This window comes from Peribacillus deserti (assembly GCF_016909175.1).
Taxonomy (GTDB): Bacteria; Bacillota; Bacilli; order Bacillales; family DSM-1321; genus Paraperibacillus; species Paraperibacillus deserti.
In genome coordinates, this window is sequence record NZ_JAFBFI010000015.1 from 57,672 (window position 1) to 115,342 (window position 57,671).

A 57,671-nucleotide genomic window follows, 5' to 3' on the forward strand; every position below is an offset into this window, starting at 1 on the left:
GCCAACGGCTGTCGGTCCGATAATGACCAATAATTTTTCCTTCGCCAACTTCTTCACTGCCTTACTTTCTTTTTTCCTATCTTACCATAATATAACAAAGCAGCAGAACATTTATCCATTATAGTAAAAAAGGGATGTTTTTATACTGAAAGTGTAAGAATTTATCTTTCTTTCACTTTCTACCCATAATATTTTTAGAAGAAACTTCCTAGATCAGAAAAAAAGACGAAGCTGCATTCGTCCTTTCATAGACTTCATTACCGAGATATTCTGCAGCGTCACTTCAGTTTGTCATTCAGCACACTTTCCTCCAGCATCGAAAATTTATCTCCATACACCTTTGTAATGTGTTTTTCTCCCCATGCGCATAAAGAATCTAATATCCCTTGAAGACTCCATCCATATTCGCTCAGCTCATACTCTACCTTTGGAGGAATTTGGTTGTAAACGATTCGGTTAATCACTCCGTCTTCCTCTAATTCACGCAGCTGCTGAGTCAGCATTTTTTGTGTAATGCCAGGCATGAGCCGCTTCAATTCGCTAGTACGTTTTTTTCCGTGAGTAAGATGGCACAGTATGACACATTTCCACTTTCCGCCGATAACCTCAAGAGTTGCTTCAACCGATATATTGTATTTCTTTTTCTCCATATTGAACCTCCAGCTCTTGCAAATAATGTCTTAAAGCAACATATAAAAAATAATTGCGCCGTTACTTAAATTAATTGCATCACATAAAAAATAAATTGCGCCGTTTCTTAAAATAATTACATCATATAAAAAATAAATAGCTCCGAACTTAGAAATGAGTCCTCCAAAACGAAATAACCTCAATTTAATTGCGTTTTCCTTCGTTTTATTGCGCGGAAACTATTTAAATTGCTACTGTATGCCGGCATTTGCGCCGCATATTGGAATTACCGCTTAAACACAGATATGTAGGCACTAAAAAGTTCCTATGGTACTTAAAGGGGTCTATATCACTTAAAAGTGCGTACTTTTCTTTATATCTCATATATCTCATAATAACATTTGCCGGCTGAAATTGACCATTCTTTTATTATGTTTTTCTTAATGATGCGGCACCATACAAAAGAAGAAATGAGGAGGAGAGAAAATGGAATTAGATAAACGAAGAAGTACGCTGGCGCTGCTCGCATTAGCAGTCAGTGCCTTTGCAATAGGTACAACAGAATTTATCAGTGTGGGACTTTTGCCGCTTATCGCTGAAGATCTTCACATTCCGGTAACAGCAGCAGGATTGACTGTTTCCTTATATGCCCTCGGAGTCACATTTGGAGCTCCTGTATTAACATCTATGACTGCAAGGGTGTCACGAAAAACATTATTGCTTGCAGTTATGATTGTATTTATTGCCGGCAATAGTATAGCGGCCTTTGCAGATACGATCGGAATTTTACTTTTAGGGCGGGTTATTGCTGCCTTATCACACGGAATTTTTATGTCAATCGGCTCAACAATTGCAGCTAATTTAGTAAAAGAAGACCGAAGAGCCAGCGCGATTTCCTTCATGTTTACAGGACTTACGGTCGCAACGGTAACTGGTGTCCCGTTTGGTACATTTATCGGACAGCAATTTGGCTGGAGAATGGCCTTTATCGCTATAATTATTGTCGGCGCTATTGCTTTGATTGCAAATAGCCTGCTGATCCCATCTACCCTTCCAAAAGGCGTTCGAACAACTTTCAGTGATCAAATCAAACTAATAACGAATGGCCGAATTTTGCTGGTTCTAATAATTACGGCACTTGGCTATGGAGGTACGTTTGTAGTATTCACCTACCTTTCTCCCCTGCTGGAAGAAATAACAGGTTTCAGAAAAGAGAGTGTCGCTGCCATTTTGCTTGTCTACGGAGTTGCTATAGCTATTGGAAATGTAATTGGTGGAAAGGCAGCAAACCGCAATCCAATCAACGCTCTTTTCTATATGTTTGTTGTACAAGCTATTGTACTGCTGATTTTATCGTTTACCGCACCATTTAAAACAGCTGGACTTATTACTATTATTTTGATGGGACTGTTCGCTTTCATGAATGTACCCGGCTTGCAGGTATATGTAGTGATGCTGGCAGAGCGTTTTGTTCCAAGTGCTGTCGATGTCGCTTCAGCCCTTAATATTGCTGCATTCAATGCAGGAATCGCTATTGGTTCTTATATTGGCGGTGTTGTTACCGATTCGATTGGGCTCATTCACACAGCCTGGATTGGAGCCGTAATGGTTGCAGGAGCCGTAGTGCTTACAGGCTGGAGCCGGTTCTTGGAACGAAAAGATCGGAATGGTGCTGAGGTATAAGTCCTCAGGACAACTTGATAAAAATATCCCTCTTATTAAGGGAGGTGATGCGTACTATTGATTCAGCAACCAACAATTAGGAGGAAAAAATAATGACAGCAAAAAACTTACAAGATACAACTACACTAAATAATGGAGTAAAAATGCCATGGTTCGGTTTAGGCGTGTTTAAAGTCGAAGAAGGTCCCGAACTAGTGAATGCCGTCAAAACAGCGATTCAGCATGGATATCGCAGTATTGATACGGCGGCTATTTACGGAAACGAAGAAGGAGTCGGCCAGGGGATCCGTGAAGGCATTCAAGCAGCCGGCATATCAAGAGAAGCTCTGTTTGTGACCTCAAAGGTTTGGAATGCTGACTTAGGGTACGAATCTACACTAAAAGCCTATGAAACAAGCTTAGAAAAACTCGGCCTCGAATATCTTGATTTATACCTGATTCACTGGCCTGTAGAGGGAAAATATAAAGATGCTTGGAAAGCTTTAGAAACTCTTTATAAAGATGGACGTGTCAAAGCCATCGGCGTCAGCAATTTTCAAATTCATCATTTAGAAGACCTAATGAAGGACGCAGAAATCAAACCAATGATCAACCAAGTTGAATACCATCCCCGTCTGACTCAAAAGGAACTTCAAGCTTTCTGCCGTGAGCAGGGCATTCAAATGGAAGCCTGGTCTCCTTTAATGCAAGGGCAGTTACTGGACAACGAAGTTCTGGCTGAAATTGCACAAAAACATAACAAATCAACGGCACAAGTTATTTTACGCTGGGACTTACAAAACGGAGTCGTCACCATTCCAAAATCAACAAAAGAGCATCGGATTGCTGAGAACGCAGCGGTATTCGATTTTGAATTAACAAAAGAGGAGATGGAACAGATCGACCGCCTGAACCAGAACCTGCGGGTGGGTCCAGATCCAGATAACTTTGATTTTTAATGAAATAACAACAAGAGACCCCTATTTGGAGGTCCCTTGTTGTTTACTTAATATCTTCATCTTTTGAATCCTCTGCTAAACGAATATAAGAACTTTCAAACATATTCTTATAGGAGGTCAAATGTGTCTATCATGATCAACATAATTAAAATGACTTAGTCTAATCAGCCAAAGCGAAATGCGGCTGATCTTTTTTTTGTATTAAAAGTAATTTCCAGAGAATAGGTACCTGCACTTCTCTTAGGCTTCTACATAGATTAGTTGGTGTACTCATATTTATATAAAGGAAGGAAAATACATGGTTTCCTATATAGATTACACATCACCTAATGCTCAGTTCACCGCTGATATGAATCGAAGTAATTTGTTCACAAAAGACCGCCGGAATTATATCAATATTCTAGGGATCAATCAATTAAACACCTTAGAAAATGTGTCCTTGCTCGATATTTACTTAAGTATGAATAATGTTGTCGAACCGCACTACCACCAGAATGCAGCTGAGCTTGTATATTGCATTACAGGATCTGCAGTTGTTTCTTTGTTCAACCCTTTCACAAAACAGATTCAAAACTATCCTATCAAGCCTGGACAGGTAGCAAATGTACCCCAGGGCTGGTGGCACTATGAAGTGGCCACTGAAGATAACACACATCTTTTAGCTATATTCAATGCACCGGTTCCGGAAGTCATTCTAGGTTCCGACCTTTTAAAATTCACTCCCTCGAATATTATGGCTCATACTTACTGCCTTGATGAAAATCAGTGGAAAAAGGCAATTGCCCCTGTTCAGCAGACCACTTTTATAGGACCGACTGTGAACTGTCAACGCGGTTCTCATCAAAATGATGGAGCCAGATATGGAAATCAAGGCAGAAGTGAACAACATAACCGCTATATTAGCCAGTATCCATAAAATGCATGTGGCGAAAAGACGCAATATCAAATTGCGTCTTTTTATGATGTTGCCCATTTAAAGTGAGAACAGCTATATCAGCCTCCCAGCCCGCTGTGCTGCCAGATATATGAGCGGTTATTAAAGATATATGAGCGGTTATCAAAAATATTTGCGCTATTATTGGAAAAATTGAGTTGAAATCGAAAATATATGAGCTTTCGCTGTAGTGAAGCAAAATATATGCTTTCAGCCATGAATATTTGCTTCACTAATTATTTTATTGCGGCGTTATCTATTCATATTGAACAAAAACCACTGTTCCTTTTATAACCTCTCTGTCGTCCTGATTAACGGCGGCGACTTTGAAATGCAGTTTGTTACCCTCTTTTTCATGAAGCACTGCTTTTAGAGTAATAGAATCGTTTAAAAATACCATACCTTTAAACCTTATTAAATAATCCTCCATGTACCCTTCCTCATAAAATGATGTGAACAGCTTTGATAGATTGCCCATTGTCCACATTCCGTGTGCAATGATTCCTGGTAATCCGGCTTTCTTCGCTTCTTCATCGATGGTATGAATCGGGTTATAGTCGCCTGAGGCCCCTGCATATTTAATCAAGTCAAGTCTAGTGACAGGGTCTAACTGAGTGCTTTCAAGAGATTCTCCAGCCTGTAATTCTGCCAGTTTCATTGGCTGATCAGCTCCCTTCTGACAGCTTCTGAAATAATGACTGTCGATTTCGATGTAAAGATAATTTGGCCTGAAGGATCTTCCCCAAAGCTTTGCAGCAGCAGGAAACCCATTTTACCCTGAGTTCCCGATTTTTCGGAATAGCCTGTAACTTCTGAGTAACAGAAGATATCTTCTCCCACCAAGAGCGGCCTTTTATAATGAAAGCTTTGTTCTCCGTGAATAAGCCCTTTATTAGGCAGGTGCAGACCTTCTATGACTCCGTAATCAAAGACTCTTGGAAAAGTAGGAGGAGCAATATTCGTACCGAACCGGGAGTTCTTCCCCGTTTCTTCATCAACATATATCGGATGAAGATCTCCAATAGCTTCCGCAAATTTCTTTACGGCTCCTCTTTCCACATTATTCTTTATTTTTTTTGATTGTTTTCCTATCGATTGGCTGAACAAAGAATCATCACCCCGCTTAGTTTTTTGGACCGCCGGCTACATATAAAACCTGACCATTCACAAATGAGGATCTTTCATCTGCAAAAAATGCGACCGCATTGGCAATATCCTCAGGTTTTCCGCTTCTGTTAACAGGTATTTGGCTTACGCTTGCACGAATCAAATCCTCAAACGAAATTCCGATTCTTGCTGCCGTTTCCATCGTCATTTCTGTTTCAATGAATCCCGGAGCAACGGAGTTGGCAGTAATCCCAAATTTGCCGAGCTCAATGGCAAGAGTCTTTGTGAATCCCTGAAGACCTGCTTTGGCAGCTGCATAATTTGCCTGTCCTCTGTTTCCAAGTGCAGATGTTGAAGAAATATTGATGATGCGGCCATATTTATTTTCTACCATATATTTTTGAACAGCACGGGCAGCATTAAATGAACCTTTCAAGTGCACATCCATGACAGTCTGCCAATCGGAATCAGTCATTTTAAAGAAAAGATTATCGCGGATCACTCCCGCGTTATTGACTAAAATATCTACAGATCCAAAAGTCTCGTAAACTTCCTTCACGGCATTTTCAACCTGCTCTGAATCTGTAACATCCGCTACCTTTGAATAGATGTTATAGCCCTTTTCAGTTAATTCACTTGTTGCTTTACTTAATGCTTCTTCATTAAGATCAATAAAAGCAGTATTTGCCCCTTCTTCTGCTAAAAGCTGCACAATTGCCTTGCCTATTCCCCTGCTCCCGCCTGTAACAAATGCTGTTCTGCCTTGAAATCTTCCTCCCATATCTTCCATTCCTCCTAAGATGTCTTTATATAAACTGACCGACCTTAACATGTCCTTTTAACAAGTCCCTTGCAATTATCATTCGTTGAATTTCGTCAGTGCCGTCATAAATTCTCCAAAGCCTTGCTTCACGGTACCAGCGTTCGATTGGCAATTCGCGGGTATAACCCATTCCCCCATGAATTTGCAGTACGCGGTCCACTACGCGGTTGCCCATATTAGATCCATATAATTTCGCAATAGAAGCTAAATGCCTGTTGTCTTCTCCCTGATCTAACGTAAAGGCAGCATTCAACGTAAGCCACCTTGCCGCTTCAATCTCCACAGCAGAATCCGCGATCTGCCATTGAATCGCCTGCCTTTCTGCGATCGGTTTGCCGAATGTAACCCGCTCTCTTGAATAATCAATTGCCATCTGGAGAAGTCTTTCCGCCGCGCCTACTGCCCTTGCGCCCACAATCCATCTCGCAAAACCAATCCATTCAAGTCCCAGCTTATAGCCTCCATTTACTTCTCCCAGGATATTTTCTTCAGGCACACGGACATTCTCAAACACAAGTCCAGCTGGACCCCATTCGCCCATTGTATGAATATACTCAGATTTCCAGCCCATATCTCGGTCGGCGATAAAACAGGTAACGCCTTCCCTGCCTCCTGTTTCCCGGTGCAGTTCTTTATCCGTAATGGCAATTACCATAACAAAATCGGCCTCATTACCACCCGTAATAAACGTCTTTTCGCCATTCAGCACCCAGTCACTGCCGTCTTTTACGGCAGTCATCTGAATATTTCTAGTGTCCGAGCCTGCACCTGGTTCCGTCATGGCGAAGCAGGATTTTTTCTCACCGTTAATGGTCGGAATCAAATACTTCTGTTTCTGCTCCTCGTTCGCATAGTAGAGAATATTATCAGCCGATCCTCCAAACGCAAAAGGAACAAAAGTCTTTGAAATCTCCATCCAGACAATGGCCATCATCATCTGACCCAGATCAGCGCCGCCATATTCCTCAGGTGTATTGATGCCCCAGAAACCAGCTTCTTTAGCTCTTAATTGCAGTTCTTTCAGCTTGCCAGGAGGAAGACTCGGCCGTCCTTCCATCTCATTTCTAAGCACTTCATTCTCAAGAGGCATTAATTCTTTCTCAACAAATCTTCTGATTGTTTTCTGAACCATTTTTTGCTCTTCTGACAGACGTAAATGCATTACTTCAACTCCAATCAACATTTAATATTAAATTAGTAAGCTGGCTACCTTTTATTATACCAACCGGTTAGTATGTTAAGTATACTAAATTTTCAAATAAAAGGGATTCTTAGTAGCGAACCCCTTTTGAGTTACGTGTGAAAAACTAGATTGCGAGCGCAGGACTCAATGTGACAGTTCTATTGTGTGGTGAGCAGAAAATTGAGTTTGCGAGCAAGTTCTATAATGTTGAGAGCAATAATTTCAGTTTGCGAGCAAGTTTAACAAAATGCGAGCAAGTTCCATTGAGTTGAGAGCAATAATTTGAGTTTGCGAGCAAATTTCATTAAATACGAGCAACAATCCAGATTTGCGAGCAACGGGATCCCTTGAGAGCAAGTTCTGTAAAGATGAGCAATAATTTGAGTTTGCTAGTAAGCTTTAACAAAAACGAGCAAAATTCTTGATTTGCGAGCATCAAAACCCCATGCGAGCGAGTTTAAGAGAATACTCACAGATCCTTATTTAACTCCCACCGGGACAACCCTCTCCCCAACGGCCGCTATTAGTTCAATTGGCATTGGAAAAGAAAGAGCGGCAGGATCTTTGGCAACGGCCACAGTGGCTCGCTGTATATCTTCACCTGAAAGGTTGTAGTCTGCAAAATCAGCTGGCAGCCCGATTTTATGCTGCAGAAGACGAATCTTTTCGACCACTCGGGTTGTTATTCCCTGAGGGTCTCCGTCTCTAGTATCTACGCGCAAGGCTTCGGCCAGTTCCTTGATTTTCGGAAGATACAATTGTGGGACTGATTCCATGACGATTGGCAGGAACACGGCGTTTGCCAGGCCATGCGGTATTCTGAACAGGGCGCCGTAGGCATGTGCAAAGTTGTGTACTGGAACGGCGTTCAGTGCAAAGCTGAATGCCGTAATTCCCATCAAACTTGCCTGCAGCATTTCCATTCTTGCATGAATATTTGTTCCTTCGGATACCGCAGCTGGGAGATTGGCTTCTATGATCCGAATTGCATGAAGGGCATATGCGTCTGTCAAAGCCGTTGCATTTGGTGAAGCGAGAGCCTCAATTGCATGTGTTAATGCATCAAACCCGGTAAAGGCTGTGATCAACGGCGGCAGCCCTGTGGTCAAATCAGGATCCAGAACGGCAATATCAGCACTTATGAAAGGATTGATGATGTTTCCTTTCATTTGAAGATCTTCATTATAAATGACCGCTATCGGTGAAACCTCTGATCCTGTCCCTGCAGTGGTCGGAATCGCAATGTGCGGGATCCCCATAAAGTTCGCCTGTGGGAATTGTTCAAACAAAAAGCCCCCGGGAATGGCATCCTTAATGTCAGTGAGTCCTTTATGCAATGCATATTTAACGCCTTTGACCGAATCGAGGACACTTCCGCCTCCCACAGCAAGAAGCGCATCGGCTCCTACTTCTCTTGCAAAGCGGGCCGCGTCATTCACACAGCGGCTTTCGGCGTCCTGTGAAATATCCAGATAAATTCCGGCAAGCTCCGGACCTGTTCCATGAGAAGTTAATTCAAAGATTTGTGCGACCTTATCGACTATTCCTGCTTTTTCTAATCCTCGGTCACTAAAAAGAACCACTCTTTTTGCTCCAAGTCCTTTGAATAAATCTGGTACTAATGCCCGTGAATTGGATCCGCTGTATATTCCGGTACGAAGCATAAATTGAGACAGGGTTGTTGTTTGCATTTTTTCCACCTCTATTTCTTTTTTTATTCGTTTGTATCTGAGAAAAGGAGACCATACCAGCTGCGTTTCTGAATTTCTGAAACCATCGAAGTATGAACATGCTTCACTTGTGTGTAGGCATCTAATGAATGCATTCCCATTTCACGGCCGATTCCGCTTTGTTTATATCCGCCAAATGGTGCGTCATTGCGAAGCATATGCCAGTCATTAATCCAGACGACCCCGGCCTGCAGCTTTCTTGCGACCTCATATGCTTTATTCACATCGCGGGTCCATACGCCAGCCGCTAGGCCGTAAATGGAATCGTTAGCCATTTGGACTGCCTCTTCCACAGTTTTATATCGGATGACTGATAAAACAGGACCAAATATTTCTTCTTTGGCAATTTTCATGTCGTTCGTGACATTTGTAAAAATAGTAGGCTCGATGAAATGACCTTCTTCACAGCCTGGAACCTTTAATTCTTTTCCTCCGCATACAAGTGTGGCGCCTTCTTGTTTTCCTGCTTCAATGTAGGAAAGAATGGTTTCTTTTTGTCGTTTAGAGATCACTGGTCCCACATCGGTTGCTGGATCAAGCGGGTTGCCTGGCTTTATTTTGGCCGCTAGCTTTACAAGTCCGTCAACGATCACATCATGCAGATAATCTGGAACGAAAAGCCGTGTACCAGATTCACAAAGCTGGCCCGAGTGCAGAAATACGCCGAATAAACTGCCTGGAAGAGCTAGACTGAGGTCTGCGTCTTCAAGGATAATGTTTGGAGATTTTCCACCGAGCTCCAACGTGACATTTTTTATGGTTCCGGCAGCAAGCTGCATGACATTCCGGCCAACCTCAGTAGATCCCGTAAAGGCGACTTTGTCCACTTTTGGATGGCTGACTAAAGCTTCACCAACCTCTGCACCCGGACCTGTCACCACATTAATAACTCCAGGAGGTACAACCTTAGAAATAATTTCAGCCAGTTTTAATGTGGACAGCGGCGTGTAGCTTGCCGGTTTTATGACAATTGTATTTCCCATTGCAAGGGCAGGGGCAATTTTCCACACCGCAATCAACATTGGCATATTCCATGGAGTGATGGCAGCGCAGACTCCGATAGGTTCTCTCCAAATAAAGTTGTGGGCAGGTCCTGGAAATGGCGGTGATGGAAGCGTTTCTGAAAACGGATATTCCAGGGTAAATTTAGCTAGTGTTTGAAAAAGGTCTACCATTTGCAAAATGTCATTTGAACTGATTCTCCTGACCGTGCCGCCTGAACTGATCGACTCCAAATACACCAGCTCCTGAGCATGTTCTGCAATGGCATAGGAAATGGCATATAACACTTTTGATCTTTCCTTTGGCTTCATATGCTTCCATTCTGTGTTATCAAATGCGTTTCTTGCCGCCTCAACTGCCCGGTCTACATCGGCAGCATTCCCCTTTGTGACCCTTGCTGCTAATTCGCCTGTTGCTGGGTTAAAAACATCAAAGGTTTCCTGGCTGGCTCCTTGTTCCCACTGTCCATTTATAAATAAGGGAAAAGTCTGAACATCAACGTTTACAGTCATAAATTGATCCTCCTTAATAGCTTCACATTACAAAAATAAGATTGAACAACGAGTTATTTTGAAGAAGGTGCTTAGTGCTCTTCGATGTATGCCATTATGCCAGCCGTAAACTGCCGGCTTCATTTATAAAACGCCTAACTCTGTATCCTGCATTTTATAGATTTCCTCGATTCTCTTGCCTTTTGCTCTTGCAAGGATTTCCATTCTTATGGATAGCTGCTTCATGGTAAAGTTCATGGTGTCCTCCAGCGAATTTCCAAATGAACTGATATGACGTCCTTCGATTCCTTCCTGGTTGAGTTTGACAGCAAGAGGTGCCAGTTCTTCCATCCTCTGTGAAACATAATCAAATAGGTGAGGGTCTTCGCAAATCAAACGCTGAAGTAAAAAGGTGCCATACCCTATATGTCTTGACTCGTCCTTTTTCAAGTGGCCGATCCCTGTTAAGAGGCCAGGCATGATTCCGGCTGATTCTAATGATTGATAAAAAGAGAAATAACCTGTTTCAGCTAGTACGCCTTCAACGAACATGTTATATACAGTAGATGCCTCTGCGATTGCTACAGGAGATTGATCTGTTAGCAGCCGTTCCATGGCAGCAGGCAGGATTTCATAGAAAATAGTTTTATACGTTTCTGTATGATAGACGGAAAGATCGCCACGCTCGCCGATCGCGTTCAAAACCAGCCTGAAAAACTCTGTGTGCTTGGCTTCTTCAAACAGGAAGGTTGTTAAAAACATCTCTTCCTCCAGGCGGCCTTCTCTCGCAATGGCCATCATTAATGGCAGTAAATCCAGGGTCACCGCTTCCTCACCGGCTTGAAATTGAGAAATGAGCTTAAGGATATCCTGACGCTGTTCAGCGTTAAGGCTCTCCCAATCTCTTGCATCCTGCGAAAAGTCGATATCCGCTGGATTCCAGATCCCGAATTTTTTGGCTTTCTGGTAAAGCCTGAATGGAAAAAAATCTTCAAGAAGACCTCTTTGGCTTGTAGTTAAAATGGTACGTCTCTCCATATCTGTTCCTCCTTATTCAAAGTAAAGTTTTTACTCTATCAGGAAAGGGTGATCGTCTCAGCTGCCTGGCTCCGAAGGCGGGTTTTTAAAACTTTTCCGACCCCATTACGAGGCAGTGCATCCAGAAAAAGAATTCTCCGGGGTGTTTTATTTTTGGCGAGAAATTCCCCGCAATATTGAATAAGCTCCTCTTCACTTACATCTGTTTCCTCTTTTGCTACTACACAGGCGACCATTTCCTCCCCCATCCGCTCATCCGGAATACCAATAACAGCTGCTTCAAGAACTTTGTTATGGCCATTAAGGATTTCTTCTACATCCCGTGGATATACGTTAAACCCGCCGCGGATAATCAAGTCTTTTTTCCGGTCCACAATATATAGATAACCGTCATCATCCAGTCTTGCTAAATCTCCTGTGAACAGCCAGCCGTCCTTGAGTACACGCCATGTTTCTTCCTCATTTTGAAAATATCCCGGAGTAACGTTCTCGCCTGAAACCATTAATTCCCCAACATCGCCTGCTGGGACTTCGACACCTGAATCGTCCACAATCTTTATTTGTACACCCGGAATAGGAATACCTACAGATCCTGGTTTAACAGGAAGTCTTCTAGCATGGGATGTTACGACAGGAGCTGCTTCAGACAAACCATAGCCTTCAAGGATCTCTACGCCGAATTTCTGCTGGAAAGCATGCAATAAAGCAAGCGGCAACGGTGCTGACCCTGAACTGATCCATTCAAGGCTGGACGTATCATATTGATCAGAGGCTGGATAGGAAAATAAAGCGTGAATCATAGCAGGGACTGCTGAGAAGTTTTTAACCTTGTACTTCTCGATCGCTTTGAATACTTCAGCTAGGTCAAACTTAGAAAAGACAACAATAGAGCTCCCTGTAAGGAAACAAATATTAGATACAGTTAAACCGAATACATGGGCAAGCGGCAGAATGCCAAGGGTGGTGCCTCTTTCAGTTTCATGATGCAGAGCTGAATTGCAGGCATTGGAGTATAAATTCTTGTGGGTTAATAGAACTCCCTTTGGATTTCCAGTTGTTCCAGAGGTGTAGAGTATAACAGCGGTATCCTCAGGCCTAATATCAGCATCCAATGGATTATCCTGAACAGGACTTTGAATCACATCGTAAAAATTGTAAGCCCTTTCATTTGTGGGCTGATCGACTACAATCAGCAAAGGTTTCACTTCTAGATTTTCTATCGCTTTTTCAACGGAGGCAGCTACTATGGATGAAGTGATAACTGCTTTGGCACCGGAATTCAATATAATATACTGAATCTCTTTGGTATGAAGCGTGAACATCACAGGAACAATGATTGCCCCTGCACGAGTAATTCCCTGGTAACTGAAGATCACCTCAGCACAGTTGGGCATACATACGATGACTCTGTCTCCCTTTTGAATTCCCTTCCTGTGCAGCCCGCAGGCAAGTGCCTCGGCATAACGCTTTGTTTCTACATTCGTAAACTCTCTGTCTTGTTGAAACAAAAAGGGGTATTCGTTAAAATTTTCGATATTTGTTTCCAAAAGATCCTTCAGCTTCAAGTTAATCTCCTCCCTATCTTTTAAAGGTAAAAGAACAAATACTGACAGCAGCATACATGAAACTCAGCCAGTTATAAGGAGCTCTTTGCGAAAATCCCAACTGAATGCATATTCATTCATTTTAATTAGTATATACTTACCGCCCCCTTTCACAGAATATAACTTATCTATAAAACTAGTTTGTAATAACGGACAGGTCCCTTATTATATCCTTCTACCATGTTCCTTGTTTCCATTAAATCCAGATGGCCCTGTATTTGAGACAAGCCGAGAAAAATCATCCTGCCATGCAGGCGAGGGTAAACCATGCCGCATAATTCATACACATTTTTTTCCCCGGATAATAGACATTCTTGAATATTGAAGCAGCGATTTTCCTGTTCTGCAAGCCTTCTTTCTATCAATTCAATATGGTTCATAAATGGTTCCCCATGCCCCGGGTATATCGTCCCCAAAGGCAGATTTTTGACTCTTTCCAGCGAATGCCGGTATTGCAAAAGAGATTTAGGGCGATTTTCCATCCCAGGAGGCGGCGGCTCAACAAACGGATTAACCGAGAAATCGGCAATGAGGAGGTCTCCCCCAAAAGTGATTCCTGTTTTAGGATCCCACAATACTATATCTGTCTGGCTATGCCCGGGAACATACAAAACCTCGAAACTTATTCCCGCCATAGGAAGAGTGTCCTTATCTCTGATATAAGAGACATTTCCCCAGTTCTCCTCTCTATATGTTCTTATCGCCATATGCTCTCTCGGGTCTGCACCGCATTCTTCCATAAAGGAATAAAAGAACTCATTCGTCCGCTTGAATTCATTGATTCCGCCAGTGATCGTCCATTCTGCGTTTTCATGAACATACACAGGAAGGTCCACTTCTTTTAGTATCTCACTCACACCTCCTGAATGGTCAGTATGCAAATGAGTCAGAACAATAGAGTCAAAGTCTTTAAAGCTAAGTTTATGTAAATCCAGCTGTGATTTCAGTTCATTAATAGATGAGGGACCAGGATTGCCTGTATCCACTAAAACCGCTCCATCACCAATCACTGCATAGGCAAAAACAGAGCCCTCAGCAAATGGCGTTTGAAGCTTAAGAGGTATTATCTTTTTAATGAGGCTTCACCCCTCGCTTAACCGGAATGCACGTCTAAAAATCTCCCATAAATGTATGGCAGAAATGATATAAATATGTATAAATTCTCCTAATTAATAGAAAACCCTTCAAGAAAAATAAAAAATTTGTAAAATTTAGAAATTAATCGCGAGGATTGAGGCAGATCCAGTCCAGAGCGGCCGACAACGGAAGCTGTTTTGAATATAAATAAGGACCAGCATGTCGCTGGTCCTATTCTCAAGCAGGTATGAATCAAAACTTTATTCTTTCGTGAATTCTTTTGTGCTTCTCACTGTGTCGATCGGGCGGACTAATTTTTCAATCTGCTCACGTTTTGGCTCTAAGAATGGAGGCAGAGATAATTTTTCTCCAAGCGTTTCATAAGGCTCATCACCCATGAATCCTGGTCCATCTGTTGCAAATTCAAATAAAATCTGTGGTGCCACTCTTGAATATAGAGACTGGAAGAAAAACCGATCTACAAAGCCGGATGTTTGGAAGCCGAATCCTTCCATACGGCCAATCCATTCCTCTAGCACCGAGCGGTCTTCCACACGGAATGCTGCATGGTGGACGGTACCATAGCCTTGGCGTGCCTGTGGCAGAATCGCATTATGCTCTGCAATGACCGAAGCGCCATTTCCGCCCTCCCCGACTTCAAATAAGTGGAATGACCCTTCCTGAACTGTTTCTTTGAACAGAAGAACCTTTTCCAGCACTTCCTTGAAGAAGTCAAAATTCGCAACACGAACAAAGATCGGTCCGAGGCCCGTAATCGCATAGTCCAGAGGAATCGGACCCTTCTGCCATGGAGTCCCAGAAGCAATTCCTTTATTCAATTCATCAGAAATCAATTGATATTGCTGATCATCGAAATCAACAAAAGAAAGAGTCTTTTTGCCAAACTGCTCCTTAATTCCAGTATGTTTCACTTCCATACGGTCAAACCGCATTACCCAATAATCCAGGGCTGCATCACTTGGTACACGGAATGAAGTTTTAGAAATTTCATCTGTACCATGCACTCCTTTCGGGATGCCAGGGAAATCGAAGAACGTCATGTCTGTCCCAGCGCTCCCGGTGTCATCCGCAAAGAATAAATGATATGTCTGAATATCATCCTGATTGACCGTTTTCTTAACTAAACGCATACCCAGCACATATGTGAAAAATTCATAGTTCTTTTCTGCGCTGCTGGTAATAGCTGTAACGTGATGTATTCCTTTTAGGTGGTTCATCTTTTCATTCCTCCAAATAAGCCTCAGTATCTGCTCTAATTTAAGTTTTTCCCTTTATGTTGAATAGGTACTCGCATTTTATGTTTATTTGATTTTATCTTTAATTAAATAATCTTTAATTAAAGATAATTTATCATAGTTCATATTCCTCGTCAATCATATAATCAACAGTCCGCGCGGCAAGCTGAAAGCCCACTCATTGTAAATAAGCACAAAACAGGAGACCCCTGTTTATCATAATGCCACTCGGCATTATTAAACGAAACAGAAGGTCTCACTTGTTCCATACAGTATTTGAATGAAGAAAATATTATTTAGATAGATCTATGGAGCATTTTAAAGCTGCCTATTTTGGATACAACATAAACAATCGAACATATCCAGAGAATAGCTATTACTGCATAAATATAGGGGTAAATAGCCGTATTTTCAATCCATGTAGATACTAATGTTCTCGCATTGACTAAAATAATGAACCCGCCTACAAGTACCCCCATCAATTGTGCATGAAACTTTTGAACCAGCCAGGCGGCAATTGGAGCAGCAATAATTCCTCCTATCATTAGCGCGCCGACCCATAACCAATTCACTTCTGCCCATCCAAGTGAAATAAGGAAACCAAAAGTAGCTGAAACAGCAATTGCAAATTCACTTGTATCAACAGTACCGACCACTTTTCGAGGACTCATTCCTTTTCTTGATAACAAAATGGGTGTAGCAATGGGACCCCAGCCTCCGCCTCCAGTAGCATCTGCAAAGCCAGCAATCAATCCTAAAGGTATAGATTGTTTTCTACTAAGCGGCACTGCTTTTTTTTCCAAGCTGACTTGAAATTTAAATAAAAATCTTATAAGGACATAAATTCCTAAAATTAAAAGGAATAAGGAAATATATGGTTTAGCCAAATCTCCTGGCAGATGACTTAGAAATGTTGCTCCTAAAAAAGCTCCGATTGATCCAGGAATAATTAGACGAAGTACCGTTTGTTTGTCTACATTTCCAAACTTTATATGCGACGCCCCTGATGCAGCCGTAGTTACAACTTCAGAAATATGAACAGAAGCAGAGGCTACAGCCGGCGCTATGCTAAAACTCAATAAAAGGGAGGATGAGGTTACACCATAAGCCATTCCAAGTGCGCCATCTATTAACTGTGCAAGTAAGCCGATAAAAGCAAAAATCATTAATTTTTTCATGAAGCACCTCATTCACTAGATATGTATAAATAAGCAGTCCGTCTTATAGGATTGTCAGAAACAGAATTGAAGAACGAATATTCAATTAATTTATTAGTCTGATTATATATCATTAATCTTATCTGTCAACTAGGAATTAAAATTAATCTTACCCACACAGTACAATCATTTTTATTAAGGTCATTCCTCTCTTGATATGAAAGTTCCTAGCATATTATCCGATTTAACTTGAATGTAAAATCTCTCCCGGAACGAGAGTTCGATAACGAATTACTTAAACAAAATATAGAATGTCTGCAGGATTGGGAACACCCTTCATGTACAGCATTAATGACACATACCTGGCCTTTTTTTAAAAAATGATCTTATGGGGAGAATGAACATTACGTATTGAAATGAACCCAGCCCCTGGCCGCCTATTGGGATTTGGGGTTTCATCTTGTTTGAGGGAATTTCCTACCTGAAGGTTGAAGGAGAAGTGCGATGACATACATATACAACAAAGTTCAAGCAAAAGAGCATAGTCATACGCATTACAGCCTGAACGGAATCAATCATAAGCATAGAACATTGCTTTATAAGCATAAAACCTCAAAACACAAGCGTAAAATCCTGAAACATAAGCATTAACTTCTCAAACTAAAGCATAAACCCTTTGAACACATGGACCGTTATTCAGAAACTGCCCCATCGTTACCATTTTTCAACCGAAATCATCACTTTTCCTGGATCATTTATTCCAAATCCCTAAAAAACACTCTTCAGATACCGGAAAATGATGGTTTGGGTATATCTTGCTGGTGTATAAAAAAATAACTTGCTGCCAATACACTCTATTGATGAAACAAAAATTCATGTACAGGTTTGTTACCATATGAAATTGCTGCATTAAATTCGAAAAAAGAAGGTTAGAGTGGTTCGTTTAATCCCGCTCCTTAAATGTGAGAACAGCAAATTTGTGATTATTCCATTTTCACTAAAAAACCTCCCTTTAGCATGAAAGGGAGGATACATCTATTTATATTATTTTTTCTTTGTTAATCTTCCTAATAGATAAGCACCAGCTGCTACACCCAGCATTGTATTCGTTTTCTTATTGAACACCTGTTTGGCAACAAGATTCAGGTTTTGCGGTCTTTCGGCAAGGCGGCGCATAAAGTAACCGTACCAGTCCTGGCCAAAAGGCACATACGTACAGAAATTGTAGCCTTCGCTCGCAAGCTTTAACTGAAGATCCTTTCGGAATCCGTAAAGCATTTGGAATTCGAATTTCTCTTTTGGAATATTGTTAGCCCTTACAAATTCTTTCACATGATTGATTACTTTATGGTCATGTGTGGCAATGGATGTGAATTTTCCATTTAATAAATGCCATTCTATTAGGTTAATATAGTTTGAGTCAATTTCGCTTTTTTCTTGATAAGCAAGCTCTGCAGGCTCTTTATAAGCGCCTTTTACGATACGCAGCCGGTAGTTTTTATATTTCTTGATATCTTCTTCAGCTCTAAAGAAATAAGCTTGAATAACGGTTCCAACGTTATCATATTCCTTAGAAAGCTCTTCCAATATGTCAAAGGAAGGCTGCAAACGCTTCGTATCTTCCATATCCATATTCACAAAAAAATCATAACGGCTCGCTCTATCTACGATTTCTCTTACATTTTCCAGACAGAAAGCGTATTCAATATCAAGCCCTAATTGGGATGGCTTTAAAGATATATGTGCATCCACCTGGTTTTGATGAATCGCTTCAATTACTTCGAGGATTTGTTCTTTTGCTTCTGTGGCCTCTTCTTTTTTAAAGACAAATTCGCCGAGGTTATCTACAGTACAAGCGATCCCATGCGCATTAAGCTCTTTAATGCTTTGAATAGCCTGTTCTAAATTTGTTCCCGCAACCACACTTTGCGCCCCTAATTTAAGTCCATATTTTTTAGCGGCAGTATTTAGAAGTTCATTCTGAGATAGTCCAATAAACAAATCTTTTAACATAACAAATTACCCCTAATTCATGTATTATTTTTCACTATGATTATAGCATACTTTTTTAATATAATATGTTTTCAAATATTTCTATTTAAGGCTTGCCGTGTTGCCTTCTGTACGGGTTCAAAAGCGCTTACACTTAACGGCGGAAAACCCTGTGTTTGAGAATCATTAGCGCAGCATTTGACGATAAAATTAATTTATAGTATTATATAACTACAGTTGATAGATTTTCAGCTGTAATGTTATTAACTTAATAATACTCCAAAGGGGAGTAGCTCACAGTTATGTCGTCAATACGTGATGGAAACATCACCGGCCTGACTGGCAACTTTTAAGTTGTTTGCGAGACCTTTGCCAATTACGGTAAAGGGATAAAAATGATTATTTCAAGACCTTTACCAGCATTTTGGTAAAGGTCTTTTTGTTTTTCTATAAAGGAGGAGAAAAGCAGATCTAAACGTAACAATCATCTCACCTGCAGCAAATTCACACTCAAAACTAATTAATATGGAGGAATTATCATTATGAAAAAAATTATAGCAGCCGTCCTTTCAGCAGCGCTTATGTTTTCACCTGCTGCAAACGTAGTATTCCAGGATCATCAAACCGTAGAGGCAAAAGGCTACAAATCAGGTAAGAGAAGCTTTAATAGTAACCAAAATACTCAGACAAACAATAATTCGTTTTTCCAAAATAAAAAACAAAACTCTGTCTCCAACTCTACTAAAGCTGCAGCCACTCAGAAAAAAGGTGGATTTGCTAAGAGCGGCCTGATGAAAGGCCTAATGGTCGGCGGACTTGCAGGATTACTCTTTGGCAGTATGTTCGCGAACATGGGAATCCTGGGCTCACTTCTAGGCTTAATGATTAATGTATTAGCCATTTACTTTGCCATTTCTCTTATTAGAACCCTCATCGTTAACTATAGAAATAAAAAGCGTAGAGAGGAACAAACTCAATGGAGAAACTAATCATTTCCGAGCAAGACATCATTAATGCCGTCTGTGTTTATATCTCACGTAAAAAACAAATACGCCCTGAAGAAGTTGAAGTTGAACTGATGTACGACGACTACGGCTTCTCTGCAGAAGTTTATACGGATGGACGAAAACAGGTCTTAATCACAGCAAACCTTATTGAAGCATTAAGATTGTGGCTAGAGGAATATATGCATAGAGATCCTTATGCCGGGATTACGCTGGTGCTTGATGATGAAGATGGGATAATTGCGCAGGTTAATCAGTAGTGGCTGCAGCGCCCTTCTTCTATTAAAATAAAAAAAGCATGAACCCCTTGTAATGATAAGGATTCATGCTTTTTTTTTTGACTATTTATTTGCTTGAGAAACAGAATGGATAACGACACTTGCGGTTCAGAAAATCTGTAAGCACTCTTCAAGAAGAAGCTTCATTGTCTGCACCTTTGGATTTGGTTATTTCTATATTCTATAGTCCCAATTAATTGCCTCGTAGTTGTATTCATATTCATAAAAGGATAAATATCTTCTTACACACAAGTAAAGGATTCTATCTGCCTCAGACTCACTCCAAAGAAGACCCACCTGTAACCAGTCCAGCGGTATCCTGAAATAGAGGTTCTGCCTAAAAAGACGGGAAAGAACCAAAATTGCTGGCGGTTTCTCAGCCAGACATACGTATATCTGTATAAACACCTTCGAATACTGCCAGGGTCAACTGCAAATGCTTGGGCTTGCTGTGTTTGAGCTGGAATATAAGAAGGAGGCGGTGCGGATGGCGGTCCAGCCTGTTGTCCCTGGCCTGGAGAGCCGTATGGAGGCTGGTTGAAAGGCGGTCCCTGCGGTGGTCCCATCATTCCTCCTGATCCAGGAAACCCCGGCATAAATTGCCTTACGTCAAATTCGTCCTCATAATAATCTTCCGCCAGAATTGGCATTGAGTAATAATCTTCCTGCCCATACGGGTAGTTATAGTTTACATAGTCATGATTAAAATACATTTGATGTACTCCTTTACTTTAGGCATACATCATCTTATTCATTAGTAAATGGATATCAACTTGTACGTTGAAAAGTGGGTATTTACCTATAAACGGTTTTTGCTGTTTTTGCTGGATTCACATACTGATGAGTTTTATATAAGTTACCCTAAGAATCTAGGAAATACTTCAATTAATTACTCAACCACAAAGTCATAACAGAATCCAGTTCTTTACTTAACTCTACTTTCCTGCAATACACCTTATTAAGTTCCTCATAATCTAAAAGGTCTGCAGCCATGGCTTTATCTATCTCTCTTATTTCATTTTCCAGACTTTCAATCTTTGTGAGAGCATTAGCCTCTTCTGCCTCCTTCTTTAAATCTTCAGGATTGTTTTTTTGTTTCTTATCTTTTTTAACATTCACAACAGGCTTTTTCATGTTCTGTAGGCTTTTTTCTACTTTTACACTTCTATAATAATCGTAATTTCCAGGATAGCTTTTAAAGGCATAGTCCTCGACAGCAATGACTCTCTCACCGATTTTATTGATAAGATATCGGTCGTGCGAGATAAAGAAAATCGTTCCTTTAAAGTCTTCCAGTGCTTCCTCAAGGGTTTCTATTGAATCAATATCCAGATGGTTTGTCGGCTCATCAAGGATTAATAAACTTATATCTTGATATAACTGCATGCCAAATGCTTTACTTTTTTGAAGACGCTCTTTTTATAAAACATGAATTTTGAGAGATATTCCCGTGCTTTCCCCTCTAGAATAGAAATTTCTTCCCTGAAAGCTTCCAGCACGGTCAGCTCTTCATTTTTAAAGGTGATTTTCTGTGGTAAATAGGCGCCATCACATTGGCACCTAATTCGACCACTCCCCTATCCGGCTGTTCTTCACCTAAGAGCATTTTTAAGAAGGTGGTTTTGCCGCTGCCATTAGGACCGATCAGCCCCACTCTTTCCCCATAATGAACCATCAAATTTGTGTCTTTAAAAATAAATTTATCTGCATAGCTTTTAACAAGCCCGGTCGCCTTAATGGTTTCTTTTCCAGACCGCTCGGCGGCTTTTAAATCTAGTTTCATATTCCGTTTTTCAAAAACTGGTTTGTCTATTCGATCCAGTTTATCGAGCTTTTTCTGTATGCTGGCAGCTCTCTTGAAGAACTTGTTATTATCAGCCCTCATCGCCCAGTCTCGCAAATTTGTTACGCTCTTTTCCATGACATTGATCTTCTTTTGCTGCTCTCTTAAATGCTCATATTGAATCCGCAGATTTTCTTCCTTTTGACTAACATAAGCTGAATAGTTGCCCTTATAGGTTGTGGACTCCATTTCCTCTACTTCTACAATTTTGGTTACTGTTTTATCCAGAAAATATCGGTCATGGGAAACAATGATGACAATTCCCTTATATCCCTTAAGATAGCCTTCGAGCCAATCACTTCAATCATATCCAGATGATTGGTAGGCTCATCAAGCAACAATATATCTGGATTGTGTATCAAGAGCTTCCCAAGCATCACTCTCGTTTTTTCACCGCCGCTTAACAAATCAAAATCCTTATTTAAAAAACTTTCATTAAATTTCAGCCCTGTACAGACCTTTCCTAATTTCTCTTCTCGGTCATATCCGCCTTTTACTTCGAATAACTGAAGAAGATCGCTGTACTTTTTTAAGGCTTTTTCGAGAGCTGTATCTGCTAACGTCCTCATCTGCTCTTCTAATTCACGCATTTGAGCCTCAATGCAGTCTATTTCTTCGAACGCTAAGTTGAGTACATCGGTTCCTTTTAGGCCTTCTGGAAAGGATGGCACTTGTTCAAGATAAGCACATGTCGCTGCCCGCGGCATGTGGATGAGGCCTTCATCATATCCTGGGCTTGAGGTTTGCGGGTAGCCTGGGTAGTAATTCATGAGTTCTTTCCCTGCGATTAATTTTAGAATGGTGCTTTTCCCGCTCCCGTTTGCGCCCACAATTCCGATCTTTTCTCCTTCATAAGCTTCTAAGGAAATGCTTTTTAGGACCAGCGTGGCCTTTTAACTTTAACTCAAACATACACTTTCAATCTTTCATCCATAATTTCCGCCACGCATTTTATGGACACAACAAAGAAGAACTTCATTACTGCTGCTCTATTAACTTTTCAAGATAAGCTCTTTTAAACTTGTCTGTAGATTTCGCTCCAGGCACTCGCTTTCCGCGGGCGGTCCGGGAGCCTCCTCGGCGATAAACGCCTGTGGGGTCTCCCTTTACCCGCTTTTCCCGCAGGAGTCTCGCGCCTGCAGCGAAGATCAACATAGTGCCAAAATCAACAATGAACTTTAACATAGCCAAAAATAAAAAAGACCATAAGAAGATGGTCTCTTCTTACAGTCTTGGATAGGTGTGAATATAATTGATTCAAGCATATGCAAATAAATGATGTGCACTTCAAAAAAGCACAACATGATGCTTATATGCATTTACCAGCAGGATCCAGCTCCCTGGTGAAACAAATTATAATCTCGGATATCACTACAGTAAGTTATCTTCTAATTGCCGTAATTCCATAAAGAGCATAGCAAATAAACCTACATTGAATAGGTACTTTCACACTCATTACAAAATTTGTATTAATTTTGATGAAATTAATATCAGCAATTTGTTGGTTCCATAAACTTACTTTCCCCCTCCAGAGATTTGCTTTATTATCTAACTTTTTGATTTTTCTGTAAATAATAATTTATATTCTCAATAACTGTAATCGTGGGGCTAAAAATTTGGGCATATTAAGAAATAATTAAGTGATGAGGGGGAGCAAGCCTTGTCTGAATTTTGCGCTTCATTATGGCCAGAAGAACCGACACCGAAAAATCTAATGGATTGCAAAGAATGCGGTCTTTATCAGCATGGATCACGGATGGTCTGGGGTGAAGGAACTCCAGAAGCACCCATCATGGTTATATTAGATAATCCCGGCGCTCGTGAGGATCGGGATAATAAACCCTTTGTCTGCGGCACTAGACAGACCTTACAACAGGCTGCCTATCAGGCTGGGTTAAAAGCCGTTGATTTGTATGTAACCTATATTTTAAAAAGAAAACCTGTCCGTGCATATAATAAAGAACAAGCCAGGCTGATCTGCATGAATCATCTTGAGCAGCAGCTGCAGTCCAAACAGCCAAAATTGATTGTCTGCCTTGGCAATATTGCCGTTCAATCCTTCTTTCAAAACCCAGAAGTTGAGGTAAAATCATTACGCGGTAAAATCCACAGCGTCCACGGATACCGAACAATCGCAGCCTACCATCCATTAGCAGTAAGACGGCGCCCTAATCTGTGGCCAATGTTTTTAGAGGACTGGAATTTAGCGGCCGAACATTTTAAAACAATCCCATTTAGTTAGCACGCAGGCTGTTTTTAACGGATCTTGGCCTTTCAAAGAATGTTTGGTTAATAGTACAGTTTCCCATAAAAAAACTACACCTCTAATTGTTGGTAAAACCTAACAAGCAGGGTGCAGTTCAATCGCAGATAAAAGTATTTCTTCTTTATGCTGCTTTATGGATATCTATTTTTTTACCTTCTTTACGCCATTCCTTATATTCAGCGGCTGCTGTGAACAGTACATCTGTCGATGAGTTAAGGGCCGTTTCAAAAGAGTCTTGTAAAACGCCAATGATAAAGCCTACACCAACTACCTGCATCGCAACATCAGCGGGGATTCCGAATAAGCTGCATGCCAACGGGATCAATAGTAGGGAGCCGCCGGCAACCCCTGAAGCACCGCAGGCACATATGGCTGACACTACGCTGAGGATGATTGCAGTAGGGAGGTCCACTTGAATGTCTAGTGTATGAACCGCAGCAAGAGTCAAAACAGAAATAGTAACAGCGGCACCAGCCATATTGATGGTTGCACCTAATGGAATCGACACTGAATAACTATCCTTATTCAAGCCTAGATTTTCACATAATTTCATATTTACAGGAATATTGGAAGCTGAGCTGCGTGTAAAGAATGCTGTAATACTGCTTTCCTTTAAGCACTTAAACACAAGCGGGTAAGGGTTCTGCCTTATTGCTGCAAACACGATGATCGGATTGACAACCAGTGCTACAAAAACCATACAGCCAATTAAAACGGCTAGTAATTTCCCATAGTTTAATAACGCCTCAATTCCATTTGCAGTAATAGACTCAAATACCAGTCCCATGATTCCGAGCGGCGCAAACTTAATCACCCATGTAACTATCTTGGAAACAGCATCTGAAAAATTAGCAATCATCGTTTTTGTCGTATCAGCGGCATTTCGTAAAGCCAGACCAAGAAGTACCGCCCAAGCTAAAATACCAATATAGTTCGAATTATAAATAGCTTTAACCGGGTTATCAACAACGTTCAGCAGTAGTGATTTGAGAACCTCTACAACACCGCCGGGAGGTGTCACACCCTCAGCGCCCTTCGCAAGTGTTAAGCCAACCGGAAAAATAAAACTTACAATAACGGCGATTAATCCAGCTAAAAAGGTTCCTAAAAGGTAAAGAAAGATAATCGATTTCATATTCGTTTTGTGCCCGCTCTTGTGCTGCGCGATGGCCGACATAACCAGGAACAATACCAATACAGGTGCAATAGCTTTTAGCGCACCTACAAATAAAGAGCCTAAGATGACAACTGGTTTTGCAATCTCTGGGATCGCTACAGCCAGGATAATACCAATAATCAAACCTACTATTATTTGCTTTACCAGACTCACTTGACTCCACTTTTTCAGAAGACTTTTCATCGATTTTTCCTCCTAGATGTCTTTCATTCTACTCATGATAATATCAAATTACATAAGTATCTGGACTTTGATGGATGATCACTTTCAATAGATTCCACTTTACACATACAACTGTTTTTCTAATGAATACAATTATAATCATTTTTTTGATATTTTACAATATTATTATTTCACTACAAAAAGTTGGTAGCATATTAGAAAAACCTCATAAATCATAAGTCCAATCAATACATATCCATTATCACTTTGAGAGCGATTACTATTTTAGATGAATTTATGACACCCACGGTTTAGGAGTTTTTCATATTTATTTGATTATGCAAAAACCCGTAGCGAGCAAACGTCCATCTCTGCCTCCAACAATTGAAGCGCTAACTCTTCGCTAATGAAAAAAGGCAGCTCCCCCTAGGGACAGCTGCTATGTCAGTACTTGTAATAGTACAGATATTTATTTTAAAGGCTCATATAAAAGCAATTGAATATTGATTTATAAATATCCCCTTCAATATCTGCGTCGATTTGTTGATCATACCTTCCTTTCGGATCAGGTATGTCATGAATTATTTTTGTCTCACTTTGATTCTGGTTATCTCGATCCGCTTCTTTGGTCTGGTTCTTCATATCCTTATCCACCAGAAAACACCTCCATTTATAATGTGGAATAAATTTAATGAATTTATTCTGTCTTATAAGTTAATAAATTCTATGATTAACTGGATTAATTTAAAAAGGAAGCACCTTTTTTCAGTGCTCCCTACGATTTAAAAACACCCAATGACAATAGGAACTCTCTTGTTATAAAAGAAGTCTATTGTAATGTTTATTTATTTCCATTAAGGTTCGGCTGCTCACGATCCAGCACTACTTCGGCAATGATTGGGAGGTGATCAGAAGCTAAACTATTTATGACTTTGGAGTTTACTGTTTGGATGTCATTTGATGTAAAAATATAATCAATCCGTTTTGCAGGATTATCAGCAGGGTACGTATATGCTTGCGGATTATGTGCAAAAACATCAAGATAATTAGCATATAAAGGTTTCATTTCATTGCTTTTCGGCGTTGCATTTAAATCTCCCATGATTACTTTAGGCCCATTTGACTTCCCTGCAATTTCTACCATTTCTTTGATTTGAATTTCACGTTCAGCAGAGGTAAGCGCCAGATGAGTATTATACAGATGCAGATGATTTCCTTTTACGTTTATTGTAGTTTCTAGAAGACCACGCTGCTCAGTGTTCCCGACTTTTGTTAAAGAGTGATTTTCGGTATGTATAATAGGATATTTACTTAAAATTGCCGTTCCATACTGACGGCGCTGATTTCCAACATCTAAAGGTTCAAGATCAAGGTTGGCTGCATATGTATAAAACATTCCGAGACGTTCTGCCAATAACTTGGCTTGATCTTGAAAATCACTGCGATCGGACCAATGATTGTCCACTTCCTGCAGCCCAACAATATCAATATTTGATCCTTCAACTATTTTGGCAATTCGTTCTAAGTCTAATACGCCGTCTTCCCCTTCAGCGTGATGAATATTATAGGACATCATCTTTAGATTCACCGGTTGACCGCGTTCAAATAGGGGTTGTTGGGCAAATGTATTAAATCCTACTCCTAAAAACATTACAGCCATCATCGTGATTATACTTAATACCTTGCAGATTCCGCCTTTTTCGCTTTTTACTTTTTCCATCATTCTTACCTCCTCTAGAAATTTTGATTTCTATTAAAGGATAACAACTGTAAGAAAAATCTCAATTATGTTTATGTAAAAAAAGAGTTTAGGTTTTGTTACGCTAATATTAATGCAAGGCTTTATGTGAGATAAACTCTGAATAGAGGTATGGGCTGCAGGAAAACTCTGAGTGAGGAGAAATAGAATGGAGCCTGAACCCAGTACATAAAATGCCGGGGGCAGGCTCCTTAAAGAAATATTTATTGAAAATGGCCATTATTATTATTCACAATAGCTTTCGCTTATTCAAAGTCTGCTTCTGATACCAGGAATTCAACAATATACGGACTATGTTCATGGCCTTTATTGTCCACATCTCTGAAAACATCTCTTATAATATCTAGAATCCGGTTGTTGTCTTCTGGAACTTTATCCACTAGCACATCTGATACCGCCAGAGCCTGCAGCTTGGCCCTGACATCCTCGGCATCGTTTTCATTTCTAAAATAAGCCGCAACTCTTTCCATACCGCTTCACTCCTCTCTTATATTTTTTATCCGTTACACATACATAACCTTTTTTTACAATTCTTGAAACCGCTTCTACTTTTACTCCCCAGTACAAACTAACCTGTTTTTTACATAGAAAAAAGACCTACCTTATGATATTATCCCCTTTAAGTTGACACTATAAAAAGCCCACGTAATTATGCTGGGTGAGTGTTTATATTTTTTACAATTTTTATGTTGAGCATTAAAGTGGAAGAGGAGTACTTTGTAAGATTGTCCACATCATGTAAAACATCATAATTAGAGTTAAACTGATTAATTTTTCATTAGGGTTCCAATTGTAGATTTACACCTAGCACGAATTATATGTATGTTCTCATTCTCTAACTTACAAAATGTTTAAATGTGATATACTCGTTAAATTGCTTCTTTCTTACCAACACGGAAAACTTGAATAGACGTGGCTCCCTCAGATAAATCTATAAGTTTTGGTGAATGGGTCGAAATCATGAGGGCATTTTTTCGCCAATTTTATAGAGGGACTACTTAGTGCACGAACTGCTTCTGGGTGTAAAAAAAACTGGACCCTAATTGTTAGGTGTGTAACAATTAGGGTCCAGTTTAGTGCCCTGAACTGCTTGAAAAAACATGGTCATAAATCCACTTAAAAAAGAAACAAAAAAGCGCAGACCTAAATGCCCTGTCTGCGCCCTTTGTTTTATTGGATCGAAAATACTTCTTTCTTTAAGAGTCCCTCTGGATTGCGGCCAATGTCGCTTCCATGGAAGTAATCACGGATTACTCCCTCTTCCACATAATTTGCTATGGAAGCCATGATCATTCCCTGATCGAGTGCAAGATAAGCCTTGGCCACATCCCCAGTGACCACATTGACTGAGTCATAGAATCCATGCTTCCCGTATGTTTCCAAATCTTTCAAAGATTTTATGTTCTTATATGCTTCATTTGGAGCATATTCAAGGGCCAGGAATGTCGCATGAGCCGTGACTGTCCCGTCATCCTTGTACCCGGATGTTCCGAGCGGCGTAGCTGCAAATTCGCTGTATCCATCAGGGGTGGCAGCTGGTGAGAATCCCCATGCAGGATATGCCTTCTCCTTCGCGAAAGCTATCTGCAATTCTACATGCCGCTGGTTGTTCAGTCCAAGCGCGTTCTTCCCCAGTTCCTTTTCCTTAAGCACGATTCCTGGCATTAACCCTTCGAACATGCTGCCGCCCCAGCTAGGAACGAAGCTTGTCCCTTTATATTGATAGTGACCTTCAAAAACGGGAACACCATCATACTCTACAGTCGGGCCGACCGGAATTTGTGCCTGCCAATCCCATTCAGCTGGCAGGGTTCTATACATCTTCCACCAATGCTCTTTTGGGACATCCCCCTTACCGATAGCAATATAACTCGCCAGACGCGGTTCAGTATAGAACATACCATAATGATGTCCGGTCAGCTCCCCTTTATCTACATAGTAACCCCCGCGGAATTGTCCCACTACTGGATCATAAAGCGGTGTATAATTCATGGCACTAACGAGCTTTCCGGCTTGTCCATTAAGTTCCTTGTAAGCCTGGTCCACAACGATCAAACCTGCTGAAAGCCATCCGTTATCAACTTGTGATATGAATTGCCCCCAATCTTTTTTTAACGTTCCATCCGTATAATACCAGTTGTAGAATAGCCCGTTCCATTTCTCTAGACCTTCAAGCGTCTTCAATGTTGTCTTGATCCTAGATACAGCCTCTTCTCTGGAGATTATGCCCATCTCCTGTGCCGATACTGTGCTGATCAGGTACATTCCTATATTTGTCGGAGATGTATGCTTTGCCTCTGTCCCCTTTCCATCCTTAAAACGGACTGCATCATCAGTCAGTCCGGACACCGGGTCTGTATAGGCCTGGAAGTAACTGTACGTCTTCTTTGCTATAGCCCTCAACTCGCTTTTAAAGCCCTGGGTATTGGTATTGCCTTTGGCAAACGTCACAGGTGAAACTGCCAGGCTGGAGAGGAAAAACAACATCGCGAGCATTAACACAAGAACCTTTTTCATCCTATTTATATCCCCTTTCAATGGTAATCGAAACGTTTCTATTTTTAGAATACCACTGAAGGATGAAAGCGTAAACATTACTTTTGACACAATTTTGAAAATTTTTACAAAAGCAATATATCCTAGAAAAACATTTAAATAATAAAAAAATCCCCATGGACATGGGGATTAGTAAGGAAAGTGTTTACTTCATTCCTGAAATGGTATAGCCATCAATGATATGCTTCTGGAACAGGATAAAGATGAGGATGATTGGAACCACCATGAAGGTTGAACCTGCCATCTGCAGGGCAAAGTTACCCCCATATTGGCCTTTCAATAGAGACAATCCTACTGACAATGTGTATAAGCTTTCATCATTTGCAATGATCAGCGGCCATAGGAAGCTATTCCAGCCGGCAATGAATGTCAAGATGCCCTGGACGGCGATGATCGGTTTTGACATCGGCAGAACGATCTGGACAAATACGCGTAATTCACTCGCACCGTCCAGGCGGGCGGCTTCCAGTAATTCATCAGGGATGGTCGACATGAACTGCCGAAATAGGAAGATGCCGAATGCCCCGACAAGGCTGGGGAGTACAATTCCTGCCATCGTATTGGTCAGATTCATTTCATTCAGGATCAGATAAACTGGGATCATCGTGACCTGACCTGGAATCATCATTGTGGCAAGTACTAAATAAAACAGCTTCTCTCGTCCCCTGAATTCAAACTTGGCGAATGCATATCCGGCCATGGCATTCAAGAAGAGTCCCACAAAAGACCAAAGTACAATTACAATGGTATTCTTTAGGTAGACAGAAAAATTCATGTTTTTAAAAAGGTTTTGGAAATTTTCCATCGTGAACTCATTTGGGAATAGAGTTGGCGGGATCTGTACGACTTCACTTTCCGTCTTGAATGCGGAAAGGATCATCCAGATGAATGGTATCGCCACCAATAAACCTCCAATAGCCAAGATTATTCCGACCAGCCATTGCTGGGCTTTGGACTTCCGTTCAGGATTTGCTTCCGGTTTATGTAATGGCTTTGTCGGCCTTTCCATGATGTTTGTCTTCATAGATTCCACCCCTTTCTTCTATTAATAGTCCGTATTCTTGTTTTGAAATTTAAACTGGACCATGGTAATGATAATGATGGCAATGAACAGGATGAACGAACCGGCTGCCGCATAACCAAAGTTGCTGAGCTGGAAACCGTTTCGGTAAATGAACAATGCCACTGATGTCGTACTGTCGAGCGGGCCCCCATTCGTTATGACGAATGGTTCCTCAAAGAATTGCAGCCATCCGATCATCGTCGTAATGGAAACGAAGAAAATCGCATACCGGAGTAAAGGAAGGGTTATTTTGGTGAGCTGCTTCCATCCATTCGCTCCATCCAACTGTGCTGCCTCATAGTATGTTTTTGGGATCCCCTGCAAAGCGGCCAAAAATATGATCATGTTCACTCCAATGGCCCTCCAGAGCGCCAGGGCAATCAACGACACCTTCGCCATGACTGGATCCTGCAGCCACGGTACCGATGGCAGGTGAAGCAGGTTCAAGATATAGTTGAACAGCCCTAAATTGGGGTTGTATAGATAGGTCCATACAACGGCTACCGCCACTACGTTGGTGATAGAAGGCATATAGAATACGACGCGGAAAGCCTTGAAAATGCGTGACTTCCCAAAATTGATCAAAAGGGCGATGCCCAAAGAACAAATAATAACCAGTGGTACGCCAAACACCACATAAAACAGGGTATTAAATATAGACTTTAGAAAGATGGGATCTTTTACGACCTCTTTATAATTTTCTATTCCGACAAAACTTATTGTCGTCCAGTCAGCCAAGCCTGCCAGATCAATGTCCGTAAAGCTGATGACCAGGGCGACAAAGATCGGGAAGATGGAAAACAGGATCAACAAAAGAATGGCCGGTGCAATGAAGAAATATGGAGTTTTTTTTGAAGCGGTATAACTTTTCACGGGAAGTTTCTCCTTCCATATCCAGAATTAATCCTTTTAAATAGATAAACCAGCAGGGGCGGGTCCTGCCAGTTTATCTTCCTTACAATATTTACTTGCTTAAGATTTCCTCAGCCTTTTTGTTGAAAGAATTCAATTCGTCCTGAACATCCTTGCCACCACGGAAAATCTGCTCAAAACTGCTTAAGAATGTCTGCGCGATTTTTTCAAAGGACTGGATGACCGGCATTGGCTGGGCATTTTCAAGTTGTTGCCCGAATACTTTGTAGAATTCGTTTTCTTCAAGTGCCTTATCGCTCCAAGCTTCCTTGTTTGCAGGAAGTGCATTAGTCATCTCAAGCCATTTTACCTGGGTTTCCGGCTTACTCATGTAAGCTAGGAATTTCAAGGAAGCATCTTTATTTTTCGTATGTTGGAAAACAGATAAGTCGGATCCACCTAGAGTTGAAGCATTACTTTGTTTGGCCGGCAGGACTGCGGTAGCCCATTTTCCTTTAATATCAGGAGCCTGGTCGTTAATGATCTTAACCATCCATGGACCACTGATGAACATTGGGAGGATACCCTCACCTCGGAAGCCCTGAACGATATCCAGGCCGATATCATCCTTTGGTGCCGAACCATCCTTGAAGAATCCATTGAGGTAATCGACAGCCTCAACAAACGGCTTCTCATTGAAGAGAGGCTTTGTTCCATCGATCAACTGGGATCCATTCTGACGTGCGAACATGAACGCAAGGCTTTGTTCCTTTGCATCGATGCTGATTCCATATTTCTTGTCACCGCGTTCTGAAAGCTTCTTGGCTGCGTCACGTAGTTCATCCCACGTTTTCGGAGCCTCGTCGTAACCAACCTTTTTTAATAAGTCGGTGCGATAAAACAGGACACGCGTATCAACATACCAGGGTACACCCACAACTTTGCCGTCAACCTTAGTTGTTTCAACAGAACCCTCATAGAAATTGTCCGATCCCAGTTCAGGATACTTATCAAGGTGTGGTGTGAGGTCCATTAGCGCATTAGCCGACGCGAATTCCGGTATCCATGTCGTACCCATCTGGATCACATCTGGCCCCTTTTTGGATGCCACTGCAGTCAATAGCTTGTCATGCGCTTTGTCCCATGGTATGGCCTGGACTTTCACATCAATATTTGGATTTGCCTTTTCAAATTGATCGGCAATCTTCGGAAGTGATTTTGCTTCCTCCCCCATTCCCCATACATTGATGGTTGTTTTATCATCCTTTCCGGACGAAGACGAATCAGCGGAGCAGCCAGCAAGTGTGCTGGAAATAACAACCGTCCCAAGGATTGCCGCTGTCATGACTTTCTTTCTGAAACTGGATATTGTCTTCATGTTTTATCCCCCAATAATTATTCTAGTGGAACTTTCATTATTTCCTCGGACCTGCTTCATACTTTTCATATTTTAATAGCAGAGGCAAGGTCAATCAAGGTTACATTCATATTTTAAATGAATCCTACATTTACATGTTGGTTTAATCAGCCTTCTCTAACTTCCTACAGAAAGTGATACCTCCTTTGGTGAAACGTTTCGAAAGTAGTCAAAAAAATAATAGACTCTGAATTCGTAAGCCGTTCCAGATCATTTTTAATAACTTTAAGAACGTAAGAAGAAAAGCGTAGAAACGTTTCGATAACGCTATTATAAGGGAGCTTGAAATCGTTTACAATACCATTTTTAATTTTTTTTTGCCTTGCAGCTTTCTTTCCTTGTAATATTTCTTTAAATTAGCATCATTTTCTTCCTCAAACTCTGCCAATCTTACATCAAGACGTTTCTTCCGTTGATTGACTGCTAGAAAGAAAGCGCTTATAATCCAATTATCGAAACGTTTCTATTGTTTTCAAATAAATCAATGGAGGAAATAATATGATAGACAAACACCTGCACTCGCTTGTTCAAAAAATGACGTTGGAAGAAAAAGTCGCTCAATTGATTCAATTAGCAACCCCTTTCTATGAAGCTTCAAAAGACCGGGGCCAGATTACTGGACCTATGGTTGAGATGGGAATAACTGAAGATATTGTCACATCGAGTGGCTCCGTTCTTGGAGCTTCTGGAGCACAAGAGGTTATCAATATTCAAAAACATCATTTACAGAATAACAGGCTTGGTATCCCCTTATTATTCATGGCTGATATCGTCCATGGATACAAGACGATCTTTCCTGTTCCCCTCGCAATAGGGTGCTCTTGGGATTTGGAATTAGCCGAGGAAAGTGCAAGGATTGCTGCAAAAGAGGCAGCCGTTTCAGGTGTTCATGTGACTTTTGCCCCCATGGTCGACCTGGTCCGAGACCCTCGCTGGGGACGAGTGATGGAGACAACTGGGGAAGATCCTCATTTAAATAGCGAATTTGCCCGGGCATTTGTAAGGGGCTTCCAGGGAAACGACCTGAAAAATCAAACAGACCGGGTGGCGGCGTGCGTAAAGCACTTTGCCGCGTATGGGGCTCCTGAAGGCGGAAGAGACTATAACACCGTCAATATGTCAGAAAGGCAGCTGCGCGAATCCTACCTCCCAGCTTATAAGGCGGCTCTGGATGAAGGTTGTGAGATGGTGATGACCGCCTTCAATACGGTGGATGGGGTCCCGGCAAGCGGAAACAAATGGCTCATGCGTGACCTGCTAAGGGAAGAGTGGAATTTTGAGGGTGTACTCATTTCCGACTGGGGTGCTGTGAAGGAACTGATCCCCCATGGTGTTGCCGAAGATGAGAAAGAAGCGGCCTATAAGGCCCTTACTGCAGGGGTAGATATCGAAATGATGACGGCCTGCTACGTGAATCACCTTAAGGACCTTATTAATGAGGGAGAAATCAGTGAAGCCGTAGTTGATGAGTCTGTACTGCGAATATTAAGGCTAAAGGACCGTTTGGGCCTTTTCGATGCTCCTTTTAGGGGAGCCGATGTAGAAGCAGAACGGGAAATTGTTCTCTCTAACGAGAACCGCAGAGCAGCACGCGAACTAGCTGCAAAATCATGTGTCTTATTGAAGAATGAGGGCTTTCTCCCTCTTGATAGAAGCCAAAAGGTGGCAGTAATTGGCCCATTTGCCCAAAACGGTGACATTTTAGGGCCGTGGTCATGGGCCGGGTCCAAGGAGCAGTCTGTCCAGGTACTTGATGGGCTGAGAAATAAACTGGATGCATCCTCTATTTACAGTGCTGAAGGATGCGGAATTGAAACAATCACAGAGGCACAATTGAAAGATGCTCTAGATACCGCAAGCCGAGCAGATGTCATTGTACTCGCCCTTGGGGAGCATTCTGACATGAGTGGTGAGGCCGGCTGCCGGGCGGATATACGTCTCCCAAAGGTACAGCTGGAACTTATTTCACATTTAAAGCAACTTGGAAAACCAATGGCTGCCGTATTATTCAATGGACGCCCCCTCGATTTACATGGCGTGATCGACCAGGTGGATGCCGTTTTGGAAGCGTGGTACCCAGGGACCGAAGGAGGTGCCGCAATTGCCGACTTGTTGTATGGAGATGTCAATCCTTCAGCGAAACTGACGATGTCATTTCCCTACTCTGTCGGCCAGGTACCGGTGTATTATAACAAATTTAATACGGGACGACCGAAGGATGCCCCCGATGCACAAGAACGATATGTTTCCCAGTATCTTGATATACCAAATGATCCCCTGCTTCCTTTCGGGTTCGGATTAAGCTATACCACTTTCTCATACCACGAAGCGTCACTATCCTCCCAAGCCTTGACTGTTGGGGAACCTATTAACCTCTCTGTGACGGTTGAGAATACTGGACAGGCGGCCGGTGAAGAAATCGTACAGCTTTATATAAGGGATGTTGCAGGAGAAGTCGTGCGGCCATTAAAGGAGCTTAAGGCATTCAAAAAGATTTTCTTGCAGCCTGGGGAAAAGAAAAGGATAGACTTTGCGATCACTGAAGAGCAGCTCCGGTACTATCATTCTGATTTGAGTTACCACAGTGATCCCGGTAAGTTCATCGCTTTTGTAGGGCCTAACAGCCAAGAAGGAATAGCCTTGCCATTCCGGCTCAATAAGTAGAAAAAAAAGGGAAAGAAGTGGACAAACATGGATCAATCAAAATTTCACCTTAAAGCCGGCGATCTTCAATTCACTTTTCTGCACACCGGCGATATATATGAGATGGCATATAAAAACATTATGATCAATCAATGGCTATCCAACCCAATCGATGGTTCACTGAACAACATATACCTGCGTGTGCATCAGGGTAATCGTATAAAATGGTGTCCGCTGCTGGGTATCAAGTCCCTTAGCAGTGTACGCCATACAGACACCCGGGTGATTTGGGAAGGGAATTTTTGCGAGGTGGATTATACGGTTACCTTTACACTAATGAAACAAGGTATATGGTTCTGGGAGGTCTCGCTTTCGGGGACTGACGTCCTAGTGGACGTCATATACGGCCAGGATCTGGGAATAGCTGAGCCTGGAGCCATCCGTTCAAATGAAGCCTTCGTTTCCCAATACATTGACCATAAGGTATTTCTGACAGAGGACAGGGGATATATTATTGGTTCCAGGCAGAACCAGCCCCAGCAGGGCGCCTTCCCATACCTGCAACAGGGTTCATTGAACAAAAATGTTGGGTATTCCACAGATGGCTTTCAATTTTTTGGCTTGTCCTACAAGGAAACCAATGATCCTGAGATCCTGAGTAAGGATGCGCTCGCAAATGAAGTGTATCAGTACGAGTTCGCATATACGGCGTTGCAGTCAGAGCGTATTAAACTAGCTGGAAGCACGCATTTCGTGTTTTATGGACTTTTCAGGGAAGACCATCCTCAAGCGGTCACTTCCTTGGAATACATAGAGGATGTCTTAATGGCCTGGGAACAAGAAAAGCCGGAGGAAGAAGTTGAGTTTCATTATAAGAGGGTTGCACTGTCCCCCGCCTTTGGCACACCACTTACTGCTTTATCAATGGACAAACAGGAAATCGAACGGTATTTTCCTGACAGGCAACTGGAGGAATGGGATGACACCACCCTGCTGTCTTTCTTTACATCGACCCAGGAACATGTCGTCTTGAAGGAAAAAGAGCTGCTTGTCGAACGGCCGCATGGGCATATATTGATGGCCGGCGACGCCGTTTCCGCTCGGGAGAAGGTGCTTACTTCCACATGCCATATGAATGGGATCTTCAATTCCCAGCTTGTCGTGGGTAACACCTCATACAATAAAATGCTATCAAACACCCGTAACTCGCTGAATGTGATGAAAACTTCAGGGCAGCGAGTATACATAGAAATCGATGGTGTCTATCGCCTCCTGGCATTGCCTTCCCTATTTGAAATGGGGTTCAACTATGCCCGCTGGTATTACAAGACACAGGACGACTTGATCGTAATCACCAATTTCACGGTCGTGGACTCCCCTGAGGTGCAGTTGAATGTACGTTCGGTAAATGGAAAAGAGTACCGTTTCCTTGTAACCAATCAGGTGACAATGAACAATAATGAATATGCTCAGGCATTCGGAATGGAATGGGATGGGAATGCGGTTACATTTCGTGCAGGCATTGGAGCTGACAGCCACGAGACATACCCTGAACTTTGCTACAGGATGAGGATATCCGGTGCTGAAATGAAGGTGCTGGATGAACGGATTTTTGCAGAAGGACTTTACCCGCATTCTGCTTCACTGGCAGTGCTGAAACTGGGTGTGTCGAGCGAATGGAATCTGACTGTCCATGGCCTGCAGGACGGCGAAAAGATGCCTTTTTCTAAACGAGATCCCGCGGCAGAAATCGAACGGTATCGCCACTATTTAAAGGACATTATGAATGGTTTCCACCTGGAAGGGAACGTCAGTGTATCAGAAGAAATTAAAAAGATGAATTCATTGGCCTGGTGGTATACACATAATATGCTCGTCCATTACGCTGTTCCCCATGGCCTGGAACAATATGGGGGCGCAGCTTGGGGAACCCGTGATGTTTGCCAGGGACCTACAGAGTTTTTCCTTGCAGTACAGAAATATGATGCCGTACGGGATATCCTCAAAACGGTCTATTCCCATCAATATGAGGATGATGGAAACTGGCCGCAGTGGTTCATGTTCGACCGTTATTTTAAGATCCAGCAAGAGGAAAGCCATGGGGACATCATCGTATGGCCATTGAAGGTATTGGCAGACTATATCGCCGTTACGAAGGATTACAGCATCCTTAATGAAAGGGTTCCCTACACTTTGCGGGGAAGCTTCGAGTTTTCCCACGAAAGAGCGACGATTCTCGAACATGCTAAAAAGGAAATTTCCTATATCAAACAGCACTTTCTCCATGATACGTATTTATCTTCCTATGGAGACGGTGATTGGGACGATACCCTGCAGCCAGCCAATGCCAACTTGAAACGATATCTTGTGAGCAGTTGGACGGTGGCTCTGACTTATCAGGTTACCAACACCCTAGCCCGTGTCTTGCAAGATGTCTATAGCGACGAAGCAACTGAACTATACACCCTTGCTACAGGAATTAAAGAGGATTTCAGGCGATATATCCTAGGAACAGAGGTAATACCAGGTTTTGTTTACCTGGAGGAGCCAGGAAAACCAAAATTGATGCTTCACCCAACCGACACCGAAACCGGGATTCAATACCGTCTGCTTCCTATGACACGGAGCATGATTGGTGAGCTCCTGACACCGGAAGAGGCAGAACGACATTATGAAACCATCAAGAAGCACCTTTTCCATGTCGATGGCGTCCGGTTAATGGACCGTCCTGCAAAATATAGCGGCGGTGTCAGCTTCCATTTCAAGCGGGCGGAACAGGCGGCGAATTTCGGTCGCGAAATTGGTCTGCAATATGTCCATGCCCATATTCGATTTGTGGAGGCGATGGCCAAATTAGGGAAACACGAGGAGGCTTGGAAAGGCCTCCAGACTATTAACCCCGTACAGATCCAGCAGGTGCTGCCGAATGCGGCTCGCAGGCAAAGCAATGCATATTTCAGCAGCTCTGACGGGGATTTCAAAACACGCTATGAAGCACAGGAACGGTTTGACGAGCTTCGTGATGGATCCGTGTCTGTCAAGGGCGGCTGGCGAATCTATTCAAGTGGTCCCGGCATTTACATGAATCAGCTGATTTCGAACTGTCTCGGGATACGCATGGCCGGAGGCGACCTGGTGGTCGACCCTGTACTTCCAAAAACACTGGATGGCCTGAAGATGCATTTCCAGGTACTGGGACATCCCGTGACCTTTACCTACCGCTTGGGGGGTAGTTCAGTAAAAAATATCCTTATCAATGGTCAAAACGTGGAAGCGGAACAAATGTCGAACCGATACCGCCATGGAGGGGTACGTATAACCCACAAGGATTTATCGAGATTGTTGACTGAATCCTCCAACTTGATAGAGATAGTAATGTGATAAATGGCTGGCGGTTGTTTTTGGCCGCCAGCCATTTTCAATTTGGGTTACTATGCCGCCTCCTGTTTCTGGATTAATAATAAAATTACAGGTTCGCGCATTGCTCATTGTATAATGGAAATAAACTTTACTTGTACAGATTGGAGAAGGTTACGTGGTCAGTATTAAAGATATCGCTAAAAAAGCTGGAGTGTCCATCTCGACGGTTTCATACGCTTTAAACGGAAGCCCGAAGGTGACCGGGGAAACATCTGCGAAGATCTTAGCGATTGCCAAGGAATTAAACTATGTACCTAATGCTGCTGCACGTTCATTGAAAAAACGCGAAACCAACATAATCGGTGTGTTCCTGACGGATTATAGCGGTGCATTTTACGGCCAGCTTCTGCAAGGGATGCAGGAAGCCCTGGCCAAAAAGGGTTACGAATTGATCGTTTGCAGCGGGAAGGAAACGCATCGATTTCTACCGGAGCGGATAGTGGATGGTGCAATCATCCTCGATGTAACGTTCCCCGATGAGGAATTGATCAAGTTTGCGAACCTTGGAAGTAAATTAGTCGTATTGGACAGGGAGCTTGAACATGAGAATATTAAACAAGTATTGCTCCATAACGAATCCGGGGCCACCCTCGCCATTGACCACTTGATTGATAAGGGTCACAAGAAGATTTATGCCGTCACGGGACCTGACATTTCCTATGATGCCAACCAGCGCCTTACTGCAGTGAGGCAGACTGTAGGCCGTCATAGCGACATAGAATATCAGGAAATCGAGGGCAACTTCAACAAGCCGGCCGGCGAACGAGCTGCCGAACAGATCGTGCGGGAATACAGCGGTCCAGCGGCTGTATTTTGTTTGAACGACGAAATGGCGATTGGAATGTATGATTACCTATCAAAGACTGACTACCGGGTCGGAAAAGAAGTTCATATCATTGGTTTTGACAACATCGAGGTCGCACGGTTCACTGTCCCCCGGCTCGCTACCATTAATTATTCAAAGCGCAAATGGGGTACCCTGGCCGCAGAGCACCTGGTGAAATTATTGGCAAATGAACATGTTCAGAATGAGCGGATCTATGTCTCCTTAATAGACGGAGATTCAGTTCAAAAAATACAATAAAAAGTTAAGGTAACAACAACGTTGACCTGACAGACAACCAGCCTACGAGAAGACAAAGATGTTGACCCATGCTGGATAGGAATAAAGAGAAATACCTATCTTTTATCCTCATATATTTGAAACCGATTTATTTAATCGTGTTTCCCCTTAATAAACCCAGTGAATTGATCACTGGGTTTTATATATTCTATATGGAATAAATATTACATGGACCAGAAACAGATGCAGGAGTTGCAATCGTTATATTTATCGTGAACGGGGCATCCAGAAGACATAGTAAAAACCAGAATGAAGGACACCTTTTACAGTGTCCTTCATTCTGGTTTGTGGTCCGTTCTACCCTTCTTTTACTTTAGTTCCTTTTTTTATGAGTGGTTGTTTTCTTCTTTAGCTATAGAGAAAAAAGGAAAAACCAACATGTCAAATAAAAATGAGAACTTTATATAATAATAGAATTTTATTTCTTTAAAAAATGGCCAGCCCGCAAGTATTTGACCAAGAGGACTCTGTCACTCAGTATTTGTACTATAGACCTTCAAAAAAATATGCAGACCCTTATTGGATTTGCAAAATTTCTAAGTTTAACTTTGGAGTCAAACCCACCACATTACTTTTATAAATTAGTAGCAAGTGAACATCCTAAAATTCCCAAGATATTTGCCAGCAGCCACTTATTCAATCATAGGACATCATAGGTTCTAATTCGTCACTTGATTGTGAAGTTACGTAAATGGTTCGGCTCGGGAAAGCAACTTCTACTCCCTCTTCCTCTAATATCCCCATGATTTCTAAATTGATTTCATGTTTAACCTTAACGTGTTCTGCCCAAACAGTAGAATTTGTAAAAAAGTAGATAAGAATATCGAGACTGCTTTCATTATAATGATCAAATGCTACCATAATCGTATCCGGATGAACTTCCTCATGAGCCATCAATAACGCTTCAATCCGATTTACCACTCTATGAATTTCTTCCTTGGAAGTTTTATAGTTAAGTCCTAAGTGAAAAGTAATCCGTCTTTTCCCCATACGGCTCCAATTGGTAATGGCTTCATTTGCAAGTGTTGCATTTGGAACGGTAACTAGAGCCTGGCTAAAAGTACGAATTTGAGTACTTCTGAAATTGATATCCTCTACCGTTCCCTCTACGCTCGGAGTTAAGATCCAATCTCCAATCGAAAAAGGTTTTTCTGTTACAATAACGATGCCGCCAATTAGATTACCGACCGATTCTTTGGCAGCTAAAGCAAACGCCAGTCCCCCTAACCCAAGACCTGCCACCAAACCATTTACATCATAATCAAATTCCTGGCCAATTATACTTAAACTTATGGCAACGATAATGACACGGATGGCTCTTGAAATAAACGGAATAAGAATTAAATCAATCTTATTGTTAATTCTTTGATTTACACTGATTAATATCCCAGAGGCAGGAGATGACAAATTAAACAATCCCCATGTAATTAATACGATTACCATTGAACGTAAAAATTTTAAAAACAATGCATTGTGCTGCTCTATAAATGGGAAATAATCCATTGCCAGGTATAAACCTAAAATAATGAAAAACCATCCTAAAGGACGTTCAAAACCTAAACATATTTGTGTAATAAAATCAGTTGGTGTTTTTTTAGACAATTTTAAAATCAACTGAAAAACATACTTTGTAAATAGGTTTCTAAATAAAACAAATAAAAGCAAAATCCCTACAGAAATTCCTAAATTCTTTAACATGTCATAGTCTATCTCCAACATTGAAAAAGCAAATACAAATGAACCTAAAGACATTTCTACAATAACTTCTCCCTTTTTACGATACTATTTTTAGTCAATATAATTGACGGAAAAATCGATGTTATTCTGTCACTGAGAACACCTTTTTCAAACCATTACATCGCAAATATCATATCTTTTTTAACAGGATATTTGAATGCAACCAAAGTCTCAGTTTGAAATGCAAAAAAAGGTAACAGGTGTAAAGGAAAAGCAGTCATTTAGTGAACTGAAAAACCCAAACACTTTGGCGCATATCCTAGCGGCTGCCTGCCTGGTGTTTTATATGTCCTATCCCTTCAGCAGCATCAAAGGCAGAACTAAATAGATTAGAAGTTAGGATAACATCAGAAAGATAAGCTTTAATACACACTGGAAATTCACCTTTGTTCATACTAACAGGGGCACACATTGCTAGTAACAAGAATGTAAATAGGTTGTCATCATAATAGAGTTGATGATTAAAGGCTCAGGGTATAGAGTAGATTGGTAGTTGAGGAGTGATTAAGCTGAAAACAGTAACAGTTGATAAGTTAAGATTTAAGAAAGAGTTATCTATGATCGAGCAATTATCCATTAAACATTTCGTCTTTAATTGGGTTGGTTGTCCACCAGAAGGATTAGATGAATTTCTTCCACTCGAGTACACAGAAGATGTTTTGGCAAAAATGGAGGCATCAGATGGTACAGTTCTCTGTATTGAAGAACAAGAACAATTTAGATATGCAACAATAACAGAAGATAATCAAATTGTTATTGCCTTTTTAGATTCTAATAAAGAGTTAAAACATAGAGTTTTCTCCCTGGATGAGGTAGTAAATAAGAGGTAACTTTCCTCATTTTTACCTTTACTATACGCAAAAACACGCTCATAAGAATCGCTGATTTTTATGAGCATGTTTTTAAGATAATGTTAGGTAGCGGAATGTATAGATGAGAAAAGAGAAACGTGAATATTGCTGTTAATGTAGAAAACAGGTTGTTAAGAATACATGGAGGAAAACCGTGATCATGCATCCAATAAGCATCTCAGCAAATGCTAATGAATTATGATATATCCATATTAGAAATCGCTCTTTTATTAGCTTCAGTCTCGTAATTCCTCCCTGACCATTACTGAATCTGTGCCAAATGAAAAACACACAACTTATATCGGCAGTATCATTTGTATAACCCTGTTTTTAGTTCATAGCAAGGCTTTTATAAAAAATCATTAATGTTTTCATTTAACCAAACATACACTTGATCTCTGACTTCTTTGTCATTTTCTCCTAATCGTTCGGCTAAGCTGACTAATTCTGCTGGCATGTTGTTGGTAACATTGTTGATTTGTTCGTCACTCGGCGGCATTCCTAACGCGTCAATAAAACATTCGTGAATTAATTCAATCATTATTTACACCCCTATATTTGTTTAAAACAAAATAACTGTTAAGTTCTTGCTTACTTAAATATAACTTTCCCTTCAGGTCTGCGCATTGTAATGTAAATTCTTTTACTCCAATAAATTCAGATTCCGATATAAGAAAGAATACAGTTCCTTTTTTGTAAAGATCTTTATAATTTTTAATTAACCGATAAATCTTCATTACTACCTCAAATATGTATAAATGGATTAGTTTTAATTATTTTACCACTGTTTGCTTTGCAGGATTATTATATAGAATAAAATAAGCGGAAAAAGGCATTGATAGGCAGGGTTTCAGTTGAATACCAGAAACACGCCTGAGAAGCAGCATAAACCTTATTTCCAACTTTTGAGGTTTTCAAGCATTGGAACTATTAAATTGTTACTTTATTCTACATAGTACTTTTACAGAGCCTAGATTTAAAAACAAATCTCTATCTAGTCATTTCTCGCAAACAAAAATTTAGCTTTAAAATACTTGTATTCACTAGAAATACAGTCAATATATACGCTTCCATTAACGTTTATAGATTCCCTATAACAACTCCTCTTTTAAATTAAAAATATACATAACAACATTTAATAAAGATTTTATATAAAAAGATTGAGGTGGTTTCAGTGGAAAACAGTTACAGTAGTGAAGGTAATAGGATATTAGAGGGCACTTCTTCCATAAAAAAACTATGTGCTAACTGTTTTTGGATGGAATCAGATAAGTTTGGACCTCTCTGCCACTATACCGATAGACATAATGAAGAAGAAGCTGTTCGGTTAACAGCCCATTGTGCCTATGATTATTCTTGCAAGTTTTGGAGGTTTGAGCCCAATAAGTATGGCAAAGATTAAATCTATAGCAGTGCTCTTGTACCCTAGTTCTACACAGGACAAGGATATTTTTATTAGGGTTTTGTTAAAGAATGTTGTTGATTTTTATATTAAACTTTTGTGCAGGTTAGTCATAGGATCATGATTCTCGTATAGTAAATAGAGAGGAGCAATGATGGAAAGTGCCGCTAGTATGCATAGGAATGCCATAATCTCGTTGTCTTTTCTCCAAAATCCCAAGGCTCGAGCGAGTAAACCAGCTATGCCAAGAGCGAATGTAAGGATATTTAATAATGCACTTAAAGGAATTCCTAAGATATCAAAATCTTTATAAAGCATTGTTAAAAGTATGAAAAGCATTATAAAAACTACCATAAGTAATACACAGCTCTATGATTTTTGGTGATTTTGTTAAACATGATTAGCCCCCCTCCTTATAGAAATCTACCCAGCAAACTTAAAGATTTAACCTGAATTTTCCACAGCTGACAAGCATCAATTTCAAAATGACTTTTGAAAAATTTCCGCTATAAATAAAAACACAAGCCCTTCATATTATGAAAAGGCTTGTTTCTTAAAATTATGTTTTTCCTGCCGGAACACGGTAATCAAAGTTACTCTGATTCCATCCTCGACCTTGTTCAAAAGTACGGTCTGTACATGTATCTCTATCGCCATCCCCTAATATCATCTACATAAGTTTCATCAAGGTTTTACTCCATCTCTTACTTCACTAATGAAATCAGAAATGGTAGTTACTCCGAAACCTAGTCAGTCAGTCTTGTCCCAGCCTCTCTATAAATATTTTAATAATTTATCTCATCAGCGCACTTCGACTTAAAATCATATTTTTCAACAGGTTTTATTGCCTTGATTGTACTTCCCGGCCTGACCATAAAGGAAATGCAATACAACGCTGCCAGGTAAATCATCGCTATTGTCATATCATAGCTTTACAGAATATAACCGACAAGGATTGGTGAAAGTCCTCCCAGCGCCCTGCCGAAGTTAAAAATGGCGTTCGTTGCTGTAATGCGGAACTGAACTGGATAATAACTGCTGATTAAAGCTCCATATCCACTCGGTTTGTATGAAAACAGAGTTACAAGTATATATGAATGATGAATTAGGTTAGATCTATTAAAATTGTTGATTTCTTCACTCCTGCTTTTGACAACTGTTCCCTCCCGTACCAGGTCATCCCCAGCACAGGAGCTATATTCTGAACAGTGAATCTAACCTATTTCCAAATCTCAATCATTGCATCGGCATATGCTTTCAAACTGTCATACGCTTTCACCGAGATTTGTTTCGCGCCCTTTTTAAGCTCAAGGAATTCTTTAAAATCATTAACATGTTTCACAACCTTATCCGCAGATCCTTTCTTTTCAAACTGACCCACGGAATTCAAATGTGCTTTCAATGCTTGCGCTGCACCTGCTTTGAACGCTCCCTCTTTGGCAAAGCTATCAATAACAGAACTTAGTCCTACTGCACTAAGATTGCTTGGCAGAAGATTAGTTTCGGTAACGCTTTGCTTAGAATCTGTCTCTGAAGTAGCCTTAAAGGTAAGGGTGGCCGGAGTTGTCTTACCCTTCGGAATTTTCACGTATACCGGTACAGCGACGGTTGCTCCCGGTTCAACAGCAATTACGTTGTGGTCAAGCTGCACTTTCCAATCATCACCTGCAGAAGCGTTGACTCGAATAAGATCCTTTGCTTCGCCGGTATTAGTGACATTAAAATGATAGACTGCCACTTTCTCCTGTACGGCGGGTTGTATAGTGCCTGCGCTTACATTCACCCCGCGTTTATAGGCACCTGCGCCCTCCGTGTTACGTACCGCAACCTGATAACGTAACACGCCGTCATTGTCTTTGTGTTTCCCTAAAATGTAGAATTGAAGTTTATTGTATGGATCGATGTACTCACTGACAATAGTGTCTTTGTCAATAGAACCATCGAATTGTCCGGAGACCAGACTTGCCCCATTCCCAGCTTTGAATAAAGCATCAAGGGTTTGCCTCGGGTCCCCTTTGCCAACCATAGCTGTTGTGCCGTCAGGTCTTGTAAAGTCCTTCAGATTGATATCCTCTGGATGTGAATCAACTACCCAAATGTTCGGGGAAGACTCCGCATTTTTCGTTTTGGCTATCAATACACCTGAGTCGGCTGCAAAGGAATCCGCACCAAAGCGGTCTACCACTTCTAGTGTGTAGTTATTGTACAATCTATTGTTTAAAATATCGTTACGCCAGTCACCGGCAAGGTAATCGGTTGGTGTTAAATCGTCCATACTGATGTTGATGCCGTGGATTCCTGTTCGGCCAAATTTACTTCCAACTGGTGCCTGACGCGCGACAATATCCGCAAATGCCGGTCCAGATTCTTTTAATTCATCACGGTTTAGCCGCAGAACTTCATCATCGGATACAAATCCCTGTTTCATTTTATTACGAAGCATATGTGGTGCCGATAGAGAAGCACCAAGGGTAGATGGAATCATCCAGCGAGTGTGCGTTCCGCCTGGACCATTGAATGATCCACGGCTCATCGTTTCCCAATAACCCGAATAGGTTCTAGGGTCAAGAGCCGCATTATTGTAATTATCGCCAAGACCGCGGAGATGGCCAAATTCGTGAGCAAATGTGCCCATGCCATCACTTTCGCCTTGAATAGAAACACGAATGTTTTTGCCATTTATCGTTGCACTAGATGCGGCGGACCAAATTGATTTAGCTGCATACCAGGAGGACCATGGTACATAACGAGTTTTTGCCCAGTTTGGCATATTTTCAAATCCAGGCATATCCTTCGGTGGACCAAATTCATCAGGCACCGCGTCTTGATTTAGAAACTTCATTTCGCCGAGTTCCTGCCATACAGTTGATTCATCATAGCCGGCATGAACGATGAACGCAAAGTCATATTCCTTTCCAGACGCATTTATGTCGGCTACTGCTGCATTTACGCCATCCGTGAAAAGGTTCCCACTAGGATAATTACTTGGCCGGGCACCCGAATTCATACTGTTTTCAAGCCCATACTGAAATTCGTTTTTATCCAAGCGGTACGGACCATAAGAATCAAGTGATACGCCCCATTTTCCATGGGAGTTCTCTTTCCAAAAATTATCGATTGTCTGATAGTTGTTGAGTTTGCTAGGAACATTCAAGAAATTCTTCCACCATTCCCCAAGTTTTTCACGAGGAACAGCATCGACTTGTGGATTACCGATGAGTTCTGAACCCTTAGGTTTAGTCAAGATAAAATCCTGATCCGGAAAGTCGACCAAAATCAATGCCCCTTTAAGTTCTGTTTCCGGTTTAATATCCGTGGTATTCCAGTTAATACCCGGAACCTGATAATAATCATTCCACGTCATATCTTCCGGATTCACCCATGATTGTGGATCAACTGGGCCGGGTATTTTATCCAGTCCTGGTTCCGCAGCAAAAGCGGCTGTTGTAGACATTGCAAGAAATATAGTGGTTGATAATGCCGCAATCTTAGTTCCAACCTTCAATGTGTTTTCCTCCCTCCGAGATTGAACCTACTATTTTTTATGTAGGTTTTATTGTTTTCAGATTCCCCCTGTTGATCACGGTATGTCGAATTTTCTTTAACGTTAGCCCCTTAACCCCTTTATCGCCTCCTTTTACACCTAATTCCTTACCTGGATTTATCACCCCCTCAAAGTCATAAACCATACAGTCAAAAATTGGTTAACGCCTACCAAAATACCAACACCTTCATGGATTTTACTAGATAAATAAGCTAGCATTTTGCAGAAAACAGGGTTTTCCACCAGAAGTTTGCAAGACGCATAAATATAATGCTGTCTCCATTTAAATATTTCGATTCTAGAAACTCTTAGTGTTAATTCTAAATATTATTAACTGAATATTCTAGCAACTTATGGCTTATTTAATTGACAACACTCTTCAAGAAACTTGTTTAATTGATAGAAAACGACAATAAATCCTTACCTTTAAGTAATTGTCAATTGTACATGGATTTTGACCTGTTTTGCAGAGATGTTTTCGGTATAAAAAACTTGCGAAGAAAGGATAGTGGAAGAAAGAGTAAGAAAATAGAATGGAAAAGATATTGAGATTGTATTGAATTATTATTTAATAGAAAAGAAAAAAACCCGGTTCCTATTATGGAAGAACCGGGGTAATATTGTTCAAAGGGTTACATCCTTGTATGACAAGGATGTAACCCTTTTTCATTACGGATCTGAGAGGTGTTCTTGCCCCAACCCCTATCATGTGAAAAAGTAGAGGTCTAAAGAACACATGCTGATATACAAGGTTCTTACTCTTCCAACATCCTACATCACCCTCTTAAACATCTTCTCCATCTCATAAGTAGAGTAATGAATAATAATCGGCCTGCCATGCGGACAAGTAAACGGATCCGAGGATCTCCTTAGTTCGTCCAGTAAAGCCTGCATATCTTCCTGTCTCAGATAGTGGTTCGCTTTAATGGACCCTTTACAGCTCATTAGAATTGCAACTTCTTCACGTAGTTTTTTGATATCAACTTTTTTAACATTTAAGACCTGCTGAATCATCTCCTCAATAATTTCCTGCTCGAGTCCTTTTGGGAACCATTGTGGATGGGACCGGACGATAAAGCTGTTGTAGCCGAATTCCTCCAAGAATATACCTACCGATTCCAGCTCTGTCATGTTTTCCTGAATTCGAATGACTTCATCAGTTGAATATTCAAGTGTGATAGGGATCAGCATTTCCTGCAGTTCGCTTTCTACCTGTCCTACTTTTTCCCGGAAATATTCGTACTTGATTCGTTCCTGGGCTGCGTGCTGGTCGATGATATATAAGCCTTTTTCATTTTGAGCCAGAATGTATGTGCCGTGCATCTGCCCGATTGGGTAAAGAACGGGTATCCTTGAAGCGGGCTCTTCATGTTGTGACGGCAAAGGTTCCTCTGAAATCTCAGTGGAGTCCCCTTTAAAGACATCTTCATAAGACGGAACTTTATAGCTCTCCGAACTTTCATTGCCACTATTAACAACCGAATCAATTATTGGCTGGTAATCGGTCTTTGTATCTGAAGGCTGGATGGGTTCTTCTATCCTAACAACCGGCTCTCTCCAGAGCGGCTGTTTGTATTCTTCCGTGCTTGCATCTGGCTTTTGTGAAATAGGACTAGGAGCAGGGGCCGTTTCAAAAACAAACTGTGTCTGCTCACTTTCATCTTTTTCCTTCTTTTTAACTGGCGTGTTGCTTGGGATCAGTTCTCTTGTTTTAAAAGCTGCTTTAATGCTTTCATCAACTAGCTGGAATAATTCCGCTTCCTTGCTCAGCCGCACTTCCATTTTGGAGGGATGCACGTTGACATCTACCAGTAGCGGGTCCATTTCAATCGACAGCATGGCAATTGGATATCTGCCGATTGGCAGCAGTGTATGATAGCCTTCCATGACAGACTTAGCCAGAGCATAGTTTTTGATAAAGCGTCCGTTGATCATCGTAGATATATAGTTTCGGGAGGCTCTTGTTATTTCAGGGAGCGATACGTAGCCGGAGACCTTGAAATCCAGCGATTGGCCGTTAACCGGTACCATGCTTTTTGCGATTCCTAACCCGTATATGGCTGCCAATACCTGGCGGATATCTCCGTTACCGTTTGTATGAAGCAATTTCTTTTCATTGTTTATCAGCTTAAAAGATATGTTCGGATTAGACAGTGCCAGCCTGTTCACACAATCGGTAATATTCCCAAGCTCTGTATGGATCGATTTCATATATTTTAGACGGGCAGGCGTATTGAAGAATAAATCCGCTACCGTGATATCAGTTCCTTTACGGCTGGAGTAACCTTCATGTTCCTTCAGCTCCCCGCCTTCAAAGAGTACCCTTGTTCCAGGCCCTTCTCCTGTACTTGTCCGAAGCTCCAGCCGGGAGACGGATGCGATACTTGGCAGAGCTTCTCCCCTAAAGCCAAGTGTTCTGATCCGGAACAGATCCTGCTCGTTTTTTATTTTACTGGTTGCATGCCGTTGAAAAGCGATAAGTACATCATCTTCCTCAATTCCATGGCCGTTATCTATAATCCGGATGCTTGCCAAGCCCGCTTCCTCCAGATGTATTTCAATCATAGTGCTTCCTGCGTCAATCGCGTTTTCTGTTAATTCCTTCACCACGGATGCAGGCCGCTCAACTACTTCACCAGCAGCAATTTTATTGGATAAAGCATGATCAAGCTGTACAATTCTTCCCATTTTAGTCACCTCCACTGCGTACTTTAATCTTTTGAATCATTCGGAAGTTCTTAAGAAATTCATTCAGAACCCGCCTCCGAAAGCTTAAGAACAAAAATAAATCTATTCGAAACCAACTTCCGAAGTTTTCGGAACACTTAAATTCACACTCGGAACCACCTTCTGAACCATTCAGAAGACCAAAAAATCATTCGGAGCACCCCTTCGAACTGTTCAGAACTGCTCCTGCCCTTCGAAGAACCCTCCGAATGACCCGGAATCCTTAACTCTTTATCTTTTTCTGTATACTATACAAAGCATTCAAAGCCTCAAGTGGCGTCATTTCCAGAACACTTAAAGACTTTAATTCTTCTATTATTTTATGGTCCTTTGAATTCTCATTTTTTTTGGCCGGTTTTTTATCTGCAAAAAAGGATAGCTGCTCATCCAAAGCATCTATTTCTTCATGGACTCTATCACTTTGCTTCTGTACAGCCGGTGGGTTTTCTTGACGTATTTCCGGCTTTCCTTCTTCAAGGTCCGAAAGAATTTCATTCGCCCTATTAATCAATTTCTCAGGAAGCTCAGCCAGCTGGGCTACATGAATTCCATAGCTTTTGTCTGCTGCGCCCTCTTTTACCTTATGAAGAAAGACTACTTTGCCACTCTGCTCTACCGCGCTAACATGGACATTCTTCACTCTGTCCAGCTTGCCGCCCAATGCAGTTAGCTCATGGTAATGTGTCGAGAAGATGGTTTTCGCTCCGATTTCGTCATGAATATATTCAATGATGGACTGCGCCAGGGCCATTCCGTCATACGTAGATGTCCCCCGCCCGATTTCATCAAATAAGATTAAACTATTTTTCGTTGCATGATCGATGGCATTCTTGGCTTCAAGCATTTCGACCATGAAGGTACTCTGGCCTGAAATTAAATCATCAGCGGCCCCAATTCTCGTAAATACTTTATCAAAAATCGGCAGTACCGCTTCTTCCGCAGGTACGAAGCAGCCAATCTGAGCCAGAATCGATGTTAAAGCAATCTGTCTCATGAATGTACTTTTCCCTGACATGTTCGGTCCTGTTATGAGCAGGATTTCCCGCTCGGAATTCATCGTACAGCTATTTGGTACATATTCCTGAGCCTGCATCACTTTTTCAACAACAGGATGTCGGCCATTATGGATATGAAGGACCATATCTTCTGAAAAAGTTGGCTTTGTGTATCGTCTCTGTTCACTGATCGTTGCAAAACACTGCAGGGCATCAAGCTCTGAGATGACTCTCGCCAACTGCTGTAGTCTTGGAATATAGGATTTCACTGTTTCCCTTAGTGCAAGGAATAAGTCATATTCAAGCTGTACACATTTTTCATCGGCCTGTAAAATCAGTGCTTCTTTTTCTTTCAATTCCGGTGTGATAAACCGCTCGGCGTTAGACAAAGTCTGCTTGCGCTCATAGCGGTCATCCTGCAGCAGGTGCAGGTTCGGTCTGGTAATCTCTAAATAATAACCGAAGATACGGTTATAGCCGATTTTCAAAGACTTAATTCCAGTTCGCTCACGTTCTTGTTTCTCAAGCTGCGCGATCCAGTTTTTCCCGTTTCTGCTGGCATCTCGGTACTGGTCAAGTTCGGCATGATAGCCATCTCGGATCATATTGCCTTCTTTAATAGAAAGAGGAGGGCTATCACCGATTGCTTTTTCCAAAAGTTCCTCAAGGTCTGTGCATGGATCCATCTTTTCGGCCAATTCAGCTGCCCCGCCGCCCATACTCTTCACCACTCCCATGATCGCTGGCACCTGCTGAAGAGATCTCTTTAGCTGAAGCAGGTCACGTGCCGTAACATTTCCAAAGGCCACTCTTCCTGCCAGCCGCTCCAGGTCATATACTTCCTTCAACCGTTCTCGAAGCTCCTCACGTTCGAAGAAATTCTGAATCATGAGTGATACAAGCTCCTGCCTTTGCTCAATCGCGCTTCGGCTGAGCAGCGGACGGTCGATCCACTGTTTCAGGATTCGGCCGCCCATAGCTGTTTTCGTTTCATCCAAAAGCCATAATAGAGAACCTTTTTTTCCTTTCGAACGCACGGTTTCGGTTAACTCTAGATTTCTTTTAGAATGATAATCTATTTTCATATATTGAGTGCTCTCATAGAAGGAAACCGGCTGAAGATGATCGAGACTGCGCTTTTGCGTCCGGAACAAATAATGCAGCAGCCTTGAAACGGTTTCTGCCAGCTCTTGCTGGTGCTGAACCGGCTGCAGCAGCTCCGCAAAATTTTCGCCCGCAGTTTGTTCATCTTCATAAGAAAGAGCCGCATTGATTCTTTCCTTTAAAGCTTTTTGTAGAGCAGAATCTAAATCAGAAGGAATGACCACTTCTTTAGCTCCAAGTGAGGCAATTTCGTTCACAAGTTCATTGAAATCTCCATGAATCAGGGTAGCTTTCAACTCCCCTGTTGAGAGATCATTATAAGCAAGTCCAAACTTTTTCTCCTCGAATGGGGTGACAGAGGCGATAAAGATATTCTCTTTTTCAAGCATACCCTTGCCTTCCATCATCGTTCCAGGTGTGATCAGCTGGACCACTTCGCGACGGACTACACCCTTAGCCTGTTTTGGATCTTCAGTCTGTTCGCAGATGGCAACTTTAAAGCCTTTGGCTATCAGCTGTTCAATATAATTGGGCGCTGCATGGTAAGGCACTCCGCACATCGGGATTTTCTCTTCGCCTCCGCCTTCACGGGCAGTGAGCGTTATCTCAAGTTCCTGGGATGCTCGCGTTGCATCCTCAAAGAACATTTCATAAAAGTCACCTAATCTAAAAAATAAAAAGGCATCCTGATACTCTGCCTTAATTCTTAAATATTGCTGGATCATTGGCGTATATCCTGCCATATGTATTCAAAACCTTTCCGCTCTTAATTCCAAAAATGCTGACTTTATTATAACATTTTTTGTCTGAGAAATGATTGTATCAATTATCCAGTCCATTAGCCAAAAGAAAAAACTAGGAAGAACTTCTCCTAGTTTACGAATCTTTCTCTTTATCTTCTATAAAGTCGGCATTAATGCTTTCGAATTCTTCATCTTCTACATCGCAATCCCAATCATCATCATCTTCGTTGAAGCCTTCTGGGTGTACGGCTACGGTTACCTTTGTTTCTCCGACTACCTCCACAAAGAATTCTCTTTCAACGTCTACGACGATTTTTGTACCATCGTTGGAAATGCAGGCTTCAATACAATTTGGCTGCTGTACTACGCGGGCGACAATCTCATCATCATCAAAGTAATCCTGGTCACGATATTTAAGCTTTATCACATCAGAGTAACGCACCTTCTCCGTCACTACCTCTGTTTTTGTATTCTTGCTGAATGAATACCAGACGTTAATATCGAAAGTTCCTGTGATCTCCACTTTTCTGCCGACTTTTCTCGCGTCGTATTTATGGTTGATGATCCAGCAACCCAGTATGCTTGAAGGTTGATGAGCCGGGCAAATGGTGTGATTAGATTTAGTAAATTTGCGCCCTCTCGCCACCACCGCTTTTGTTATTATCTCTCTATATTGGGACATGTGAGCGAACCCTCCTCTTCAGTTTCAATTCATCCTATGCGGGTTAAATGTCTAATGTGCTTGCCTTATATATGAAGAAATAGCATCTTTACTAACTTTATCTCACCCCCATCTTATGCCCAGTGCCTATTTTGTGTGCACATACATATAGCACCTTCTATAACGCCGTGATTGAAGGGAATGGCTAATTCAGCGAAAAAAAGGCACATAGAATCAGAAAATACACGAATCTATTAGTACACTTGTCCACACTCCTAACCACTGATTGACATATTTTATAGAGAAGATAGTTGAAAGGGGGACATTATAGATGCCATTTTGGAATTATTGGGGCTGTGGACGTTCTGCTGAAGGCCATTTCTGCGGCAACAGAAACAGAGACGACAGAGACCGTAACAGAGATGACAGAGACAGAGACAGAGACAGAGATCGAAACAGAGACAAAGATCGTGACAGAGATCGTAACAAAGACCGTAAAAGAGACAATCACGACAATCACAACGGTTCAAATAACAATGGAAATAATAATGGATCAAACAATAACGGAAGCAGAGGCAGAAATAAAGGCAATAGCGGATCTAACAATAACTTTGATGACGGAAGAACATATTCTTCTAGATGCAATTGCCGCCGCAGAAGAAAAAACAATAACAACTACTAATATAAGCAGCTGGCTAGAAAAGGTGCATTCCTCTTGCACCTTTTTCCCATGCCTCTGCAAAAAAAGACAGCAGCTTCCTATTAGGAAGCCGCTGTCTGATTTATTTCCTTTTATTCTCTTAGTGACAGCTGCCTGAGCTGCTGTTTACCTTCGATCCTGTTTCGCCGCGAAGTACATCGCCGCCTGTAGATTCAATGATTAAGTCTGTTACTGTATTCGATACGGAAGATGCTACCATCTGAAGAAGGTCGTTTACATCAACCTGTGATTGCTTGAACTCCTGCACAATTGGAATTTCATCAATTTGCTGTTCAATTGCTGCAATTTTCGCTTCTACCTGCTTCAACGCTTCTGTTTTTCCATAATGCTGAAAATTGACAGCCTGCTTTTGAAGACTCTTCATGCTTGCAATAAGCTCTCTTACTGTTTGGTTTTCATTGATTTGAGCTTCTGCTTTTTTGAAAAAATCCACTTCTTCGGTTTCAGCAATCATTTTTGCAAGCTCATCCGCTTTATTTAGTATATCGTCTTTTGTATATTTCCCCATTTAAATCAACACCTCTGCCTTTTCTTCTACTATCATATCACCATTTAATGACCATGTATTAGCGCTTGTTATTTTTACTTTAACAATCTGGCCGACTGCGGATTTAGGACCCTTGAAGTTAACCAGTTTATTTTTTCTAGTATAACCTGCTAATACATCCGGATTTTTCTTGCTTTCCCCTTCAACAAGAACCTCCACAATTTGATCCTGATGATCTTTCATTCGCTGCGCAGCATACTCATTAACTAATGCATTAAGTTTCTGAAGTCTTTCCTTCTTCACTTCCATCGGAACATTATCCACCATTTTAGCTGCTGGTGTTCCTTCGCGTGGTGAATAAATAAACGTGTAGGCTGAATCGAATCCAACTTCACGGTAAAGACTCATCGTTTCTTCGAATTGCTCTTCGGTTTCGTTCGGATACCCAACGATGATATCTGTGGTCAGCGTAGCTCCTGGAATGGCCGCTTTAATTTTACGCACAAGCTCTAAATACTGCTCTCTTGTATATTTGCGGGCCATAATCTTCAGAACATCGGTACTGCCGGATTGGACCGGAAGATGAATATGCTCTACAAGATTTCCACCTTTTGCAAGCACCTCGATCAAATGATCGTCAAAGTCTCTCGGATGGCTCGTTGTAAAACGGATCCTTGGGATATCAATTTTACGGATTTCATCCATTAAGTCTCCAAGACCATATTGAATATCGGTTAAGTCTTTTCCATATGCATTCACGTTTTGCCCAAGCAGAGTGATCTCCTTATAGCCCTGTGCAGCGAGATGGCGGACTTCCTGGATAATTTCTTCCGGACGGCGGCTTCTCTCTTTTCCGCGTGTATAAGGAACAATGCAGTAGGTGCAAAACTTATCGCAGCCATACATAATGTTGACCCAGCCTTTAATCTTCCCTTTACGGACCTTCGGAAGATTTTCAATCACATCGCCTTCTTTTGACCAAACTTCTACGACCATTTCTTTTGACAGATAGGCTTCTTGCAGAATGTTTGGAAGACGGTGAATATTATGAGTGCCGAAGATCATATCCACGAAGGAATGTTTGGATAAAATACGGTTTACGACCGACTCTTCCTGTGACATACAGCCGCAGACACCTAGCAGCAGATCCGGTTTTTCTAGTTTAAGAGCCTTCAGGTGGCCAAGCTCTCCGAAGACTTTGTTTTCGGCATTTTCACGGATCGCACAGGTATTAAGGAGGATCACATTTGCATCCTCGACACCGTTCGTCGGCTCATAGCCAAGTGCCATTAAGATCCCGGCCATTACTTCGGTATCATGCTCGTTCATCTGGCATCCGTACGTTCTAATATAAAACTTTCTGCCCTTTCCCATTTCTCTAAACTCTTCAGGAATGGCAAAATCATTATGATATTTTACTTCTTCTTTACCCCGTTTTTTTGCATCCTTTAAAGACGGAGCAGTATAAACGGTCTCGAAGAATCTACTGTAATCCTTCTCGGATTTTTTGTCCGGAGAATTTCCAGTACTTACTTGCGCAGATTCAAGGCGCTGCTTTTCATTCATTATATTTTTCCCCTTTCAACGATCATAAAGGAATTACTCTAATTAGGTAAAAACTCCGCCAGCAGGCAGTCATACACATTAACATAGTATAAAGCTTTTTACAGGCTTAAACAATACTTGCTGGTCATATTCACCAATGTGTTGAAATTTCGGAGAAGTGTAGATAACCCTGAGCTTAAGTGCAAAAACAGCCTCGTTCTAATATCGAACGGGCTGTTTGTTGCAGTTTTTTTCCCGTGATTAAGGGAAAATAAAGTTCTTCTATACACAAGAGCATAATTATTACTAACAGGACTTCTTCCTGTCGCAAAATATACATTTCTTTGCGCCAAATCCGAATATCCGCGCAAAACCAATCCTGCCAAGAAAAAAACTCCGCTGCTTAGATAATGCCTAATTCCTTACCTGCTTTTTCAAACGCATCCAGCGCAGCCTGCAATTCTTCCCTAGAGTGCTGGGCTGTGACAATCGTTCTGACACGTGCCATTCCTTTTGCTACGGTCGGGAAGGCAATTCCCTGTGCGAACACTCCGTATTGCAGAAGCTTATCTGAAAACTGATGTGATAAAGCCTCGTCTCCTACGATTACCGGCGTTACAGGAGTTTCACTTTTTCCTGTATTAAATCCTAACTGCTCAAGTCCCTGCTTAAAGAAACGGGTGTTATCCCACAGTTTCTCAATAAGCTCCGGTTCTTCTAGCAATACGTTAATAGCCTCGATACAGGCCATGGTAACTGCAGGCGGATGGGAGGTGCTGAAAAGAAACGGACGTCCCTTGTGAATCAAATAATCGATCAGTGTTCGTGAGCTGGCTACATAGCCGCCTAGCACACCGATGGCCTTGCTTAATGTGCCGACCTGGATATGAACGCGTCCATCGAGACCAAAATGGTTGACCGTGCCGCGGCCATTCTGACCCAGTAC

General features: G+C 41.5%; 48 protein-coding genes and 1 pseudogene (2 of these 49 cut by a window edge). 12 read left to right on the top strand and 37 right to left on the bottom strand.

Features of this window, described 5'->3' with window-relative positions; all coding sequences use genetic code 11:
* Together miaA and JOC77_RS15430 are read right to left on the bottom strand one after the other, a co-directional pair.
* On the bottom strand, positions 1-48 hold the beginning of the coding sequence (gene miaA, locus JOC77_RS15425) for a tRNA (adenosine(37)-N6)-dimethylallyltransferase MiaA (protein ID WP_204544720.1). Its footprint begins 903 nt before the window's first position; 48 of the gene's 951 nt are visible here — the first part of the coding sequence; it begins with the start codon at positions 46-48; its stop codon lies off the left edge, out of view.
* 230 nt (positions 49-278) lie between these two features.
* On the bottom strand, positions 279-650 hold the full coding sequence (locus JOC77_RS15430; protein WP_204544721.1) for a winged helix-turn-helix transcriptional regulator: 372 nt from the start codon (positions 648-650) through the stop codon (positions 279-281).
* Positions 651-1,116: 466 nt separating this feature from the next.
* Between JOC77_RS15430 and JOC77_RS15435 the strand changes: the two genes are divergently transcribed.
* From JOC77_RS15435 to JOC77_RS15445, 3 genes are all read left to right on the top strand, one after another.
* Positions 1,117-2,313 carry an MFS transporter gene (locus JOC77_RS15435; protein WP_204544722.1) on the top strand — a complete coding sequence of 399 codons (1,197 nt, stop codon included), beginning with the start codon at positions 1,117-1,119 and terminating at the stop codon, positions 2,311-2,313.
* Positions 2,314-2,405: 92 nt separating this feature from the next.
* Positions 2,406-3,251: an aldo/keto reductase gene (locus tag JOC77_RS15440; RefSeq protein ID WP_204544723.1), complete on the top strand. Its 846-nt coding sequence runs from the start codon at positions 2,406-2,408 to the stop codon at positions 3,249-3,251.
* Positions 3,252-3,549: 298 nt separating this feature from the next.
* Positions 3,550-4,167 carry a cupin domain-containing protein gene (locus JOC77_RS15445; RefSeq protein ID WP_204544724.1) on the top strand — a complete coding sequence of 206 codons (618 nt, stop codon included), beginning with the start codon at positions 3,550-3,552 and terminating at the stop codon, positions 4,165-4,167.
* Between the two features lie 274 nt (positions 4,168-4,441).
* On the opposite strand, the gene JOC77_RS15450 is transcribed toward JOC77_RS15445, so the two are convergent.
* From JOC77_RS15450 to JOC77_RS15505, 12 genes are all read right to left on the bottom strand, one after another.
* On the bottom strand, positions 4,442-4,843 hold the full coding sequence (locus JOC77_RS15450) for a MaoC/PaaZ C-terminal domain-containing protein (protein ID WP_204544725.1): 402 nt from the start codon (positions 4,841-4,843) through the stop codon (positions 4,442-4,444).
* Positions 4,840-5,292, bottom strand: coding sequence for a MaoC family dehydratase N-terminal domain-containing protein (locus JOC77_RS15455; RefSeq protein ID WP_204544727.1), 453 nt, complete (start codon positions 5,290-5,292; stop codon positions 4,840-4,842). Before JOC77_RS15455 ends, JOC77_RS15450 begins: the two co-directional genes overlap by 4 nt.
* Before the next feature lie 16 nt (positions 5,293-5,308).
* Positions 5,309-6,073 (bottom strand): 3-oxoacyl-ACP reductase FabG, encoded by a 765-nt coding sequence (fabG, locus tag JOC77_RS15460; RefSeq protein WP_204544729.1) that lies wholly within the window; start codon positions 6,071-6,073, stop codon positions 5,309-5,311.
* Between the two features lie 25 nt (positions 6,074-6,098).
* Positions 6,099-7,277 carry an acyl-CoA dehydrogenase family protein gene (locus tag JOC77_RS15465; RefSeq protein ID WP_204544731.1) on the bottom strand — a complete coding sequence of 393 codons (1,179 nt, stop codon included), beginning with the start codon at positions 7,275-7,277 and terminating at the stop codon, positions 6,099-6,101.
* A 500-nt stretch (positions 7,278-7,777) separates the two neighbouring features.
* Positions 7,778-8,989: an iron-containing alcohol dehydrogenase gene (locus tag JOC77_RS15470; RefSeq protein ID WP_204544733.1), complete on the bottom strand. Its 1,212-nt coding sequence runs from the start codon at positions 8,987-8,989 to the stop codon at positions 7,778-7,780.
* 23 nt (positions 8,990-9,012) lie between these two features.
* Positions 9,013-10,542, bottom strand: a complete 1,530-nt coding sequence (locus tag JOC77_RS15475) for an aldehyde dehydrogenase family protein (RefSeq protein WP_204544735.1) — start codon at positions 10,540-10,542, stop codon at positions 9,013-9,015.
* A gap of 123 nt (positions 10,543-10,665) precedes the next feature.
* Complete coding sequence (locus tag JOC77_RS15480; protein WP_204544736.1) at positions 10,666-11,559, bottom strand: R2-like ligand-binding oxidase; 894 nt, start codon at positions 11,557-11,559, stop codon at positions 10,666-10,668.
* Between the two features lie 38 nt (positions 11,560-11,597).
* Positions 11,598-13,124, bottom strand: a complete 1,527-nt coding sequence (locus JOC77_RS15485) for a class I adenylate-forming enzyme family protein (RefSeq protein WP_204544737.1) — start codon at positions 13,122-13,124, stop codon at positions 11,598-11,600.
* A gap of 167 nt (positions 13,125-13,291) precedes the next feature.
* Entirely contained in the window at positions 13,292-14,239 is a 948-nt protein-coding gene (locus tag JOC77_RS15490; RefSeq protein WP_338047237.1) for an MBL fold metallo-hydrolase, read from the bottom strand.
* 261 nt (positions 14,240-14,500) lie between these two features.
* Positions 14,501-15,478, bottom strand: a complete 978-nt coding sequence (locus JOC77_RS15495; RefSeq protein WP_204544739.1) for a ring-cleaving dioxygenase — start codon at positions 15,476-15,478, stop codon at positions 14,501-14,503.
* Positions 15,479-15,792: 314 nt separating this feature from the next.
* Positions 15,793-16,674 (bottom strand): sulfite exporter TauE/SafE family protein, encoded by an 882-nt coding sequence (locus JOC77_RS15500; protein WP_204544740.1) that lies wholly within the window; start codon positions 16,672-16,674, stop codon positions 15,793-15,795.
* Positions 16,675-17,697: 1,023 nt separating this feature from the next.
* Positions 17,698-18,666, bottom strand: coding sequence for a proline dehydrogenase family protein (locus tag JOC77_RS15505; protein ID WP_204544741.1), 969 nt, complete (start codon positions 18,664-18,666; stop codon positions 17,698-17,700).
* 521 nt (positions 18,667-19,187) lie between these two features.
* On the opposite strand from JOC77_RS15505, the gene JOC77_RS15510 reads away from it, so the two are divergent.
* A complete protein-coding gene (locus JOC77_RS15510; protein WP_204544743.1) occupies positions 19,188-19,634 on the top strand; it encodes a hypothetical protein in 447 nt (148 codons plus the stop codon).
* Positions 19,622-19,909, top strand: a complete 288-nt coding sequence (locus JOC77_RS15515) for a YxcD family protein (RefSeq protein WP_204544745.1) — start codon at positions 19,622-19,624, stop codon at positions 19,907-19,909. The genes JOC77_RS15510 and JOC77_RS15515 overlap by 13 nt, the downstream gene beginning before the upstream one ends.
* A gap of 260 nt (positions 19,910-20,169) precedes the next feature.
* On the opposite strand, the gene JOC77_RS15520 is transcribed toward JOC77_RS15515, so the two are convergent.
* The 4 genes from JOC77_RS15520 to JOC77_RS21365 form a co-directional block, all read right to left on the bottom strand.
* On the bottom strand, positions 20,170-20,640 hold the full coding sequence (locus JOC77_RS15520) for a hypothetical protein (protein ID WP_204544747.1): 471 nt from the start codon (positions 20,638-20,640) through the stop codon (positions 20,170-20,172).
* Between the two features lie 172 nt (positions 20,641-20,812).
* Positions 20,813-21,313, bottom strand: a complete 501-nt coding sequence (locus tag JOC77_RS21355) for an ATP-binding cassette domain-containing protein (RefSeq protein WP_239558799.1) — start codon at positions 21,311-21,313, stop codon at positions 20,813-20,815.
* A 115-nt stretch (positions 21,314-21,428) separates the two neighbouring features.
* A complete protein-coding gene (locus tag JOC77_RS21360; protein WP_239558800.1) occupies positions 21,429-21,959 on the bottom strand; it encodes an ATP-binding cassette domain-containing protein in 531 nt (176 codons plus the stop codon).
* Positions 21,960-21,982: 23 nt separating this feature from the next.
* The gene (locus JOC77_RS21365) at positions 21,983-22,654 is read right to left on the bottom strand and encodes an ATP-binding cassette domain-containing protein (protein ID WP_239558816.1); all 672 of its coding nucleotides are present in this window, start codon (positions 22,652-22,654) and stop codon (positions 21,983-21,985) included.
* Between the two features lie 776 nt (positions 22,655-23,430).
* Between JOC77_RS21365 and JOC77_RS15530 the strand changes: the two genes are divergently transcribed.
* Positions 23,431-24,012 (top strand): uracil-DNA glycosylase, encoded by a 582-nt coding sequence (locus tag JOC77_RS15530; protein ID WP_204544749.1) that lies wholly within the window; start codon positions 23,431-23,433, stop codon positions 24,010-24,012.
* A 145-nt stretch (positions 24,013-24,157) separates the two neighbouring features.
* On the opposite strand, the gene sstT is transcribed toward JOC77_RS15530, so the two are convergent.
* The 8 genes from sstT to JOC77_RS15570 form a co-directional block, all read right to left on the bottom strand.
* Positions 24,158-25,396 carry a serine/threonine transporter SstT gene (gene sstT / locus JOC77_RS15535; protein WP_204544751.1) on the bottom strand — a complete coding sequence of 413 codons (1,239 nt, stop codon included), beginning with the start codon at positions 25,394-25,396 and terminating at the stop codon, positions 24,158-24,160.
* A 453-nt stretch (positions 25,397-25,849) separates the two neighbouring features.
* Positions 25,850-26,029, bottom strand: coding sequence for a hypothetical protein (locus JOC77_RS15540; RefSeq protein ID WP_204544753.1), 180 nt, complete (start codon positions 26,027-26,029; stop codon positions 25,850-25,852).
* Positions 26,030-26,216: 187 nt separating this feature from the next.
* Positions 26,217-27,098 (bottom strand): endonuclease/exonuclease/phosphatase family protein, encoded by an 882-nt coding sequence (locus JOC77_RS15545; RefSeq protein WP_239558802.1) that lies wholly within the window; start codon positions 27,096-27,098, stop codon positions 26,217-26,219.
* A 281-nt stretch (positions 27,099-27,379) separates the two neighbouring features.
* On the bottom strand, positions 27,380-27,604 hold the full coding sequence (locus JOC77_RS15550) for a hypothetical protein (RefSeq protein WP_204544755.1): 225 nt from the start codon (positions 27,602-27,604) through the stop codon (positions 27,380-27,382).
* Between the two features lie 700 nt (positions 27,605-28,304).
* Positions 28,305-29,651 (bottom strand): glucoamylase family protein, encoded by a 1,347-nt coding sequence (locus tag JOC77_RS15555; RefSeq protein ID WP_239558804.1) that lies wholly within the window; start codon positions 29,649-29,651, stop codon positions 28,305-28,307.
* 184 nt (positions 29,652-29,835) lie between these two features.
* Entirely contained in the window at positions 29,836-30,699 is an 864-nt protein-coding gene (locus JOC77_RS15560; RefSeq protein ID WP_204544853.1) for a carbohydrate ABC transporter permease, read from the bottom strand.
* A 36-nt stretch (positions 30,700-30,735) separates the two neighbouring features.
* Positions 30,736-31,626 carry an ABC transporter permease subunit gene (locus JOC77_RS15565; protein ID WP_204544757.1) on the bottom strand — a complete coding sequence of 297 codons (891 nt, stop codon included), beginning with the start codon at positions 31,624-31,626 and terminating at the stop codon, positions 30,736-30,738.
* 91 nt (positions 31,627-31,717) lie between these two features.
* Positions 31,718-32,983, bottom strand: coding sequence for a sugar ABC transporter substrate-binding protein (locus JOC77_RS15570; RefSeq protein WP_204544759.1), 1,266 nt, complete (start codon positions 32,981-32,983; stop codon positions 31,718-31,720).
* A 537-nt stretch (positions 32,984-33,520) separates the two neighbouring features.
* Between JOC77_RS15570 and bglX the strand changes: the two genes are divergently transcribed.
* The 3 genes from bglX to JOC77_RS15585 all read left to right on the top strand — a co-directional run bounded on the left by bglX (position 33,521) and on the right by JOC77_RS15585 (position 40,169).
* The gene (bglX, locus tag JOC77_RS15575) at positions 33,521-35,686 is read left to right on the top strand and encodes a beta-glucosidase BglX (protein ID WP_204544763.1); all 2,166 of its coding nucleotides are present in this window, start codon (positions 33,521-33,523) and stop codon (positions 35,684-35,686) included.
* 27 nt (positions 35,687-35,713) lie between these two features.
* The gene (locus tag JOC77_RS15580; RefSeq protein ID WP_204544765.1) at positions 35,714-39,046 is read left to right on the top strand and encodes a GH36-type glycosyl hydrolase domain-containing protein; all 3,333 of its coding nucleotides are present in this window, start codon (positions 35,714-35,716) and stop codon (positions 39,044-39,046) included.
* 154 nt (positions 39,047-39,200) lie between these two features.
* Positions 39,201-40,169, top strand: a complete 969-nt coding sequence (locus JOC77_RS15585) for a substrate-binding domain-containing protein (protein ID WP_204544768.1) — start codon at positions 39,201-39,203, stop codon at positions 40,167-40,169.
* A gap of 675 nt (positions 40,170-40,844) precedes the next feature.
* On the opposite strand, the gene JOC77_RS15590 is transcribed toward JOC77_RS15585, so the two are convergent.
* A complete protein-coding gene (locus tag JOC77_RS15590) occupies positions 40,845-41,906 on the bottom strand; it encodes a mechanosensitive ion channel family protein (RefSeq protein ID WP_239558805.1) in 1,062 nt (353 codons plus the stop codon).
* Positions 41,907-42,102: 196 nt separating this feature from the next.
* Here JOC77_RS15590 and JOC77_RS15595 point away from each other — a divergent pair, with 196 nt between their 5' ends.
* Together JOC77_RS15595 and JOC77_RS15600 are read left to right on the top strand one after the other, a co-directional pair.
* Positions 42,103-42,273, top strand: coding sequence for a hypothetical protein (locus JOC77_RS15595; RefSeq protein ID WP_204544770.1), 171 nt, complete (start codon positions 42,103-42,105; stop codon positions 42,271-42,273).
* A 172-nt stretch (positions 42,274-42,445) separates the two neighbouring features.
* Positions 42,446-42,775 (top strand): hypothetical protein, encoded by a 330-nt coding sequence (locus JOC77_RS15600; protein WP_204544772.1) that lies wholly within the window; start codon positions 42,446-42,448, stop codon positions 42,773-42,775.
* A gap of 370 nt (positions 42,776-43,145) precedes the next feature.
* Here the strand turns inward: JOC77_RS15600 and JOC77_RS15605 are convergent, their stop codons facing one another.
* From JOC77_RS15605 to cotE, 7 genes and pseudogenes are all read right to left on the bottom strand, one after another.
* Positions 43,146-43,337, bottom strand: coding sequence for a hypothetical protein (locus JOC77_RS15605; protein ID WP_204544774.1), 192 nt, complete (start codon positions 43,335-43,337; stop codon positions 43,146-43,148).
* Between the two features lie 945 nt (positions 43,338-44,282).
* Entirely contained in the window at positions 44,283-44,537 is a 255-nt protein-coding gene (locus tag JOC77_RS15610; RefSeq protein WP_204544776.1) for a hypothetical protein, read from the bottom strand.
* A gap of 446 nt (positions 44,538-44,983) precedes the next feature.
* Positions 44,984-45,259, bottom strand: a pseudogene (locus JOC77_RS21370) (hypothetical protein); the annotation flags it as partial.
* 158 nt (positions 45,260-45,417) lie between these two features.
* Positions 45,418-47,703 (bottom strand): M6 family metalloprotease domain-containing protein, encoded by a 2,286-nt coding sequence (locus JOC77_RS15615; RefSeq protein ID WP_204544778.1) that lies wholly within the window; start codon positions 47,701-47,703, stop codon positions 45,418-45,420.
* A gap of 810 nt (positions 47,704-48,513) precedes the next feature.
* The gene (gene mutL / locus JOC77_RS15620; RefSeq protein WP_204544780.1) at positions 48,514-50,430 is read right to left on the bottom strand and encodes a DNA mismatch repair endonuclease MutL; all 1,917 of its coding nucleotides are present in this window, start codon (positions 50,428-50,430) and stop codon (positions 48,514-48,516) included.
* 262 nt (positions 50,431-50,692) lie between these two features.
* The gene (mutS, locus tag JOC77_RS15625; protein WP_204544782.1) at positions 50,693-53,311 is read right to left on the bottom strand and encodes a DNA mismatch repair protein MutS; all 2,619 of its coding nucleotides are present in this window, start codon (positions 53,309-53,311) and stop codon (positions 50,693-50,695) included.
* A gap of 133 nt (positions 53,312-53,444) precedes the next feature.
* Positions 53,445-53,993 carry an outer spore coat protein CotE gene (gene cotE / locus JOC77_RS15630; RefSeq protein WP_204544786.1) on the bottom strand — a complete coding sequence of 183 codons (549 nt, stop codon included), beginning with the start codon at positions 53,991-53,993 and terminating at the stop codon, positions 53,445-53,447.
* A gap of 290 nt (positions 53,994-54,283) precedes the next feature.
* Between cotE and JOC77_RS15635 the strand changes: the two genes are divergently transcribed.
* Complete coding sequence (locus tag JOC77_RS15635) at positions 54,284-54,790, top strand: hypothetical protein (protein ID WP_204544788.1); 507 nt, start codon at positions 54,284-54,286, stop codon at positions 54,788-54,790.
* On the opposite strand, the gene JOC77_RS15640 is transcribed toward JOC77_RS15635, so the two are convergent.
* From JOC77_RS15640 to JOC77_RS15650, 3 genes are all read right to left on the bottom strand, one after another.
* Positions 54,773-55,201 (bottom strand): YlbF/YmcA family competence regulator, encoded by a 429-nt coding sequence (locus tag JOC77_RS15640; protein WP_204544790.1) that lies wholly within the window; start codon positions 55,199-55,201, stop codon positions 54,773-54,775. The genes JOC77_RS15635 and JOC77_RS15640 overlap by 18 nt on opposite strands.
* Positions 55,202-56,746, bottom strand: a complete 1,545-nt coding sequence (gene miaB, locus JOC77_RS15645) for a tRNA (N6-isopentenyl adenosine(37)-C2)-methylthiotransferase MiaB (protein WP_204544792.1) — start codon at positions 56,744-56,746, stop codon at positions 55,202-55,204.
* A gap of 382 nt (positions 56,747-57,128) precedes the next feature.
* On the bottom strand, positions 57,129-57,671 hold the end of the coding sequence (locus JOC77_RS15650; protein WP_204544794.1) for a glycine C-acetyltransferase. Its footprint extends 633 nt past the window's final position; only the last 543 of its 1,176 coding nucleotides appear in the window; its start codon lies off the right edge, out of view; it ends in the stop codon at positions 57,129-57,131.

Bases quoted from the DNA above. Each gene is read 5' to 3' on its own strand.
- JOC77_RS15435 (WP_204544722.1), top strand. From the start codon at position 1,117: ATGGAATTAGATAAACGAAGAAGTACGCTGGCGCTGCTCGCATTAGCA.
- JOC77_RS15505 (WP_204544741.1), bottom strand. From the start codon at position 18,666: ATGTTAAAAGATTTGTTTATTGGACTATCTCAGAATGAACTTCTAAAT.
- JOC77_RS15500 (WP_204544740.1), bottom strand. From the start codon at position 16,674: ATGAAAAAATTAATGATTTTTGCTTTTATCGGCTTACTTGCACAGTTA.
- JOC77_RS15580 (WP_204544765.1), top strand. From the start codon at position 35,714: ATGGATCAATCAAAATTTCACCTTAAAGCCGGCGATCTTCAATTCACT.
- bglX (WP_204544763.1), top strand. From the start codon at position 33,521: ATGATAGACAAACACCTGCACTCGCTTGTTCAAAAAATGACGTTGGAA.
- JOC77_RS21355 (WP_239558799.1), bottom strand. From the start codon at position 21,313: ATGCAGTTATATCAAGATATAAGTTTATTAATCCTTGATGAGCCGACA.
- JOC77_RS15605 (WP_204544774.1), bottom strand. From the start codon at position 43,337: ATGATTGAATTAATTCACGAATGTTTTATTGACGCGTTAGGAATGCCG.
- fabG (WP_204544729.1), bottom strand. From the start codon at position 6,073: ATGGGAGGAAGATTTCAAGGCAGAACAGCATTTGTTACAGGCGGGAGC.
- JOC77_RS21360 (WP_239558800.1), bottom strand. From the start codon at position 21,959: ATGGAGTCCACAACCTATAAGGGCAACTATTCAGCTTATGTTAGTCAA.
- JOC77_RS15590 (WP_239558805.1), bottom strand. From the start codon at position 41,906: ATGTTAAAGAATTTAGGAATTTCTGTAGGGATTTTGCTTTTATTTGTT.
- JOC77_RS15515 (WP_204544745.1), top strand. From the start codon at position 19,622: ATGGAGAAACTAATCATTTCCGAGCAAGACATCATTAATGCCGTCTGT.
- JOC77_RS15470 (WP_204544733.1), bottom strand. From the start codon at position 8,989: ATGCAAACAACAACCCTGTCTCAATTTATGCTTCGTACCGGAATATAC.
- JOC77_RS15445 (WP_204544724.1), top strand. From the start codon at position 3,550: ATGGTTTCCTATATAGATTACACATCACCTAATGCTCAGTTCACCGCT.
- miaB (WP_204544792.1), bottom strand. From the start codon at position 56,746: ATGAATGAAAAGCAGCGCCTTGAATCTGCGCAAGTAAGTACTGGAAAT.
- mutS (WP_204544782.1), bottom strand. From the start codon at position 53,311: ATGGCAGGATATACGCCAATGATCCAGCAATATTTAAGAATTAAGGCA.
- JOC77_RS15465 (WP_204544731.1), bottom strand. From the start codon at position 7,277: ATGCATTTACGTCTGTCAGAAGAGCAAAAAATGGTTCAGAAAACAATC.
- JOC77_RS15495 (WP_204544739.1), bottom strand. From the start codon at position 15,478: ATGAACCACCTAAAAGGAATACATCACGTTACAGCTATTACCAGCAGC.
- JOC77_RS15570 (WP_204544759.1), bottom strand. From the start codon at position 32,983: ATGAAGACAATATCCAGTTTCAGAAAGAAAGTCATGACAGCGGCAATC.
- JOC77_RS15430 (WP_204544721.1), bottom strand. From the start codon at position 650: ATGGAGAAAAAGAAATACAATATATCGGTTGAAGCAACTCTTGAGGTT.
- JOC77_RS15550 (WP_204544755.1), bottom strand. From the start codon at position 27,604: ATGGAAAGAGTTGCGGCTTATTTTAGAAATGAAAACGATGCCGAGGAT.
- JOC77_RS15475 (WP_204544735.1), bottom strand. From the start codon at position 10,542: ATGACTGTAAACGTTGATGTTCAGACTTTTCCCTTATTTATAAATGGA.
- JOC77_RS15555 (WP_239558804.1), bottom strand. From the start codon at position 29,651: ATGAAAAAGGTTCTTGTGTTAATGCTCGCGATGTTGTTTTTCCTCTCC.
- JOC77_RS15560 (WP_204544853.1), bottom strand. From the start codon at position 30,699: ATGGAAAGGCCGACAAAGCCATTACATAAACCGGAAGCAAATCCTGAA.
- JOC77_RS15520 (WP_204544747.1), bottom strand. From the start codon at position 20,640: ATGTATTTTAATCATGACTATGTAAACTATAACTACCCGTATGGGCAG.
- JOC77_RS15450 (WP_204544725.1), bottom strand. From the start codon at position 4,843: ATGAAACTGGCAGAATTACAGGCTGGAGAATCTCTTGAAAGCACTCAG.
- JOC77_RS15440 (WP_204544723.1), top strand. From the start codon at position 2,406: ATGACAGCAAAAAACTTACAAGATACAACTACACTAAATAATGGAGTA.
- mutL (WP_204544780.1), bottom strand. From the start codon at position 50,430: ATGGGAAGAATTGTACAGCTTGATCATGCTTTATCCAATAAAATTGCT.
- JOC77_RS15545 (WP_239558802.1), bottom strand. From the start codon at position 27,098: ATGATGGAAAAAGTAAAAAGCGAAAAAGGCGGAATCTGCAAGGTATTA.
- JOC77_RS15595 (WP_204544770.1), top strand. From the start codon at position 42,103: ATGCAACCAAAGTCTCAGTTTGAAATGCAAAAAAAGGTAACAGGTGTA.
- JOC77_RS15640 (WP_204544790.1), bottom strand. From the start codon at position 55,201: ATGGGGAAATATACAAAAGACGATATACTAAATAAAGCGGATGAGCTT.
- JOC77_RS15510 (WP_204544743.1), top strand. From the start codon at position 19,188: ATGAAAAAAATTATAGCAGCCGTCCTTTCAGCAGCGCTTATGTTTTCA.
- JOC77_RS15480 (WP_204544736.1), bottom strand. From the start codon at position 11,559: ATGGAGAGACGTACCATTTTAACTACAAGCCAAAGAGGTCTTCTTGAA.
- JOC77_RS15610 (WP_204544776.1), bottom strand. From the start codon at position 44,537: ATGCTTTTCATACTTTTAACAATGCTTTATAAAGATTTTGATATCTTA.
- sstT (WP_204544751.1), bottom strand. From the start codon at position 25,396: ATGAAAAGTCTTCTGAAAAAGTGGAGTCAAGTGAGTCTGGTAAAGCAA.
- cotE (WP_204544786.1), bottom strand. From the start codon at position 53,993: ATGTCCCAATATAGAGAGATAATAACAAAAGCGGTGGTGGCGAGAGGG.